General features: G+C 72.8%; 54 protein-coding genes and 3 tRNA genes (2 of these 57 cut by a window edge). 42 read left to right on the forward strand and 15 right to left on the reverse strand.

Annotation, left to right across the window (positions count from 1 at the left end):
- The 3 genes from J2X26_RS17905 to J2X26_RS17915 all read left to right on the forward strand — a co-directional run.
- Positions 1 to 1,066, forward strand: partial view of a DUF3048 domain-containing protein gene (locus tag J2X26_RS17905; protein ID WP_307494061.1) — the 3' portion only. It extends 29 nt beyond the left edge of the window; only the last 1,066 of its 1,095 coding nucleotides appear in the window; its start codon lies beyond the left edge, outside the window; its stop codon occupies positions 1,064 to 1,066.
- A gap of 77 nt (positions 1,067 to 1,143) precedes the next feature.
- Positions 1,144 to 2,226, forward strand: coding sequence for a DUF3048 domain-containing protein (locus J2X26_RS17910; RefSeq protein ID WP_307494062.1), 1,083 nt, complete (start codon positions 1,144 to 1,146; stop codon positions 2,224 to 2,226).
- A 118-nt stretch (positions 2,227 to 2,344) separates the two neighbouring features.
- Complete coding sequence (locus J2X26_RS17915) at positions 2,345 to 2,509, forward strand: hypothetical protein (protein ID WP_307494063.1); 165 nt, start codon at positions 2,345 to 2,347, stop codon at positions 2,507 to 2,509.
- On the opposite strand, the gene J2X26_RS17920 is transcribed toward J2X26_RS17915, so the two are convergent.
- A complete protein-coding gene (locus J2X26_RS17920) occupies positions 2,506 to 3,474 on the reverse strand; it encodes a 1,4-dihydroxy-2-naphthoyl-CoA synthase (RefSeq protein ID WP_307494064.1) in 969 nt (322 codons plus the stop codon). The genes J2X26_RS17915 and J2X26_RS17920 overlap by 4 nt on opposite strands.
- 109 nt (positions 3,475 to 3,583) lie before the next feature.
- On the opposite strand from J2X26_RS17920, the gene J2X26_RS17925 reads away from it, so the two are divergent.
- The 5 genes from J2X26_RS17925 (at position 3,584) to J2X26_RS17945 (ending at position 9,120) form a co-directional block, all read left to right on the forward strand.
- Positions 3,584 to 3,907, forward strand: a complete 324-nt coding sequence (locus tag J2X26_RS17925; protein WP_307494065.1) for a DMT family transporter — start codon at positions 3,584 to 3,586, stop codon at positions 3,905 to 3,907.
- On the forward strand, positions 3,904 to 4,503 hold the full coding sequence (locus J2X26_RS17930; RefSeq protein ID WP_307494066.1) for a TetR/AcrR family transcriptional regulator: 600 nt from the start codon (positions 3,904 to 3,906) through the stop codon (positions 4,501 to 4,503). Before J2X26_RS17925 ends, J2X26_RS17930 begins: the two co-directional genes overlap by 4 nt.
- 4 nt (positions 4,504 to 4,507) lie before the next feature.
- Positions 4,508 to 5,467 (forward strand): o-succinylbenzoate synthase, encoded by a 960-nt coding sequence (locus J2X26_RS17935; protein WP_307494067.1) that lies wholly within the window; start codon positions 4,508 to 4,510, stop codon positions 5,465 to 5,467.
- The gene (gene menD / locus J2X26_RS17940; protein ID WP_307494068.1) at positions 5,464 to 7,299 is read left to right on the forward strand and encodes a 2-succinyl-5-enolpyruvyl-6-hydroxy-3-cyclohexene-1-carboxylic-acid synthase; all 1,836 of its coding nucleotides are present in this window, start codon (positions 5,464 to 5,466) and stop codon (positions 7,297 to 7,299) included. Before J2X26_RS17935 ends, menD begins: the two co-directional genes overlap by 4 nt.
- Before the next feature lie 96 nt (positions 7,300 to 7,395).
- Entirely contained in the window at positions 7,396 to 9,120 is a 1,725-nt protein-coding gene (locus J2X26_RS17945) for a trypsin-like peptidase domain-containing protein (protein WP_307494069.1), read from the forward strand.
- A 172-nt stretch (positions 9,121 to 9,292) separates the two neighbouring features.
- Here the strand turns inward: J2X26_RS17945 and J2X26_RS17950 are convergent, their stop codons facing one another.
- Positions 9,293 to 10,639 (reverse strand): isochorismate synthase, encoded by a 1,347-nt coding sequence (locus J2X26_RS17950; protein WP_307494070.1) that lies wholly within the window; start codon positions 10,637 to 10,639, stop codon positions 9,293 to 9,295.
- A 72-nt stretch (positions 10,640 to 10,711) separates the two neighbouring features.
- On the opposite strand from J2X26_RS17950, the gene J2X26_RS17955 reads away from it, so the two are divergent.
- The 19 genes from J2X26_RS17955 to J2X26_RS18045 all read left to right on the forward strand — a co-directional run bounded on the left by J2X26_RS17955 (position 10,712) and on the right by J2X26_RS18045 (position 32,586).
- Positions 10,712 to 11,410 (forward strand): demethylmenaquinone methyltransferase, encoded by a 699-nt coding sequence (locus J2X26_RS17955; protein ID WP_307494071.1) that lies wholly within the window; start codon positions 10,712 to 10,714, stop codon positions 11,408 to 11,410.
- Positions 11,411 to 11,632: 222 nt separating this feature from the next.
- The gene (locus J2X26_RS17960) at positions 11,633 to 12,898 is read left to right on the forward strand and encodes a geranylgeranyl reductase family protein (RefSeq protein ID WP_307494072.1); all 1,266 of its coding nucleotides are present in this window, start codon (positions 11,633 to 11,635) and stop codon (positions 12,896 to 12,898) included.
- A 32-nt stretch (positions 12,899 to 12,930) separates the two neighbouring features.
- The gene (locus J2X26_RS17965; protein WP_056023254.1) at positions 12,931 to 13,293 is read left to right on the forward strand and encodes an NADH-quinone oxidoreductase subunit A; all 363 of its coding nucleotides are present in this window, start codon (positions 12,931 to 12,933) and stop codon (positions 13,291 to 13,293) included.
- 27 nt (positions 13,294 to 13,320) lie between these two features.
- The gene (locus J2X26_RS17970; RefSeq protein ID WP_307494073.1) at positions 13,321 to 13,872 is read left to right on the forward strand and encodes a NuoB/complex I 20 kDa subunit family protein; all 552 of its coding nucleotides are present in this window, start codon (positions 13,321 to 13,323) and stop codon (positions 13,870 to 13,872) included.
- The gene (locus J2X26_RS17975; protein WP_307494074.1) at positions 13,869 to 14,657 is read left to right on the forward strand and encodes an NADH-quinone oxidoreductase subunit C; all 789 of its coding nucleotides are present in this window, start codon (positions 13,869 to 13,871) and stop codon (positions 14,655 to 14,657) included. Before J2X26_RS17970 ends, J2X26_RS17975 begins: the two co-directional genes overlap by 4 nt.
- Positions 14,654 to 16,003 (forward strand): NADH-quinone oxidoreductase subunit D, encoded by a 1,350-nt coding sequence (locus J2X26_RS17980; RefSeq protein ID WP_307494075.1) that lies wholly within the window; start codon positions 14,654 to 14,656, stop codon positions 16,001 to 16,003. The genes J2X26_RS17975 and J2X26_RS17980 overlap by 4 nt, the downstream gene beginning before the upstream one ends.
- The gene (nuoE, locus tag J2X26_RS17985) at positions 16,003 to 16,839 is read left to right on the forward strand and encodes an NADH-quinone oxidoreductase subunit NuoE (protein ID WP_307494076.1); all 837 of its coding nucleotides are present in this window, start codon (positions 16,003 to 16,005) and stop codon (positions 16,837 to 16,839) included. The genes J2X26_RS17980 and nuoE overlap by 1 nt, the downstream gene beginning before the upstream one ends.
- Positions 16,839 to 18,170: an NADH-quinone oxidoreductase subunit NuoF gene (nuoF, locus tag J2X26_RS17990; RefSeq protein ID WP_307494077.1), complete on the forward strand. Its 1,332-nt coding sequence runs from the start codon at positions 16,839 to 16,841 to the stop codon at positions 18,168 to 18,170. The genes nuoE and nuoF overlap by 1 nt, the downstream gene beginning before the upstream one ends.
- Positions 18,167 to 20,746: an NADH-quinone oxidoreductase subunit G gene (locus tag J2X26_RS17995; RefSeq protein ID WP_307494078.1), complete on the forward strand. Its 2,580-nt coding sequence runs from the start codon at positions 18,167 to 18,169 to the stop codon at positions 20,744 to 20,746. Before nuoF ends, J2X26_RS17995 begins: the two co-directional genes overlap by 4 nt.
- A complete protein-coding gene (gene nuoH / locus J2X26_RS18000) occupies positions 20,743 to 22,098 on the forward strand; it encodes an NADH-quinone oxidoreductase subunit NuoH (RefSeq protein ID WP_307494079.1) in 1,356 nt (451 codons plus the stop codon). The genes J2X26_RS17995 and nuoH overlap by 4 nt, the downstream gene beginning before the upstream one ends.
- The gene (gene nuoI / locus J2X26_RS18005) at positions 22,091 to 22,894 is read left to right on the forward strand and encodes an NADH-quinone oxidoreductase subunit NuoI (RefSeq protein WP_439897871.1); all 804 of its coding nucleotides are present in this window, start codon (positions 22,091 to 22,093) and stop codon (positions 22,892 to 22,894) included. Before nuoH ends, nuoI begins: the two co-directional genes overlap by 8 nt.
- Complete coding sequence (locus tag J2X26_RS18010; RefSeq protein WP_307494080.1) at positions 22,891 to 23,853, forward strand: NADH-quinone oxidoreductase subunit J; 963 nt, start codon at positions 22,891 to 22,893, stop codon at positions 23,851 to 23,853. Before nuoI ends, J2X26_RS18010 begins: the two co-directional genes overlap by 4 nt.
- The gene (gene nuoK, locus J2X26_RS18015; protein ID WP_307494082.1) at positions 23,850 to 24,149 is read left to right on the forward strand and encodes an NADH-quinone oxidoreductase subunit NuoK; all 300 of its coding nucleotides are present in this window, start codon (positions 23,850 to 23,852) and stop codon (positions 24,147 to 24,149) included. Before J2X26_RS18010 ends, nuoK begins: the two co-directional genes overlap by 4 nt.
- A gap of 8 nt (positions 24,150 to 24,157) precedes the next feature.
- Positions 24,158 to 26,143, forward strand: a complete 1,986-nt coding sequence (nuoL, locus tag J2X26_RS18020; RefSeq protein ID WP_307494083.1) for an NADH-quinone oxidoreductase subunit L — start codon at positions 24,158 to 24,160, stop codon at positions 26,141 to 26,143.
- Between the two features lie 14 nt (positions 26,144 to 26,157).
- Positions 26,158 to 27,693: an NADH-quinone oxidoreductase subunit M gene (locus J2X26_RS18025; RefSeq protein ID WP_307494084.1), complete on the forward strand. Its 1,536-nt coding sequence runs from the start codon at positions 26,158 to 26,160 to the stop codon at positions 27,691 to 27,693.
- The gene (gene nuoN, locus J2X26_RS18030; protein WP_307494085.1) at positions 27,690 to 29,384 is read left to right on the forward strand and encodes an NADH-quinone oxidoreductase subunit NuoN; all 1,695 of its coding nucleotides are present in this window, start codon (positions 27,690 to 27,692) and stop codon (positions 29,382 to 29,384) included. The genes J2X26_RS18025 and nuoN overlap by 4 nt, the downstream gene beginning before the upstream one ends.
- Before the next feature lie 46 nt (positions 29,385 to 29,430).
- Positions 29,431 to 30,438, forward strand: coding sequence for a polyprenyl synthetase family protein (locus tag J2X26_RS18035; RefSeq protein WP_307494086.1), 1,008 nt, complete (start codon positions 29,431 to 29,433; stop codon positions 30,436 to 30,438).
- 93 nt (positions 30,439 to 30,531) lie between these two features.
- Entirely contained in the window at positions 30,532 to 31,737 is a 1,206-nt protein-coding gene (locus J2X26_RS18040; RefSeq protein WP_307494087.1) for an RDD family protein, read from the forward strand.
- Positions 31,738 to 31,851: 114 nt separating this feature from the next.
- A complete protein-coding gene (locus J2X26_RS18045) occupies positions 31,852 to 32,586 on the forward strand; it encodes a PP2C family protein-serine/threonine phosphatase (protein WP_307494088.1) in 735 nt (244 codons plus the stop codon).
- Here the strand turns inward: J2X26_RS18045 and rarD are convergent.
- Positions 32,573 to 33,529, reverse strand: coding sequence for an EamA family transporter RarD (gene rarD, locus J2X26_RS18050; protein WP_307494089.1), 957 nt, complete (start codon positions 33,527 to 33,529; stop codon positions 32,573 to 32,575). The genes J2X26_RS18045 and rarD overlap by 14 nt on opposite strands.
- Positions 33,530 to 33,834: 305 nt before the next feature.
- Here rarD and J2X26_RS18055 point away from each other — a divergent pair, with 305 nt between their 5' ends.
- Both J2X26_RS18055 and J2X26_RS18060 read left to right on the forward strand, forming a co-directional pair.
- Entirely contained in the window at positions 33,835 to 35,634 is a 1,800-nt protein-coding gene (locus J2X26_RS18055; protein WP_307494090.1) for a carbohydrate-binding module family 20 domain-containing protein, read from the forward strand.
- 274 nt (positions 35,635 to 35,908) lie between these two features.
- Positions 35,909 to 37,282, forward strand: coding sequence for an FAD-dependent oxidoreductase (locus J2X26_RS18060; RefSeq protein WP_307494091.1), 1,374 nt, complete (start codon positions 35,909 to 35,911; stop codon positions 37,280 to 37,282).
- A gap of 44 nt (positions 37,283 to 37,326) precedes the next feature.
- Here the strand turns inward: J2X26_RS18060 and J2X26_RS18065 are convergent, their stop codons facing one another.
- The 3 genes from J2X26_RS18065 to J2X26_RS18075 are packed head-to-tail and all read right to left on the reverse strand — an operon-like array spanning position 37,327 to position 39,811.
- Positions 37,327 to 38,112, reverse strand: a complete 786-nt coding sequence (locus tag J2X26_RS18065) for an amino acid ABC transporter ATP-binding protein (protein ID WP_307494092.1) — start codon at positions 38,110 to 38,112, stop codon at positions 37,327 to 37,329.
- Positions 38,109 to 38,975: an amino acid ABC transporter permease gene (locus J2X26_RS18070; RefSeq protein WP_439897872.1), complete on the reverse strand. Its 867-nt coding sequence runs from the start codon at positions 38,973 to 38,975 to the stop codon at positions 38,109 to 38,111. Before J2X26_RS18070 ends, J2X26_RS18065 begins: the two co-directional genes overlap by 4 nt.
- Positions 38,972 to 39,811 carry an ABC transporter substrate-binding protein gene (locus tag J2X26_RS18075; RefSeq protein WP_307494094.1) on the reverse strand — a complete coding sequence of 280 codons (840 nt, stop codon included), beginning with the start codon at positions 39,809 to 39,811 and terminating at the stop codon, positions 38,972 to 38,974. Before J2X26_RS18075 ends, J2X26_RS18070 begins: the two co-directional genes overlap by 4 nt.
- 106 nt (positions 39,812 to 39,917) lie before the next feature.
- Between J2X26_RS18075 and htpX the strand changes: the two genes are divergently transcribed.
- Positions 39,918 to 40,802 (forward strand): zinc metalloprotease HtpX, encoded by an 885-nt coding sequence (gene htpX / locus J2X26_RS18080; protein ID WP_307494095.1) that lies wholly within the window; start codon positions 39,918 to 39,920, stop codon positions 40,800 to 40,802.
- Between the two features lie 88 nt (positions 40,803 to 40,890).
- On the opposite strand, the gene J2X26_RS18085 is transcribed toward htpX, so the two are convergent.
- Positions 40,891 to 41,397: a YajQ family cyclic di-GMP-binding protein gene (locus J2X26_RS18085; RefSeq protein WP_055912086.1), complete on the reverse strand. Its 507-nt coding sequence runs from the start codon at positions 41,395 to 41,397 to the stop codon at positions 40,891 to 40,893.
- A gap of 142 nt (positions 41,398 to 41,539) precedes the next feature.
- Between J2X26_RS18085 and J2X26_RS18090 the strand changes: the two genes are divergently transcribed.
- A tRNA-Tyr gene (locus tag J2X26_RS18090) sits at positions 41,540 to 41,621 on the forward strand.
- Between the two features lie 42 nt (positions 41,622 to 41,663).
- On the opposite strand, the gene J2X26_RS18095 is transcribed toward J2X26_RS18090, so the two are convergent.
- Positions 41,664 to 42,122, reverse strand: a complete 459-nt coding sequence (locus tag J2X26_RS18095) for a Clp protease N-terminal domain-containing protein (RefSeq protein ID WP_307494096.1) — start codon at positions 42,120 to 42,122, stop codon at positions 41,664 to 41,666.
- A gap of 9 nt (positions 42,123 to 42,131) precedes the next feature.
- Positions 42,132 to 42,332: a helix-turn-helix domain-containing protein gene (locus J2X26_RS18100; RefSeq protein ID WP_307494097.1), complete on the reverse strand. Its 201-nt coding sequence runs from the start codon at positions 42,330 to 42,332 to the stop codon at positions 42,132 to 42,134.
- A 79-nt stretch (positions 42,333 to 42,411) separates the two neighbouring features.
- Between J2X26_RS18100 and J2X26_RS18105 the strand changes: the two genes are divergently transcribed.
- The 3 genes from J2X26_RS18105 to J2X26_RS18115 are packed head-to-tail and all read left to right on the forward strand — an operon-like array spanning position 42,412 to position 46,240.
- Positions 42,412 to 43,296: an ABC transporter ATP-binding protein gene (locus J2X26_RS18105; protein WP_307494098.1), complete on the forward strand. Its 885-nt coding sequence runs from the start codon at positions 42,412 to 42,414 to the stop codon at positions 43,294 to 43,296.
- Entirely contained in the window at positions 43,293 to 44,111 is an 819-nt protein-coding gene (locus tag J2X26_RS18110; RefSeq protein WP_307494099.1) for an ABC transporter permease, read from the forward strand. The genes J2X26_RS18105 and J2X26_RS18110 overlap by 4 nt, the downstream gene beginning before the upstream one ends.
- Before the next feature lie 35 nt (positions 44,112 to 44,146).
- The gene (locus tag J2X26_RS18115; protein WP_307494100.1) at positions 44,147 to 46,240 is read left to right on the forward strand and encodes a RecQ family ATP-dependent DNA helicase; all 2,094 of its coding nucleotides are present in this window, start codon (positions 44,147 to 44,149) and stop codon (positions 46,238 to 46,240) included.
- Position 46,241: 1 nt separating this feature from the next.
- Here the strand turns inward: J2X26_RS18115 and J2X26_RS18120 are convergent, their stop codons facing one another.
- Positions 46,242 to 46,844: an isochorismatase family protein gene (locus J2X26_RS18120; protein WP_307494102.1), complete on the reverse strand. Its 603-nt coding sequence runs from the start codon at positions 46,842 to 46,844 to the stop codon at positions 46,242 to 46,244.
- 21 nt (positions 46,845 to 46,865) lie between these two features.
- Positions 46,866 to 47,327 (reverse strand): hypothetical protein, encoded by a 462-nt coding sequence (locus J2X26_RS18125; RefSeq protein WP_307494103.1) that lies wholly within the window; start codon positions 47,325 to 47,327, stop codon positions 46,866 to 46,868.
- A 128-nt stretch (positions 47,328 to 47,455) separates the two neighbouring features.
- Between J2X26_RS18125 and J2X26_RS18130 the strand changes: the two genes are divergently transcribed.
- The 5 genes from J2X26_RS18130 to J2X26_RS18150 all read left to right on the forward strand — a co-directional run bounded on the left by J2X26_RS18130 (position 47,456) and on the right by J2X26_RS18150 (position 48,789).
- Positions 47,456 to 47,528 (forward strand) — tRNA-Thr (locus tag J2X26_RS18130).
- 61 nt (positions 47,529 to 47,589) lie between these two features.
- Positions 47,590 to 47,663 (forward strand) — tRNA-Met (locus J2X26_RS18135).
- 85 nt (positions 47,664 to 47,748) lie between these two features.
- Complete coding sequence (gene rpmG, locus J2X26_RS18140; RefSeq protein WP_029290226.1) at positions 47,749 to 47,919, forward strand: 50S ribosomal protein L33; 171 nt, start codon at positions 47,749 to 47,751, stop codon at positions 47,917 to 47,919.
- A 10-nt stretch (positions 47,920 to 47,929) separates the two neighbouring features.
- A complete protein-coding gene (locus tag J2X26_RS18145; RefSeq protein WP_307494104.1) occupies positions 47,930 to 48,379 on the forward strand; it encodes an FAS1-like dehydratase domain-containing protein in 450 nt (149 codons plus the stop codon).
- The gene (locus J2X26_RS18150; RefSeq protein ID WP_307494105.1) at positions 48,376 to 48,789 is read left to right on the forward strand and encodes a MaoC family dehydratase; all 414 of its coding nucleotides are present in this window, start codon (positions 48,376 to 48,378) and stop codon (positions 48,787 to 48,789) included. The genes J2X26_RS18145 and J2X26_RS18150 overlap by 4 nt, the downstream gene beginning before the upstream one ends.
- On the opposite strand, the gene J2X26_RS18155 is transcribed toward J2X26_RS18150, so the two are convergent.
- On the reverse strand, positions 48,782 to 49,849 hold the full coding sequence (locus J2X26_RS18155) for a LacI family DNA-binding transcriptional regulator (RefSeq protein ID WP_307494164.1): 1,068 nt from the start codon (positions 49,847 to 49,849) through the stop codon (positions 48,782 to 48,784). The two genes, J2X26_RS18150 and J2X26_RS18155, sit on opposite strands and share 8 nt — an antisense overlap.
- A 182-nt stretch (positions 49,850 to 50,031) precedes the next feature.
- Here J2X26_RS18155 and J2X26_RS18160 point away from each other — a divergent pair, with 182 nt between their 5' ends.
- The 3 genes from J2X26_RS18160 to J2X26_RS18170 all read left to right on the forward strand — a co-directional run bounded on the left by J2X26_RS18160 (position 50,032) and on the right by J2X26_RS18170 (position 53,858).
- A complete protein-coding gene (locus J2X26_RS18160; RefSeq protein ID WP_307494106.1) occupies positions 50,032 to 51,432 on the forward strand; it encodes an MFS transporter in 1,401 nt (466 codons plus the stop codon).
- Positions 51,429 to 52,694 (forward strand): MFS transporter, encoded by a 1,266-nt coding sequence (locus J2X26_RS18165; RefSeq protein WP_307494108.1) that lies wholly within the window; start codon positions 51,429 to 51,431, stop codon positions 52,692 to 52,694. Before J2X26_RS18160 ends, J2X26_RS18165 begins: the two co-directional genes overlap by 4 nt.
- A 63-nt stretch (positions 52,695 to 52,757) precedes the next feature.
- A complete protein-coding gene (locus J2X26_RS18170) occupies positions 52,758 to 53,858 on the forward strand; it encodes a UDP-N-acetylmuramate dehydrogenase (protein ID WP_307494166.1) in 1,101 nt (366 codons plus the stop codon).
- On the opposite strand, the gene J2X26_RS18175 is transcribed toward J2X26_RS18170, so the two are convergent.
- The 3 genes in view from J2X26_RS18175 to J2X26_RS18185 are tightly spaced (at most 59 nt apart) and all read right to left on the reverse strand, a layout consistent with a single transcriptional unit that may run on beyond the window.
- The gene (locus J2X26_RS18175; protein ID WP_307494109.1) at positions 53,780 to 54,220 is read right to left on the reverse strand and encodes a GntR family transcriptional regulator; all 441 of its coding nucleotides are present in this window, start codon (positions 54,218 to 54,220) and stop codon (positions 53,780 to 53,782) included. The genes J2X26_RS18170 and J2X26_RS18175 overlap by 79 nt on opposite strands.
- Positions 54,217 to 55,149, reverse strand: a complete 933-nt coding sequence (locus J2X26_RS18180; protein ID WP_307494110.1) for a hypothetical protein — start codon at positions 55,147 to 55,149, stop codon at positions 54,217 to 54,219. The genes J2X26_RS18175 and J2X26_RS18180 overlap by 4 nt, the downstream gene beginning before the upstream one ends.
- Before the next feature lie 59 nt (positions 55,150 to 55,208).
- Positions 55,209 to 55,817, reverse strand: partial view of an adenosine deaminase gene (locus J2X26_RS18185; RefSeq protein ID WP_307494111.1) — the 3' portion only. Its footprint extends 411 nt past the window's final position; the window shows 609 of its 1,020 coding nt (coding positions 412-1,020); the start codon falls outside the window, past its right edge — the gene reads right to left on this strand; it ends in the stop codon at positions 55,209 to 55,211.

A 55,817-nucleotide genomic window follows, 5' to 3' on the forward strand; every position in this document is an offset into this window, starting at 1 on the left:
CCGCCGGCGACCCCTCGCGATCGTCGCGCTCGCGACCGGAGCCGCCCTCGTCCTGGGCGCGTGCAGCGGGTCGCCGACCGACCCGACGCCCGTGGCGCCGGTGACCCAGGCGCCCGTCATCGAGGCAGCGAAGATCGCCCCGCCCGCACCCGTGGTGCCGCCCCGCTGGCCGCTCACCGGCGTCGTCGCCACGGAGGTCGCGGTGCGCCCCGCGCTCGCGATCAAGGTCGAGAACTCGGGCGAGGCGCGCCCGCAGACCGGCCTGGACCAGGCCGACGTCGTGTGGGAGCAGGTGGTCGAGGGTGGGATCAGCCGGTTCGTCGCGGTCTACCAGTCGCAGGTGCCGGCCGAGGTCGGTCCGATCCGCTCGGTCCGCCCGATGGACCCGGCGATCGCCGCGCCCCTGCACGGTCTGATCGCCTTCTCCGGTGGCCAGCCGCAGTTCGTCCAGGACCTGAAGAACGCGGGCCTGCAGATCATCAGCATGGATGCCGGCGCTGACGGCTTCTACCGCAAGAAGGGCGTGGGTCCCGCGCCGCACAACGTGTACGGGACGCCGCAGACCTTCTGGGACCAGACCGACGCCGAGCACGCCGCCGCGCCGGCCAGCCAGTTCGTGATGGCGAAGGCCCCCGAGAAGGCCAGCGCGGCCGTCGCGGGCGGCCCGTCGACGACCGTGGCCGTGCGCCTCTCGGGCTACTCGCGTCCGACGTGGACGTGGGACGCCGCGACGGGGACCTGGCTCCGGGCGGAGGGGACCGCGCCGGCGATGCTGCGCTCCGGCGCCCAGATCGCCGCGACGAACGTGGTCACGCTCAAGGTGCGCGTGGTGAGCTCGGGCACGACGGACCCCGCAGGCAACCCGGTCCCGGAGACGGTCCTGGAGGGCACGGGCGACGCCACGGTGTCCAGCGGCGGCAAGACGGTCACGGGCACGTGGACGAAGACAGGGACGGACGCGGTGCTCACCCTCGCGACGGCCGACGGCGCGGTCCTCACCCTCGCGCCCGGCATCACGTGGGTGGAGCTGGTCCCGGTGGACTCGGGCTCGGTCACGATCAGCTGAGTCGGCCGAGGCTCCCCGGTGCGGGAGCAGCGGCGTGGCAGCCTGGTCCGGTGCAGGCGAACGACGGGGGAGCACGGATGACGACGACGACGACACGACGAGGGACGCGCAGCGCGGTCGCTGCGGTGCTCGCGGCCCTGGCCCTGGCCGTCGCGGGCTGCAGCTCGCCGCCGGAGGAGCCGCAGGAGCCGCCGGCCCCGGTGACGCAGGGTCCGACGATCGCGCCGGACAAGGCGCCCGCACCCGTGCCCGTCGTGCCGCCGACCTGGCCGCTGACCGGCGTCGCGGGCGAGCCGGCCGTGCGGCCCTCGCTCGCCGTGAAGATCGAGAACACGGCCGTGGCCCGACCGCAGACGGGCCTGGACCAGGCGGACGTCGTCTGGGAGACGATCGTCGAGTTCGACGTGTCGCGATTCATCGCGGTGTTCCACTCGCAGGTCCCCGCGGAGGTCGGGCCCATCCGGTCGGTGCGGCCGATGGACCCGGTGATCCTGGCCCCGATGCACGGGCTCCTGGCGTTCTCGGGCGGTCAGCCGGGCATCCTCGACCTCGTCGCTGCCAGCGGCGTGCAGATGATCAGCCACGACGCGGGCGCCCCGGGCATGTACCGGGTCAAGGACCGCGCGGCGCCGCACAACGTCTACGGCACGCCGACCACGTTCTGGGGCCTGGCCGACGCCGACCACCAGGCGTCCCCGGGAGAGCAGTTCACGTTCGCCCGCAGCGCCGACCGGGCGGCGGCCGTCGTGGCCGGGACGCCCGCGAGCACGCTGACGTTCCGCCTCTCACCGGCCTCCAGCCCTGGATGGGCGTGGGACCCGGCCACCGGCACCTGGCTGCGGTTCGAGGGCGCCACGCCCGCGACGGCCCGCAGCGGCGCGCGGCTGTCCGCGGTCAACGTCGTGTCGATCACCGCCGACCACCCCAACACGGGCTTCGGCGCCCAGGGCGGTGCTCCCGTGCCCACCTACACGCTGGTCGGCTCGGGTGAGGGTGTCGTCGCGACGGGCGGCAAGACGGTGGCGGTGCGCTGGCAGAAGGACTCCGACATGGCGCCGCTGCGGCTGTTCACCGCGGACGGCAAGCCCGCGGACCTGGCGCCGGGGAACACGTGGGTCGAGCTGGTGCCCGCCGGGAGCGGGTCGCTGACGATCGGCTGAGCCCATCGGTTGTCCGTCCAGGGGATGACCTCCCGGGACCGGTTGGCCACCCCAGGTCGGGACGACGACGGGCCCTCGGGTCGATGTCCTGTCGCGGCGCGCGGGCGACGCTGGACGCATGACAGCTCTCCCGCACCACCACCCCGCACCCGTCGAGCACGACGTCCGGTCCCTCGGTGCCGTCGTGGTCTCCGCCGTCGTGCTCGTCGCGCTGCTCGTGGGTGCGGCGGGCGTCCTCGGCTCGGTCGTCGACCTCGCCGGGTGGGCCCTGTCCGGCAGCTAGTACGCGTACGGGAAGCCCGACCAGTCGGGCTCGCGGCGCTCCAGGAACGCGTCGCGCCCCTCGACCGCCTCGTCGGTCATGTACGCCAGCCGGGTCGCCTCACCGGCGAACACCTGCTGCCCGGCCAGGCCGTCGTCCGCCAGGTTGAAGGCGAACTTGAGCATGCGGACGGCCTGCGGCGACTTGGTCGCGATGATCCGGGCGTACTCGAGGCCGGCGTCCTCGATCTCGTCGTGGTCGACCACGTCGTTGACCGCGCCCCAGGCGAGCGCCTGCTCCGACGAGTACTCGCGGGCCAGGAAGAAGATCTCGCGGGCGCGCTTCTGCCCCACCTGCCGCGCCAGCAGCGCGGAGCCGTACCCGCCGTCGAACGAGCCCACGTTGGCGTCGGTCTGCATGAAGCGGGCGTGCTCGCGGCTGGCGATGCTGAGGTCCGCGACGACGTGCAACGAGTGCCCGCCCCCGGCCGCCCAGCCGTTCACCAGCGCGACCACGACCTTCGGCATGGTCCGGATCAGCCGCTGCACCTCGAGGATGTGCAGGCGCCCCGCTCGCGCCGGGTCGACGTCGTCGGCGGTCTGGCCCGACGCGTACTGGTAGCCCGAGCGGCCGCGGATGCGCTGGTCCCCGCCGGAGCAGAACGCCCAGACGCCGTCCTTGGGGCTGGGGCCGTTGCCGGTGAGCAGCACCGTGCCGACGTCGGAGGTCGTGCGCGCGTGGTCGAGCACGCGGTACAGCTCGTCGACCGTGTGCGGGCGGAAGGCGTTGCGGACCTCGGGGCGGTCGAACGCGACGCGGACCACGGGCAGGTCCCGGGCGACGGCTCCGGCGGCGACGTCGTCGAGCCCGGGCCGGGCGAACCCCCGGTGGTACGTCAGGTCGGTGAGGTCCTCGAAGCCGTCGACGGTGCGCCAGCGCGTCGGGTCGAACGTGTCGGAGACGGGGGCCGGCAGCTCTGAGGTCACGGCGGCAGCCTAACCGCGCCGAGGTCTTCTGGTACTCTCGTACCAGAAACGTGCGCGGGACGGCGGGGACTGCCACCCGGCGCGCACGGCATGAAAGTGGTGCACCACCATGGCCTGGATCGTCCTCATCCTGTCCGGCATGCTCGAGGCCGGCTGGGCGCTGAGCCTCAAGGCGTCCGACGGCTTCACCAAGCTCTGGCCCACCGTGCTGTTCGTGGTCCTGCTCGTCGCCTCGATGGGCGGCCTGGCCTGGGCACTGAAGACGCTGCCGGTCGGCGTCGCGTACGGCGTCTGGGTCGGCATCGGGGCGGCGCTCACCGCCGTCCTCGCGATCGTCTTCTTCGACGAGGCCCTCTCCGTGCTGAAGATCGTGTCGCTCGTGCTGATCATCGCCGGCGTCGTCGGGCTGAACCTCTCGTCGAGCGCGCATTGACAGGCGAGCGGGCGGTCCGCGCCAAGGGCGCACGGCGGCGCGACGAGCTCGCGCGCGCCGCCGCGGCGCTCACGCTGCGCGACGGACCGGGTGCGCTCACGCACCGCCGGGTGGCCGCCGAGGCCGGGGCCTCGCTGTCGGCGACCACGTACTACTTCGCGTCCCTCGACGACCTCGCCGCGGCGGCCGGGCGTGCGCTCGCCGACGAGTGGGCCGAGCACGCGCGCACGGTGCTCGTCGCGGCGCCGACCGTGACCGTCCAGGAGGACCCCGTGGCGGCCGCACGGGTGCTCGTCGACGCCGTCCTGCCTCCCGGGGACGACACCGAGGTGCGCAGCCACTACGAGCACCTGCTCGGTGCAGGCAGGCACGCGACGCTCGCCCGCGCGTTCGCCGCCGGGCGCGGGGTGGTCGACACCGTGCTGGGCGAGCTGGTCGGGCGCGTCGGTGCGCCCACGTCGGCCGCGGTGACCACCGCCGTCGTCGACGGTGCGGTGGTGACGGCTCTGACCGAGCAGCGGCCGGTGCGGGCGACCGCGTGCGCGTTGCTCGTCGACGCCTGGGGGCTGCATTCGTCGGACTCCACCGTACGCTGACGAGGTGCCGCACAACCCCGCTGACCTGCACGTCTGGTCCCTGCCGCTCCGCACGAGGTTCCGTGGACTGACCGTCCGCGACGGGCTGCTGCTGCGCGGCAGGGCCGGGTGGGGGGAGTTCAGCCCGTTCTGGGACTACGACGTCGCCGAGTCCGTGGCGTGGTGGCGTGCCGCACGGGAAGCAGCCGACGTGGGCTGGCCGGCGCCCGTGCGGACGCGGATCCCGGTCAACGTCACCGTCCCCGCCGTCGACGCCGAGACCGCCCACCGGATCGTGCGCGAGTCCGGTGGCTGCCGGACGGCCAAGGTGAAGGTGGCCGAGCCGGGCCAGTCCCTCTCCGACGAGATCGCCCGCCTCGAGGCGGTCCGCGACGCGCTCGGACCCGACGGGCAGATCCGCGTGGACGCCAACGCCGCCTGGGACGTCGAGGTGGCCGTCGCCCGGCTGGTCGCGCTCGACCGGGCCGCCGGCGGGCTCGAGTACGCGGAGCAGCCGGTGCCCGGCGTCGACGACCTCGCGGCGCTGCGCCGACGCACGCACGTGCCGATCGCGGCCGACGAGTCGATCCGCCGGGCCGACGACCCGCTCGCGGTCGCACGGGCCCACGCCGCGGACGTCGTCGTGCTCAAGGTCCAGCCCCTCGGTGGCGTGCGTGCGTGCCTGGAGCTGGCGGAGCGCCTCGGGCTGCCGGTCGTGGTCTCGTCGGCCCTCGAGTCGTCCGTGGGGCTCGCGGCCGGGGTCGCGCTCGCGGCCGCACTCCCCGAGCTGCCCTACGCGTGCGGTCTGGCCACCGCGCAGCTGTTCCAGGACGACCTGGTCACGGACCCGTTCCGGCCGGTCGACGGCGCGCTCGACGTCCGTCGCCCCGATCCCGACCCGGAGCGGCTCGGTGCCGCCACCGCGTCCGACGAGCTCACCGCCCGGTGGGTCGCCCGGCTCGCGTCGGTCGAGGCTCGGGCATGATGGCGGGCGTGACGCCGCCGCCCCTCGATCCCGATCCGGCGACGACGGCAGCCCGGGTGCTCGTCCAGACCCTCGCCGCCCTGGGTGTCGAGGACGTGGTGCTCGCCCCCGGCTCCCGCAGCGCACCGCTCGCGTACGCGCTCGCGGACGCCGCCCGGCCGGACGACCAGCGCCCGGCGGGAGCCCCTCGGTTGCGCCTGCACGTGCGGGTGGACGAGCGGTCGGCCGCGTTCCTCGCCGTCGGTCTCACGCGCGCCTCCGCGCACGGCGCCGGCGACCAGCTGCACGCTCCCCGGCCGGTCGCGGTGGTCACCACCTCGGGCACGGCCGTCGCCAACCTGCACCCCGCCGTCCTCGAGGCGCACCACAGCGGCCTGCCCCTGATCCTGCTCACCGCGGACCGCCCGCACGAGCTGCGCGGCACGGGCGCCAACCAGACCACCGACCAGGTCGGCATCTTCGCGGGCGCGGTGCGGCTCACGGTCGACGTCCCCGCCCCCGTCGGGCTTCCCGACGAGGCGCGCAGCGTGCGCCGGACCGTCTCGCGCGCCGTCGCCGCCGCGACGGGTGCGCGCACCGGCGACCCCGGGCCGGTGCATCTCGACCTCGCGTTCCGGGACCCGCTCGTGCCCGGCGGTGCGCCGTGGCCGGAACCGTCCACCGCGGGCCTGACGCTCGTGCAGTCGCGGCACGTCGCCCCGGCGGCCACCACCGGCGCCCTGCCGACCGTCGACGCCACGGCTCCCGCGCGTCGTGGGGGAGTGGCGACCGTGCTGGTGGCCGGGGACGGCGCCGGCCCTGCCGCGCGCCGGCTGGCGGAGGTCAACGGGTGGCCGCTGCTGGCGGAGCCCTCGTCCGGCGCCCGCGGCGGCACGCACGCGATCGCGGCCTACCGCCTCCTGCTGGAGCACCCGCGGCTGGGGGGAGCGGTCCGGCGCGTCGTCGTCCTCGGGCGTCCCACCCTGTCCCGGCCCGTGCAGCGGCTGCTCGCCCGGCAGGACGTCGAGGTCGTCGTGATCGCCCCGCGCGGCCGGGACTGGCCCGACGCCGCACGCAACGCGAGCGACGTCCTGCTCGACCCGCCCGCGCGCATGCGCCAGGGCCGGATGCCTGCACCCGCCGGGTGGCTCGACGCGTGGCGCACCGCCGACGCGGCCGCGGGGAACGCGATCGACGAGGTGCTCGACGGGCTCGACGCGGGCCGCCGGTCCCGTTCCGGGACCCGGGTGACCGGCCCGGCGCTCGCGCGGGTGGTCGCGCAGGTGACCGGCGAGGGCGACGCGCTCGTGGTCGGCTCCTCCAACCCGGTCCGCGACCTCGACCTGGTGGCTCGCTGGGACTCCCCGCCGGTGGTCCTGGCCAACCGCGGGCTCGCGGGCATCGACGGCACGGTCTCCACGGCCGTCGGCGTGGCGCTCGGGATGCCGGAGCGTCGCGTCCGCGCGCTGCTCGGGGACCTCACGTTCCTGCACGACGTCGGTGGCCTGCTGCGCGGCCCACTCGAGGCGCAGGTGCACCTCCAGCTCGTGGTGGCCAACGACGACGGCGGATCCATCTTCGCGACGCTCGAACCGGGGGAGCCGGAGCGGGCGGACGTGTTCGAGCGCGTGTTCGGCACGCCGCACGGCGCGGACCTCGCGGCCCTCTGCGCGGGCTACGGCGTCCGGCACACCCGCGTCAGCGACGTCGACGGTCTGCTGCCCGCGCTCGCCGCCCCCGGACCGGGCCTGAGCGTAGTGGAGGTCCGCGTCGACCGCCTCGGGCGTCGCGCCCTGGGCGAGCGGGTGTCGGCGGAGGTCGCCGCCGCGGTAGCCGCCGTGCTGCCCGGCTGACGATCCATCAGAAACTCGCAGGCAATTCCCAGGTTCTGCGAAGGCTCCCTCCAGCCCGGTTCGGTGTGATGTACCTCGACCAAGGAGGGCACACCGATGACGACCACCCCTGAGAACGGCGCGAACGACCAGCCGAACGCTGCCGACCAGCACCCCCAGACGCACCAGACCCAGCCGCTGCCGCCCGTGAGCGCGACGCAGCCGCTGCCGGTCCACCAGACGCAGCCGCTGCCGGCCGCTCCGGCGCAGGCGCACCCGACCAACCCCTTCACGCCGCCCCACCCGGCCGCCCCGGCGGACCAGCGTGCGGCGTATGAGGCAGCGCAGCGCGCCGCGGCACAGCACGCCGCCCAGCAGCACGCCGCGCAGCTGGCTGCGCAGCAGGCCGCCCAGCCGCAGCCGGTGCACGTCGACCAGTTCGAGGCCGTCCGCCGCGCCCAGTGGGAGGCCGCCCAGCGCGCCGCCACCCACGACCCGGCGATGCAGCAGCAGCCCGCCGCCGTCTACGCGGGCCAGCCCGTCCCGGCCCCCGCGCCGCAGGGCAGCGTCCCGACGCAGCGCAAGCGCAACCTCTGGCTCCCGGTGACCTCGGCCGCCGCCGCGGCCGCGATCGTCGCCGCTGTCGCCACCGCGGGCCTCACGCACGCGCTGTCCGACAGCGACGCCTCGAGCGACCGCCCGGCGTCGCTCGCCACCATCGGCCAGTCGAGCAACGACACCGTGCCGGTGTCGGGCTCCACGTCGGAGGACCCGAACTGGGAGGCCGTCGCGAAGGCGGTCCAGCAGTCGGTCGTCGCCATCCAGGTCAGTGACGGCAACGGCGGCGGTGCGCAGGGCTCGGGCGTCATCATCGACGACGCCGGCCACATCGTCACCAACAACCACGTCGTCGCCGGCGCGAGCGGCGACGTGCAGGTCACGCTGGTGGACGGCCGCCTGTTCGACGCGACGGTCGTCGGCACCGACCCCACGACGGACCTCGCGGTCATCAAGCTCAAGGACGCACCGGACGACCTCAAGCCGTCGGCCCTGGGCGAGTCGTCCTCGGTCGTCGTCGGCCAGCCGGTCATGGCTGTCGGCAACCCGCTGGGCCTGGCCAACACGGTCACCACGGGCATCGTCTCCGCCGTCGACCGTCCGGTCTCGACCGCGGGCGACAGCAGCACCGAGGCCACGGTGACCAACGCGATCCAGATCGACGCGGCGGTCAACCCCGGCAACTCGGGTGGTCCGCTGTTCGACGCCAAGGGCAACGTCATCGGCATCAACTCGTCGATCGCCACCCTGTCCAGCGAGTCGGGCTCGATCGGCCTCGGCTTCGCCATCCCGGTCGACCTGGTGAAGAACATCGCCGCACAGCTGGTCGAGGACGGCACCGCGGAGCACGCGTTCCTCGGGGTGGGCCTGTCCGACGGCACGGCCACGGCCGACGGCGTCACGCGCCGCGGCGCGGTCGTCGAGTCCGTCAGCGACGGTTCGCCGGCCGCGAAGGCCGAGCTGCAGGTCAAGGACACGATCGTCGCGATCGACGGCAAGGCCGTCGGCGGCGCCGAGTCCCTCACGGCCTACGTGCGGTCCCTCGCGTCCGGCACAGACAGCACCCTGACGGTGGTCCGCGACGGCAAGGCCCTCGAGGTCGACGTCACGCTCGCGGTGCGGCCGGAGAGCGTCCAGCAGGAGCAGGCTCCCAGCGAGCAGGCTCCGGACGAGCAGGGCCAGCAGGCTCCCGACGACCAGCAGGGCGGCTCCGGCATCCCGGACGGGCTGAGCCCGGACCAGCTGTGGGAGTGGTTCCAGCAGCAGCAGGGCGGCCAGGGCTGAGCCCGGTCGTCACCCTCTGACCGCCGGCGGTCGCGGCCGTCGTCCCCTCCACGGACCCGGCCGTCGGCATGCACGCGGCTCACACCCTGAGCCGCACCCGCGGTCCCGCACCGGATCGCACCGTCCCGGCCGGCGCCCCCTGCGCGGCTGGGACGGACCCTCGGCCGGGACGTCAGCTGATACCGCTGGCGTCCCGGCCGAGCGCGTGCCGCATGGGGACCAGCTTGGCCTCGGACTCCGCCAGCTCGGCAGGCGGGTCGGACGCGGCGACGACGCCGCAGCCGGCGAACAGCCGGACCTGCCTCGGATCGTCGGGGTCGACCGCCGCGGACCGCAGGGCGATGCCCCACTCGCCGTCGCCGTCGGCCCCGAACCAGCCGACCGGTCCCGCGTACCGGGCGCGGTCCATGCCCTCGATGCTGCGGATGAGCTCCCGGGCTGCCACGGTCGGCGTGCCGCAGACGGCGGCCGTCGGGTGCAGGGCGGCGGCGAGCGCGAGCGACGAGGGGTGGGCGGAGTCGCCGCTGGGCGAGCTGAGCACGCCCGTGACGTCCGACGCGAGGTGCAGGACGTTCGGCAGGTGCAGCACGAACGGGACGTCGGGCACGTTGGTCGACGAGCAGAACGGCTCGAGCGCGTGGGCCACGGACGTCACCGCGTACTCGTGCTCCTCGAGGTCCTTCGACGAGTGCGCGAGGATCGCCGCGCGGGCGAGGTCCGCCGCGTCGTCGCCGGTGCGCCGGATGGTCCCCGCGAGGACGCGCGAGGTGACCAGCCCCTTCTCGGACCGGACCAGCAGCTCGGGCGTCGCGCCCACCAGGCCGTCGACGCTGAACGTCCAGCACGACGGGTACTCCACGGCGAGCCGTTCGAGGGCCCACCGCACGTCGACGGGGTGCTCGGCGCGGGCGTGCACGTCGCGCGCGAGGACCACCTTCTCCACGTCACCGGCCTTGATGGCGGCGATGCCGCGGGCGACGACGTCACGCCAGCCGTCCGCGCTCACGGCGCCGTCGGTGTAGACGACCGTGCCGGGGTCCATGGGCGGCACGCGGGGGCCGACGACGTCCGCCAGCTGCGGTGCGGCGCGCAGCCGTGCGCCCGTCGTGATCGTCGTCAGCCACGTGCGACCACCGCGGCGGCCCACGACGACCTTCGGCACGACGATCACGCCGCCCGCGGCGGAGCGGTCGTCGAACGCGAACGAGCCGAACGCCACCGGCCCGGTGCCGGGCACCTGGACCTCGTCGCGGACGATCGCGCGGGCGAGGACGTCCTGCCAGGCCCGCTCGGCGTCGGCGAACCGGTCGGCACCGCCGACCTCCACACGCAGGGTCTCGCCCCATGCCACGAGGCCGTCGCCACGACGGATCCAGGCCAGCGGGCGCTCGGACGGCAGGAGGTCGAGGAGGTCGTGGGGATCCGGTGCGTCGCTGCCGCCCAGGTCGTCCAGCGAGACCGTCCGGACGACGAGCGTGCGCGGGAGGGTGTCCGCGGGGGCGGAGGTCTGCGTGCTCATCGGTTCCAGCGTAGGCCTCGCCACCGCGTCCGCCCTGTCGAAGAGGCGCTGCGGACCTGCGACGATGGACACATGTCCCGTGCCTCCCTCGACAAGGACCCCCAGGACGTCGCCGCCATGTTCGACGCCGTGGCCCACCGCTACGACCGGACCAACGACGTCATCTCGCTCGGTCAGGACCGTTCGTGGCGCAAGGCGACGCTCAAGGCGCTCGACGCCCAGCCCGGCGAGACGGTGCTGGACCTCGCCGCCGGCACAGGGACGTCCGCCGAGCCGATGGCGGACGCCGGCGTGCGGGTGATCGCGTGCGACCTGTCCGTCGGGATGCTCGACGTCGGCAAGCGCCGCCGCCCGGACCTCGCGTTCGTCGCGGGCGACGCCCTGCACCTGCCGTTCGCCGACGCGTCCTTCGACGCCGTGACGATGTCGTTCGGGCTGCGCAACGTCAACGACGTCGACGCCGCGCTCGACGAGCTGCTGCGGGTGACCAAGCCCGGTGGTCGCCTGCTGGTCTGCGAGTTCTCCCGGCCCACGTTCAAGCCGTTCCGGACCGTCTACCAGAACTACCTCATGCGGGCGCTGCCGCCCGTCGCGCGCGCGGTCTCGAAGGAGCCGGACGCCTACGTCTACCTGGCGGAGTCGATCCGCGAGTGGCCCGACCAGCGCGAGCTCGGCCTGCTCATCAAGCACGCCGGCTGGGAGCACGTGGCCTACCGGAACCTGTCCGGCGGCATCGTCGCCCTGCACCGGGGACTCCGCCCGGCGCTCTAGGGCATCGCCTTCGCGGCGGTCGGCTGTCCGGCTGCGCCGCACGGGTGAACAATGGGCGACGAGCGACCCCTCCCGGCGGATCCGTCATGCGGTCGTCCGGGTGATCACGCCACGACCCGGACACGCTGCCGCGAGGTTAGGAATGCCTTCGCAGACAGCCCATGTGGCGCTCGTTACACTCGCCGGAGCAGTACGTGAACAACGTCACAAGTGGGGTCAGTGGTGGTGGGAGCTACGAACGATGACGCGGACGTCATCGTCGTCGGCGCAGGCCCGGCTGGGTCTGCCGCCGCGTTCCACTGCGCCTCCGCGGGCCTGGACGTGCTGCTCCTGGAGAAGTCGGAGTTCCCCCGGGACAAGGTCTGCGGGGACGGCCTGACGCCGCGCGCGGTCGCCGAGCTGGTGCGCATGGGGCTGCCCATCCGCGAGCAGGACGGCTGGATCCGCAACGTGGGCCTGCGCGTGATCGGGGGCGGTCACCGCCTCGAGCTCGCGTGGCCGGAGCTGTCCAGCTACCCGTCGTACGGGCTCGCCAGGTCGCGGATGTCCCTGGACCACACGCTCGCGGACCACGCGCGCGCCGCGGGGGCCAAGCTGCAGGAGCGCACCACCGTCACGGGACCGGTGCGCGACGAGCGCTCGGGCCGGGTCGTGGGCGTGCAGGCCAAGGTCGACGGCGAGACGGTCACGTACCGCGCGCCCGTGGTCATCGCGGCCGACGGGGTCTCCGCCCGGCTCGCCACGGGGATGGGGCTCGAGAAGCGCATGGACCGCCCCATGGGCGTCGCGGTCCGCACCTACTTCCGCACGCCGCGGCACGACGACCCGTGGATGGAGAGCCACCTCGAGCTCCGCGACGGCGAGAACAACCTGATGCCGGGCTACGGCTGGATCTTCTCCCTCGGCGACGGCACCGCGAACGTGGGGCTCGGGTCGGTGGCCTCGACGGCCGCGGCGACGAAGGTCGACTACAAGAAGCTGTTCGCGACGTGGATGGCCAACGCGCCCGCCGAGTGGGAGTTCACGCCCGACAACCAGGTGGGACCCGTCAAGGGTGCCGCGCTGCCGATGGGCTTCAACCGCGGACCGCTCTACGGCAACGGCCTGCTGCTGGCGGGGGACTCCGCCGGGATGATCAGCCCGTTCAACGGTGAGGGCATCGCGTACGGGCTCCAGGCAGGACGCGTCGCCGCCGACGCGATCGCCCAGGGCCTCGCCCGTGGCACAGCCGCCGGACGCGAGCGCGCGTTCGCCACCTACGAGCGGCGCATGAAGGACGACCTGGGCGGCTACTACACGCTCGGCCGGGTCTTCGTGCGGCTGATCGAGCACCCCGAGGTCATGCGGGTGTGCACGCGGTACGGGCTGCCGCGGCCGCTCGTCATGAAGTTCGTCCTCAAGCTCCTGTCCGACTGCTACGAGCCGAAGGGCGGTGACCTGGTGGACCGGGTCATCGCCGGCCTGGCCCGGATCGCCCCCGCAGCATGACCCCCGACCACAACGAAGTGGAGTGACGCGCGATGGACAACCCGTACGTCCCGCTGCTCTTCCTCATGGGCATCGCCGCCGTCCTCGCCCTCGGTGGCGTCGGCGCGAGCCTGGTCCTCGGCCCGCAGCGGTACAACCGCGCGAAGCTCGAGGCGTACGAGTGCGGCATCGAGCCCACACCGCACGCCATCGGCGGCGGCCGCTTCCCGATCAAGTACTACCTGGTCGCGATGACCTTCATCATCTTCGACATCGAGGTGGTGTTCCTCTACCCGTGGGCCGTGAGCTTCGCGGACCTGGCCCTCTTCGGCCTCGTCGCGATGATCGGGTTCCTGGTCCTCATCACGGTCCCGTTCGTCTACGAGTGGAAGCGCGGCGGGTTCGAGTGGGACTGAACATCGACGCAGGCTGGGAGATCTGAGATGGGCATCGAAGAGGCACCCTCCGGGTTCCTGCTGACGACGGTCGAGGACCTGGTCGGCTACTTCCGCAAGGGCTCGCTCTGGCCTGTCACGTTCGGCCTGGCCTGCTGTGCCATCGAGATGATGGCGACGGGCGCGCCCCGGTACGACATCTCGAGGTTCGGCATGGAGGTCTTCCGGGCGTCCCCGCGCCAGGCGGACCTGATGATCGTCGCCGGCCGCGTGAGCCAGAAGATGGCGCCCGTGGTGCGGCAGGTCTACGACCAGATGTCCGAGCCCAAGTGGGTGCTGTCGATGGGCGTCTGCGCCAGCTCCGGCGGGATGTTCAACAACTACGCCATCGTGCAGGGCGTGGACCACATCGTCCCGGTCGACATCTACCTGCCCGGCTGTCCGCCGCGTCCCGAGATGCTGATCAACGCGATCCTCGCGCTGCACGAGCAGATCCAGAACGAGCCGCTGGGCGCCAACCGCAAGGCGGCCGCCGCCGCTGCCGAGGCCGCCGCGATGGCCGCGACGCCGACGTCGCAGATGACGGGGCTGCTGAAGTGAGCGACGAGAAGGTGGACGCGGCCGACGCCGCGAAGCCGGGCGACGCGACGACCGGCGCGCTGCCGACCAGCCAGGCCGCGCTGGAGGCGGGGTCGCAGAACATCCCCGCCGAGGGGCGCACCCAGATCGAGGTCGTCGACGTCCGGCGCGGCATGTTCGGTGCCCAGGGGACGGGCGACACGTCCGGCTACGGCGGGCTGGTCACCGCGATCGCGCTGCCGGGGCCCAGCGAGCGGCCGTACGGCGGCTGGTTCGACGAGGTCGTGGACATCCTCACCGAGGTGCTCGACGAGTCCGGGACCACCTACGCGGCCGCGGTCGAGTCGGTCGTCGTCGACCGCGAGGAGCTCACGCTGCACGTCGCGCGCGAGCACCTGGTCGAGGTCGCCCAGGTTCTCCGCGACGACCAGGACCTGCGGTTCGAGCTCAGCCTGGGCGTCTCGGGCGTGCACTACCCGCACGACGCCGGCCGCGAGCTGCACGCCGTCTACCACCTGGTGTCGGTGACCCACTCGCGCCGCCTGCGGCTCGAGGTCGCGGTCCCGGACTCCGACCCGCACCTGCCGTCGACGGTCTCGGTGTACCCGGCCAACGACTGGCACGAGCGGGAGACCTACGACTTCTTCGGGATCATCTTCGACGGCCACCCCGCTCTGGCCCGGATCGAGATGCCCGACGACTGGCCGGGCCACCCGCAGCGCAAGGACTACCCCCTCGGCGGGATCCCGGTCGAGTACAAGGGCGCCACCATCCCGCCCCCGGACCAGCGGAGGTCGTACCGATGACCACCCAGACACCTCGTGCCACACCACGGGTCGTCGACGCCGACACCGAAGGCGTGCCCTCGTTCGAGGCGTCCGGCGGCGACTGGTCCGACATCGCCGAGGAGGCCGCGCGCCTCGGCGAGGAGCGGATCGTCGTCAACATGGGCCCCCAGCACCCGTCGACCCACGGCGTGCTCCGGCTGATGCTCGAGATCGACGGCGAGACGGTGACCGAGGCCCGCGCGGGCATCGGCTACCTGCACACCGGCATCGAGAAGAACATGGAGTTCCGCACCTGGACCCAGGGCGTGACGTTCTGCACGCGCATGGACTACGTCGCGCCCCTGTTCCAGGAGGCCGCGTACTGCCTGGCAGTCGAGAAGCTGTTGGGCATCACGGACGACGTCCCCGAGCGGGCCACGGTCATCCGGGTGCTGATGATGGAGCTCAACCGCATCACGTCGCACCTGGTCTGCCTGGCCACGGGCGGCAACGAGCTGGGCGCGACGACGATCATGACCGTGGGCTTCACGGCCCGCGAGGAGATCCTCAAGATCTTCGAGCTGATCACCGGTCTGCGCATGAACCACGCGTACATCCGCCCGGGCGGGGTCGCCCAGGACATCCCGCCGGGCGCCATCGACACGATCCGCGAGTCCCTGGTGCTCGTGAGGCACTACTTCAAGCAGCTCGAAGACCTCATGATGGCCAACCCGATCCTGCACCTGCGCCTGAAGGACGTCGGCTACCTGAGCCTGTCCGGGTGCATGGCACTGGGGGTCACCGGACCGGTGCTCCGGTCGGCAGGCCTGCCGTACGACGTGCGCAAGGCCAACCCGTACTGCGGCTACGAGACGTACGACTTCGACGTCCCCGTCGCGCAGTCCGCAGACTCCTGGGGGCGCCTCGTGCTGCGCGTCGAGGAGTGCTACCAGTCGATGAAGATCGTCGAGCAGACCCTGGACCGCCTGCAGAAGATGGGTCCCGGCCCCGTCATGGTCGAGGACAAGAAGGTCGCCTGGCCTGCGCAGATGGCCATCGGCTCGGACGGCATGGGCAACTCCCTGGACCACATCCGGGAGATCATGGGCACCTCGATGGAGGCCCTGATCCACCACTTCAAGCTGGTCACCGAAGGCTTCCGCGTGCCGGCAGGCCAGGTGTTCCAGACCGTCGAGCACCCGCGCGGCGAGCTGGGCGTGCACCTGGTGTCCGACGGGGGGACGCGGCCGTACCGGGCGCACTTCCGGGACCCGTCGTTCAACAACCTGCAGGCCACGTCGATCATGTGCGAGGGCGGGCAGGTGGCCGACGTCGTCGTCGCCGTCGCGTCCCTCGACCCGGTGCTGGGAGGGGTGGACCGCTGATGTCGATCGAGACCAGCAGGACCCACAAGACGTCGTACGACGCCGAGACGCACGCGCGCCTCACCGCGGACTCGGACACCATCGTCGCCCGCTACCCGCAGGCGCGGTCGGCCCTGCTGCCGATGCTGCACCTCGTGCAGTCGGAGGACGGCTATGTCAGCCCGCGCGGGATCGCGTTCTGCGCGGCGCACCTGGGTCTGTCCACCGCCGAGGTGTCCGCGGTGGCGACGTTCTACACGCAGTACAAGCGGCACCCGAACGGCACCTACACGGTGGGCGTCTGCACCAACACCCTCTGCGCGATCATGGGTGGCGACGCCATCTGGGAGGACCTGTCCGACCACCTGGGCGTGGGCCACGACGAGACCACCGACGACGGGGTCATCACCCTCGAGCGCGTCGAGTGCAACGCGGCCTGCGACTACGCGCCGGTCGTGATGGTCAACTGGGAGTTCTTCGACAACCAGACCCCGGACAGCGCCCGCCAGCTCGCCGACGACCTCACCGCGGGCAAGGCGGTCGTGCCGACGCGCGGGGCGGACAGCGTCTGCTCGTTCAAGGAGATGTCCCGAGTGCTGGCCGGCTTCGGTGACGGGCGGGCCGACGAGGGCGTCGGCGCCGGTGTGCCGACGCTGCGCGGTGTCGCGCTGGCGCGGGCCGAGGGCTGGACCGCGCCGGACTTCCCCGGCGCGACGGCCTCCGCCGGTGCGGGGACCACGGTGCCGGCGGTCGGCGGCGAGCAGTCGAGCGCCGAGCGCCCGGCCACCACGCCGGCCGACGTCTCGCCGGCAGCGGAGCAGAAGAAGCAGTCCACCGACGACGCGAAGGAGTCGTGATGGCGACGACCCTCACCCCCGTCCTCACGGACACGTGGGATGCCGAGCGCTCCTGGTCGCTCGCGTCGTACGAGCAGGCGGGCGGCTACCGCGGCCTGCGTCGTGCGCTGGGCATGCAGGCGGCCGACGTCGTCACCATGGTCAAGGACTCGGGCCTGCGCGGCCGCGGGGGAGCGGGCTTCCCGACGGGCATGAAGTGGGGCTTCCTGCCCGCACCCGACGGCGGACCGCGCTACCTCGTGATCAACGCGGACGAGTCCGAGCCGGGGACCTGCAAGGACATCCCGATCATGATGGCGAGCCCGCAGCACCTGATCGAGGGCATGATCATCACGAGCTACGCGATCGGCTGCCACCACGCGTTCCTCTACGTGCGCGGCGAGGTCCTGCACGTCTACCGCCGCCTGCTGAAGTCGATCGAGGAGGCGCGCGCGGCCGGCTACCTCGGCACCGACATCCTGGGCTCCGGCTTCGACCTGGAGATCACGCTCCACGCCGGTGCGGGCGCGTACATCTGCGGCGAGGAGACGGCGCTGCTCGACTCGCTCGAGGGCCTGCGCGGTCAGCCGCGACTCAAGCCCCCGTTCCCGGCGGTCGCCGGGCTCTACGCGCGGCCGACCGTGGTGAACAACGTCGAGTCGATCGCGTCGGTGCCCGGCATCGTCCTGGGCGGCGCGGACTGGTTCAAGTCGATGGGCACCGAGCGGTCCACCGGGCACGGGCTGTTCTCCCTGTCCGGGCACGTGACGCGGCCGGGACAGTACGAGGCGCCGCTGGGGATCACCCTGCGCGAGCTGCTCGAGATGGCCGGCGGCATCCGCGAGGGCCACGAGCTGAAGTTCTGGACCCCCGGGGGCTCGTCGACGCCGATCTTCACGGCGGAGCACCTCGACGTCCCGCTCGACTACGAGTCGGTCGGCGCGGCGGGCTCGATGCTCGGTACGCGCGCGCTGCAGATCTTCGACGAGACCACCTCGGTGGTGCGCGCGGTGACGCGGTGGACCGAGTTCTACAAGCACGAGTCCTGCGGCAAGTGCACCCCGTGCCGCGAGGGCACGTACTGGCTGACCCAGGTGCTGCAGCGGATCGAGGCCGGGCAGGGCACGCTCGCGGACATCGATCTGCTGCTGGACCTGTGCGACAACATCCTCGGCAAGGCGTTCTGCGCGCTCGGCGACGGTGCCACCAGCCCGATCACGTCGGCCGTGCAGTACTTCCGCTCGGAGTTCGAGGCCGGGACGCACACGCCGGCGGACGTGCTGTTCCCGCCGGAGCTCAGCAGCCTGTTCTCCTACACACCGAAGCACGAGCTCGCTGGGGTGCACGCATGACGATCCTGTCCTCCGGGCCGACGACCTCCCTGGTCCCCCCCGCTCCGGTCGCGCCCGTGGAGCCCGAGGGCGAGCTGGTCACCTTCACCGTCGACGGCATCGAGACCGCCGTGCCCAAGGGCACCCTGGTCATCCGCGCCGCCGAGGAGCTCGGCATCCAGATCCCGCGCTTCTGCGACCACCCCCTGCTCGCGCCGGCCGGTGCCTGCCGCCAGTGCCTGGTCGAGGTCTGGGCACCGGGTCGCGACGGCAACCTGGCCAAGATGCCCAAGCCCCAGGCCAGCTGCACGCTCGAGGCCACGCCGGGCATGCAGGTCAAGACGCAGCACACGTCGCCGGAGGCCGACAAGGCCCAGCACGGCGTCATGGAGCTCCTGCTCATCAACCACCCGCTCGACTGTCCGGTGTGCGACAAGGGCGGCGAGTGCCCGCTGCAGAACCAGGCGATGAGCAACGGCCGCGCGACCACCCGGTTCGTCGACGTGAAGCGCACGTTCCCGAAGCCGATCGCGATCTCGACGCAGATCCTGCTGGACCGCGAGCGCTGCATCCTGTGCCAGCGCTGCACCCGGTTCTCCGAGGAGATCGCGGGCGACGTGTTCATCGACCTGCAGAAGCGCGGTGCCAACCAGCAGATCGGCACCTTCGACACCTCCGTGCTGGGCTTCGTCGGCGAGGCCCCGCTGGGCGCTTCGGCGGAGGACACGTCCGGTCGGCCGTTCGCCTCGTACTTCTCCGGCAACACCGTGCAGATCTGCCCGGTCGGCGCCCTGACCAGTGCCGCGTACCGGTTCCGGTCGCGGCCGTTCGACCTGGTCTCCACGCCCGGCATCGCCGAGCACGACTCGCAGGGGTCGGCCATCCGCATCGACCACCGCCGCGGCGTCGTGCTGCGTCGGCTGGCGGGCGAGGACCCGACGGTCAACCAGGAGTGGATCACCGACAAGGACCGGTTCGCGTTCACGTGGCAGTCCGCGCCGGACCGCATCACGACCCCGCTCGTGCGCAACGCCGACGGCGAGCTCGAGCCGGCCAGCTGGGTCGAGGCGCTCGACGTCGCGGCCGCCGGCCTGCGGGCCGCGCAGCAGCCCGACGACCCGCGTGACACCGCGATCGGCGTCGCCGTCCTGCCCGGTGGTCGACTCACGCTCGAGGACGCGTACGCGTACGGCAAGTTCGCCCGCGTGGCGCTCGGCACCAACGACGTCGACGGCCGTGCCCGCCCGCACTCGGCCGAGGAGGAGACGTTCCTCGGTCACCACGTCGCCGGCCGCACGCTCGAGGTCACGTTCGCTGATGTCGACCGCGCCCCCGCCGTGCTGCTCGTCGGCCTCGAGGCCGAGGAGGAGGCAGGCATCGCGTTCCTGCGCCTCCGGGACGCCGTCGTGTCGCGCAAGCTCCGCGTGCTGTCCGTCGCCGCGCTGGCGAGCCGCGGTCTCGAGCGGTTGTCGGGCACGCTGCTGCCCGCGGCGCCCGGCACCGAGGCGGAGATCCTCGACGGCATCGGCACCGACCCCTCGCTGGCGGAGACGGCTGAGCTGCTCGGCACCGACGGCGCCCTCGTGCTCGTCGGCGAGCGCCTGGCCGGGGTGCCCGGTGGCTTCTCGGCCGCCGTGCGGCTCGCGCAGCGCACCGGTGCCCGGCTCGCCTGGGTCCCCCGGCGCGTGGGTGAGCGGTCCGCCGTCGAGGCCGGTCTGCTGCCGTCGCTGCTGCCGGGCGGTCGCCCGGTGGCGGACTCCGCGGCACGCGTCGACCTCGCGGTCACCTGGGGCGTGGAGCACCTGCCGGCCGAGCCGGGGCGCTCGACCACCGAGATCCTCGCCGCGGCGCGCGCGGGACTGCTCGGCGGCCTCGTCGTCGGCGGCCTCGAGCTCGCGGACCTGCCCGACCCGGCCATCGCCCGCGAGGCGCTGGACCGGGTCTCGTTCCTCGTCTCGCTCGAGGTCCGGCACTCGGAGGTGACCGACCGGGCGGACGTCGTCCTCCCGGTCGCCCCGCCCACCGAGAAGTCCGGCACGTTCGTCACGTGGGAGGGGCGTCCGCGCCCGTTCCCGCAGGCACTGACCTCGCACGCGATGGCCGACCACCGCGTGCTCGACCGGCTGGCCGACGCCCTCGGGGTCGAGCTGGGGCTGCAGACACTGACCGCGGTGCACGCGGAGCTCGACCAGCTGGGCGGATGGGACGGCGCCCGCGTCGACGCCCCCGACGTCACGGCTGCCGAGCCCCCTGCGGTGCCTGCCGGATCGGCCGTGCTGGCCACCTGGCACCAGCTGCTCGACGCCGGCCGCCTGCAGTCCGGCGAGCAGTTCCTCGCCGGCACCGCCAAGCGGCCCGTCGCCCGCATCTCCGCCGGCACGGCCGCGGCCGTCGGGGTGCAGGACGGCGGCAGCCTGAGCGTGTCCACCGATGCCGGGACGCTGACGCTGCCCGCGGTGCTCACGGACATGCCGGACCACGTGGTGTGGTTGCCGACGAACGCCGTCGGCGCCGGTGTCCGGGACGCCTTGCATGCCGACGCGGGTGCCGTGGTGCGCCTCGCGGTCGGTCCGCGCCACCTGGAGGCCCGCTCATGACGCCCCTGTCGGTCGCGGCTGTGGCCCCGGTGACAGCCGACTTCAGCAACGACACGTGGTGGATCTGGCTGATCAAGGCCGTCGCCATCGTGGTGTTCCTGCTGACCAGCGTGCTCATCGCCATCTGGTTCGAGCGCAAGGTCGTGGCACGCATGCAGGTGCGTCCCGGCCCCAACGTGCACGGCCCCTTCGGCCTGCTCCAGTCGCTCGCCGACGCCATGAAGCTCCTGGTCAAGGAGGACATGACGGTCAAGGCGGCGGACAAGCTGGTCTACGTCGTCGCGCCGATGATCGCGGTGTTCTGCTCGCTTCTGACCTTCGCGGTCATCCCGTTCGGGCCGTCGGTCGACCTGTTCGGCGTGATCACGCCGCTGCAGCTCACCGACTTCCCGGTGGCGGTCCTCTACATCCTCGCCTGCGCGTCCGTGGGCGTGTACGGGATCGTGCTCGGCGGCTGGTCGTCCGGGTCCACGTACCCGCTGCTCGGCTCCGTGCGCTCGACGGCGCAGGTCATCTCCTACGAGCTGGCGATGGGCCTGTCGCTGGTCAGTGTGTTCATCCTGGCCGGGTCGATGTCGACCTCGCAGATCGTGACGTCGCAGACCGCCGTCTGGTGGTTCCTCCCGCTGCTGCCGGCGTTCGTCATCTACATCATCTCGATGGTCGGCGAGACCAACCGCCTGCCGTTCGACCTCCCCGAGGCCGAGGGTGAGCTGGTGTCGGGGTACATGACCGAGTACTCGTCGATGAAGTTCGCGTGGTTCTTCCTCGCCGAGTACATCAACATGCTCAACGTCTCGGCCGTCGCCACCACGCTGTTCCTCGGCGGCTGGCGTGCCCCGTGGCCGATCTCCGCGATCAACGACGGCATGTTCAACGAGGGCTGGTGGCCGGTCCTGTGGTTCCTGGCCAAGCTCTGGGCGATCATGTTCGTCTTCGTCTGGATCCGCGGGTCCGTGCTGCGGTTCCGGTACGACCAGTTCATGAAGATCGGCTGGAAGGTGCTCATCCCGGCCGCGCTCGTCTGGGTGGTCTGCGTGGGCGTGGTGCAGGGCGTGCGGCAGTTCTCGGGGCTGGACCTGCGCTCCGTGCTGTTCGTGCTCGCCGGCATCGTGCTGGTGGGGCTCGTGATCTCGTTCCTCATCCCGGAGAAGAAGCAGCCCACCGCGCCGAAGCGACCACCCGGTCCGCAGGTGTACGACCCGTACGCGGGCGGATACCCCGTGCCGCCGATGCCGGGACAGGTGCTCCCGCCGTCCCCGCGCAAGCAGCGCGCGGCCGAGGCCGCAGCGGCCGCGGACGCCGAGAACACGACGACCCCCCAGGTCACGCAGGAGGTGCACGGTGGCTGACCAGCGCAAGCCCGTCCGCAAGCCGGCCGCCCAGACGCCCGCGAAGGGCAAGGCCGTCGCGCCGCGCCCTCGCACGGGTGAGGTCGCCGCGCCCGAGCCCGAGGGCTACACGTCGCTCATCGAGCCGCGCGGTGCGGTCTCCGACTTCCTCGCCCCCGTGGGCGGGTTCGGCGTCACGCTGTCGAACATGTTCCGGCCGACGGTCACCGAGCAGTACCCGTCGGAGAAGGTGCCGGCCAAGCCCCGGTACCACGGCCGCCACCAGCTGAACCGGTACGCCGACGGCCTGGAGAAGTGCATCGGCTGCGAGCTGTGCGCCTGGGCGTGCCCCGCGGACGCGATCTACGTCGAGGGTGCGGACAACACCCCTGACAACCAGCGCTCGCCGGGGGAGCGGTACGGCAGCGTCTACCAGATCAACTACCTGCGCTGCATCTTCTGCGGCCTGTGCATCGAGGCCTGCCCGACCCGCGCGCTGACCATGACCAACGAGTACGAGCTGGCCGGTCCGACGCGCGCCGGCATGATCTGGGAGAAGGAGGACCTGCTCGCCCCGCTGCGCAGCGGGATGCTCCAGGCCCCGCACCCGATGGTCGAGGGCACGACGGACACCGACTACTACCGCGGCGAGGTCACCTCGTCCACGCCGGCGCAGGTCGCATGGGTCCAGGAGCACCGGCCCGAGGACCCGACGCTGCCCGGCGGCGCCGGTCTGGACGCGGCGAACGTGCCGGGTCCGACCGCGGCCGTGATGGCGGCGACCGTGGCGGCCGCGACCAAGCAGGGCACCCGATGACCGGGCTCGCCACCTCCCTGCTGGAGTCGGGGGAGACGACGACCGCCGAGGCGGTGCTGTTCTGGACGCTGGGGCCGATCATGGTGCTCGCCGCGCTCGGGCTGCTGTTCGCGAAGAAGGCGGTGCACGCCGCGCTCGCCGTGATCGTGGTGATGATCTCGCTGGCGTTCCTCTACGTCGCGCAGGACGCGGTGTTCCTCGGGGTCGTCCAGGTGGTCGTCTACACCGGCGCCGTGATGATGCTCTTCCTGTTCGTCCTCATGCTCGTCGGCGTCGACAGCTCGGACTCGCTGGTGGAGACCATCCGCGGGCAGCGCGGGATCGGGCTGCTGGCGGGCATCGGGCTCGGGGTGGTGCTCGTCGGCGTGGTCGGACGTGCCGCCTACGGCAAGCCGTACGGGCTCGCCGGTGAGGCGTCGGACAACAACCCGACCGGCGTCGCGCACATCATCTTCGGCCAGTACGTGTTCGCGTTCGAGGTCGTCGGTGCCCTGCTGGTCACGGCGGCGCTCGGCGCCCTCGTCCTGACGCACCGCCAGCGGCTCACGCCGCGCGTCGGCCAGAAGGAGCGTGCCGACGCCCGCGTCGCGGCCGGCGCGACCCTCACGCCCCTCCCGGCGCCGGGTGTGTACGCGCGGCACAACGCCATGGACGTGCCGGCCCTGGGGCCGGACGGTCGGCCGCTCGAGAGCTCGGTCCCGCGCGTGCTGCGCGTCCGCGGGCAGGAGGCCGACGCCGAGGAGTTCGCCGCCCGGACGGAGCGGGTGCTCGCCGGGGTCTCGCAGGTCCGCGGCAACCCGCCGCCTGCGGCAGCACCCGGGAGCGCGTCCGCGAACGCGCCCGACCTCGGCGCCGCGGTGAGCGACTCCGGACAGGACGGCCCGTCGACCGGCCCTGCGGGCGTCATCGGACAGGGCGTCATCGGACAGGGCGTCAACGGACAGGAGGAGGGCAAGTGAGCCTCACCCACTACCTGGTCCTCTCGGCGATCCTCTTCTCGATCGGCGCGACGACCGTCCTGCTCCGCAGGAACGCGATCATCGTGTTCATGGGTGTCGAGCTCATGCTCAACGCGACGAACCTCATGCTCGTGACGTTCGCCCGGATCCACGGTGACCTGTCGGGCCAGGTGCTCGCGTTCTTCGTGATGGTCGTGGCCGCCGCCGAGGTCGTCGTCGGGCTCGCGATCATCGTTGCCATCTTCCGCACCCGCCGCTCGGCCTCGGTCGACGACATCAACCTGTTGAAGAGCTGAGGGGCGACGTGCACACCCTGACCACTCTCGTGGCGAGCCTGCCCTCCGACAGCTTCAACCCCGCCAGCGAGACCGTGCGGGCCGGAGTCCTCCTCGTCGCACCGCTGCTCGTCGGGCTCCCGCTGCTCAGCGCCGCGGTGCTGCTGCTGTCGGGACGCCGCTCGGACCGGTGGGGGCACTGGCTCGGCGTCCTCGCCTCGGCCGCCTCCTTCGTCGTCGCCGCGATCGTGTTCGTCACGATGCTCCAGCGCTCCGCGGACTCGCGCGTCATCGACGTGTCCCTGGGCACCTGGATCGACGCGGGCGCGTTCCAGCTGGACGCGGGCATGCGGCTGGACCCGCTCTCGCTGACGTTCGTGCTGCTGGTGACGTTCGTCGGCACGCTCATCCACATCTACGCCGTGGCGTACATGGACCACGACGTCGACCGCCGACGGTTCTTCGCGTACCTCAACCTCTTCGTCGCGGCGATGCTCATCCTGGTGCTGGCCGACAGCTACCTGCTCCTGTTCGTCGGCTGGGAGGGTGTCGGCCTGGCGTCGTACCTGCTCATCGGCTTCTGGAACTACAACACCGAGTACGCGGTCGCCGCGAAGAAGGCGTTCGTCGCCAACCGCATCGGCGACCTGGGCCTGATCATCGCGCTCGGGATCATGTTCGCGACCTTCGGTGCTGTCGACTTCGGGACCGTGCTCAGCGGGGCGGACGGCGGCGCGAGCGAAGGCACGCTCACGGCGATCGGGCTCATGCTCCTGCTGGCCGCCTGCGGCAAGTCGGCGCAGTTCCCGCTGCAGTCCTGGCTCGGCGACGCGATGGCCGGCCCGACGCCGGTCTCCGCGCTCATCCACGCCGCCACCATGGTCACCGCCGGCGTCTACCTGATCGTCCGGTCCGCGCCGCTGTTCGACGCCGCACCGACGGCCCAGCTGGTCGTCGTCATCGTCGGCGCGATCACGCTGCTGTTCGGGGCGATCGTCGGTTGCGCGAAGGACGACATCAAGAAGGCGCTGGCAGCCTCGACGATGTCCCAGATCGGCTACATGATCCTGGCCGCGGGGCTGGGTCCCGTCGGGTACGCGTTCGCGATCTTCCACCTGATCACGCACGGCTTCTTCAAGGCCGGGATGTTCCTCGGGGCGGGGTCGGTCATGCACGGCATGGACGACCAGGTGAACATGCGCCGGTTCGGCGGGCTCGCGCGGTACATGACGATCACCTGGCTGACGTTCATGGCCGGCTGGCTCGCCATCATCGGCGTCCCGCCGTTCTCCGGGTTCTTCAGCAAGGACAAGATCATCGAGGCCGCGTTCGTGCCGGTCGACGGCGCACCGTGGCGGGCCTGGGTGTTCGGCAGCATCACGATGCTGGCGGCCGGCATCACCGCGTTCTACATGTCGCGCCTGTTCTTCATGACGTTCGAGGGTGAGCGCCGCTGGTCCACCAAGCGCGACGGCTCGGCGCAGCACCCGCACGAGTCCCCGAAGCTCATGACCTGGCCCATGATCGTGCTGGCCGTCGGGTCGGTCGGGCTCGGCTTCTTCCTCAACTCGGGGGGCCGGTTCGTGGAGTGGCTGGCGCCGGTGCTCGGGCATCCGGAGCACGAGGAGCCGGTGCTGCCCATCTGGGTGCTGACGGTCCTCACGCTCGCGCTCGTCGTCGTCGGCGTGGTGATCGCCTGGCGCCGGTACGCGGTCTCGCAGGTCCCCGTCGTGCCGCCGGTCGGCACCGCGCTCACCCGCGCGGCCCGTGTCGACCTCTACCAGGACTCGGTGAACGACATCGTCCTGGTGGAGCCCGGTCAGGCCCTCACGCGTTCGCTCGTGTACGTCGACCGGACCGCGATCGACGGCACCGTCACCGGTGTCGGGTTGTCCACGGTCCTGCTGGGTGGCTGGGTGAGGCGTCTGCAGACCGGGTACGTCCGGTCCTACGCCGCCTCGATGCTGCTCGGGCTGGTCGTCCTCGTCGTCATCGTCCTGCTCGTCCAGAGCTGAAGGAGCACTGAGTGATGTCGTCCTCCTTCCCCTGGCTGACCGCCCTGATCGTCGTGCCCCTGCTGGGTGCGGTGGCGCTGTGGTTTGTCCCGGCCGGACGCGCCCGAGCCGTCGCGCTCGGCGTCTCCCTGCTCGAGCTGGTGCTCGGCATCGCGGCGCTCACGGCGTTCGACGTCGCCGACGCCGGTGCCGTCCAGCTCCTCGAGGTGCACGGCTGGATCCCCGCGTTCGGGGTGTCCTACGCGGTCGGCGTCGACGGCGTGGGTCTGATCCTCGTGCTCATGTCCGTGCTGATCGTGCCGCTGGTGGTCCTGGCCGCCTGGCGCGAGCAGGGCAGCCTCACGGTGGCCTCCGACCAGCTGCGGCGCTACCTCGCGCTCGTCCTGCTGCTCGAGGCGTTCATCGTCGCCGTGTTCGCGGCCCGGGACGTGTTCTTGTTCTACGTCCTGTTCGAGGCCATGCTCATCCCGGTCTACTTCATGATCGGCCTGTTCGGCGGGGCCCAGCGGCGCTACGCGGCCGTGAAGTTCCTGCTCTACTCGCTGACCGGTGGCCTGATCATGCTGGTCGCGGTCATCGCCCTGTACCTGCAGGGACCGGGCGGACCGCAGGGCTTCCTGACGGAGAACCTCACGGGCATCACGCTGGACCCGACGGCCGAGAAGCTCATGTTCTGCGCGTTCTTCCTGGCGTTCGCCATCAAGGCGCCGATGTTCCCGGTGCACACCTGGCTGCCGGACGCTGCGCAGCAGGCGCCTGCGGGGACCTCGACGCTGCTGGTCGGCGTCCTGGACAAGGTCGGCACGTTCGGGATGCTCACGCTGTGCCTGCCGCTCTTCCCGAACGCGTCCCGCTGGGCCGCGCCGGTGGTCATCGTGCTGGCCGTCATCTCGATCCTGTACGGGGCTCTGCTCGCGATCGGGCAGAAGGACCTCATGCGGCTCATCGCGTACACGTCGGTGTCGCACTTCGGGTTCATCGTCCTGGGCATCTTCGCGTTCACGTCGACGTCGATCGCGGGCTCGTCCTTCTACATGGTCAACCACGGGCTCTCGACCGCCGCGCTGTTCCTGATCGCCGGGTTCCTGATCGCCCGGCGCGGGTCGCAGCAGATCGCCGACTTCGGCGGGCTGCAGAAGATCGTGCCGGTGCTCGCGGGGACGTTCCTGGTCGCAGGCCTGTCCGCGCTGTCGCTGCCGGGTCTGTCGACGTTCATCAGCGAGTTCCTGGTGATCGTGGGCACCTTCGCCCGGCACCCGGCCGCCGCGATCGTCTCGAGCCTGGGTGTGGTCCTCGCCGCGATCTACGTGCTGTGGACCTACCAGCGCATGTTCACCGGTCCCGAGCGACCCGAGCTGGCCGGCATGGTCGACGCGGGAACCCGGGAACGGTGGGTCGTCGCGCCGCTGCTCGCCCTGATGGTCGTGTTCGGCTTCGTCCCCGGTCCGGCGCTCGACCTGGTCCGCCCACCGGCGAGCGTCACGCTCGAGCAGGTCGGGGTCCAGGACGTGCCCGCCAATGCAGCTTCTGATGAAGGGAGCGACCAGTGACTGACTTCGTCGCACCGGCGGTCGACTGGGCCGCACTGAGCCCGGTCATCATCGTCCTGCTCGCCGCCGTGGTCGGCGTGCTCGTCGAGGCGTTCGTGCCGGCCCGGGTCCGCCGGACGGTGCAGCTGAGCCTCGCGGTCGCCGCGCTGGCGGGCGCCGTCATCGCGGTCGCCGCGCTGTGGAGCGGTGTCGAGGAGACCGGCGGCACGGTCGTGCTCGGCGGTTCCCTGCTGGTCGACGGGCCGACGCTGGTCCTGCAGGCCACCATCGCGCTGCTGGCGCTGGTCTCGCTGCTGATCATCGCCGACCGGACGGACACGGGTGAGGACGCGTTCGCCCCGAACGCCGCTGCCGTGCCGGGCTCCGACTACGAGGAGCTCGCGCGCCGCAAGGGCGTGCAGCAGACGGAGATCTACCCGCTGGTGCTGTTCGCCACGGGCGGCATGCTGATCTTCCCCGCCACGGGTGACCTGCTGACGCTCTTCGTCGCGCTCGAGGTGCTCTCCCTGCCGCTGTACCTGCTCACGGGGATGGCCCGCCGCCGGCGCCTGCTCTCGCAGGAGGCGTCGATGAAGTACTTCTTGCTCGGCGCGTTCTCCTCGGCGCTGCTGCTCTTCGGCATCGCGCTGGTCTACGGCTACTCGGGGTCCCTGCGGTACTCGGAGATCGCGGAGGCCACGCAGATCCCCAGCGGCCTGGACAGCCTGCTGCTGGTCGGCGCGGTGCTGATCCTGTCCGGCCTGCTGTTCAAGGTCGGCGCGGTGCCGTTCCACACGTGGACGCCCGACGTCTACCAGGGCGCCCCGACCCCGATCACGGGCTTCATGGCGGCGTGCACCAAGGCCGCCGCGTTCGGCGCGCTGCTGCGGATCGTCTACACGATGCTGCCGGGTCTCGCGTGGGACCTCGGCGTGCTGCTGTGGACGGTGGCCATCCTGACGATGGTCGTCGGCACGGTCGCGGCGCTGGTCCAGACGGACATGAAGCGTGTCCTCGGCTACTCCTCGATCGCGCACGCCGGGTTCATCCTCACCGGCATCATCGCGCTGAACGAGGCCGGCATCGTCGCGGTGCTGTTCTACCTGCTGGTCTACGGGGCCGCGACCGTCGGGGCGTTCGGCATCGTCTGGCTGGTGCGGGAGCGCGCGGGCGGGCACGACGAGTCCAGCCCGATCCTCGGCGAGGCCACGCACCTGTCGCAGTGGGCCGGGCTCGGCAAGACCCACCCCCTGCTCGCCCTGACGTTCGGGCTGTTCTTGCTCTCGTTCGCGGGCATCCCGCTGACCGCCGGGTTCGCCGGGAAGTTCTCGGTGTTCTCCGCTGCGGTCGAGGGCGGCGCGTGGCCGCTGGCGCTCATCGGCGTCCTGGCGTCGTCGGTGGCGGTGTTCTTCTACGTGCGGATCATCGTGCTGATGTTCTTCACGGAGCCGGCCGGCGCCGAGGGGGAGCCCACCGAGGCCGCCGCCCTGGCGCCGTCGGCGGAGGGCTTCGCCCTGGCCGGTGACGCGGCGGTGGCCGTCCAGGCGGAGCCGGTGGTCCAGGCGCGCTCGACCGTCACGACGACCGTGATCGGGACCGAGGGGTTCGCCGTCGTCGCGATCGCGGCCTGCGCGCTCGTGACCATCGTGCTCGGCGTGTTCCCGTCCCCGGTGCTCGACCTCATCGCGTCCGTGGCGACATTCCTGCCGTGACGCACGCCTGTCTGGCGGGATCGCTACGCCGGGATAGGTTCTAGCCGTGACTTCGTCGACGACCTTCCCGCTGGCCGATCCCGACCTGGCCGACCGGCTGGCCGTGCGACTCGCGCTGGTCGAGGAGCGTCTGCGGGACGCTGTGACCAACGTGGACCCGCTGGCTGACGACGCGTCGCGGCACCTGGTCAACGCGGGTGGCAAGCGCCTGCGCCCGCTGCTGACGCTGCTCGCGGCGGAGCTGGGCGACGGGTCGCGCCGGGAGGTGGTCGACGCTGCGGTCGTCGTCGAGCTGACGCACCTGGCCACGCTGTACCACGACGACGTCATGGACTCCGCGCCGCTGCGTCGTGGTGCCCCCGCGGCCCACGAGGTCTGGGGCAACTCGGTCGCCATCCTCACCGGCGACCTGCTGTTCGCGCGGGCGTCGGCGACCGTCGCCGGCCTGGGGCCCGACGCGGTCCGGATCCAGGCCGCCACGTTCGAGCGCCTGTGCCTCGGCCAGCTGCACGAGACCGTCGGCCCTCGGCCGGAGGACGACCGGGTGGCCCACTACCTGCAGGTCCTCGCGGACAAGACGGCCTCGCTCATCGCCACGTCAGCCCGGTTCGGCGCGATGTTCGCGGGCTGCCGGCCGGACGTCGTCGCCACGGTGACGGGCTTCGGGGAGAAGATCGGTGTCGCGTTCCAGCTGGCCGACGACGTCATCGACCTGACCTCGAACGGCGACGTGACCGGCAAGACACCGGGCACCGACCTGCGGGAGCGCGTGCCGACGATGCCGGCTCTCCTCCTGCGCGCCCGTGCCGCGCAGGAGGGCTCCTCGGACGAGGACCGCCACCTGGTCGGCCTGCTCGACGGTGACCTGTCGGGTGACGACGACCTGGCCGCCGCGGTCGCCGCGCTGCGCGTGCATCCCGTGGTCGAGGACACCCGTGCCCGGGCTGTCGCGCTCGCCCAGGCGGCCGTCCGCGAGCTGGACCCGCTGCCCGCCGGGCCGGTCAAGGACGCGCTGATCTCGTTCGCCGACGCCCTCGTGGACCGTGCGGCCTGACCGAACCCGGTCGGGTGAACGAGGGCGCGGAACCGCTCCACGATCTGGCACCATGACGCGCGGCACGCCGGTGGTCGGGCACGGAGGGAACCTGTGAGCACTGCGAGGAACGAGTCGGCAGCACCGGTCCCGTCCGCACGTCGCGCGACCGCTCGGACCGCGTCGTTCGCCGTCGCTCCCGGTTCCGTCGCCCCCGTCGGCAGGCGGGTCGCGGCGTTCGCGCTCGACCTCCTCGTCGCGCTGGTGGCCGTCGGCATCGGGTACGTCGTCGTCGCCGCCCTGGCCCCGCCCGCGGGGAGCCCGGTCCTCCTTCTTCCGCTGGTCCTCGGGATCGCGGTGGGTGTCAGCCAGTGGATCGCCGAGGCCCGGACGGGTGCGACGGCGGGGAGCGCGATCCTCGGCATCCGGACGCTGTCGGGCTCGACCGGACGCCCGGCCGGTCTGCTCGCCATCCTCGTCCGCCAGGTCGTGGTCGGCCTCGGGGCGATCGTCTGTGGCGTCGGCGAGTGGGTCGTCGTCGCCTCCGGCGCGTGGGACCACACTCCCGCTCAGCGCGGCTGGCACGACAAGGCGGCGGGCACGGTGGTCCTGCGGGCACAGGCCGTCCGACGTGCGTCCGCCCGGGGAGAGAGCGCGCCGGTGGCGTGGAGCTCGGCCGGGCCGCGCCACGTCGAGGGGGCACGACCGTCGGGGAGCGAGCCCGTGGGTCTGGTCCCGGTCGCGACGGCGCGGCCCGCTCCCGTGCCGATGCCCGGCGAGCTGGTCTCGGCACCGACGTGGGACGCCCCTCCGCCGCCGGACGTGGCGGCCCCGCCGCCCGCACCGGTGATCGAGGCCGTGCCCGACCGCGCCGCCGCAGGTGACTCGCCGCCCGCTGCCGCGCTGATCGACACCCCGGCAGAACGCCGTCCCGACCGGGTCGAGGTGGAGCACACGCGCCTGCGCCCGCCGGCTCCGGAGGGTGCGGCCCGCACGGGTGTGCGGCTCCGGTTCGACACCGGCGAGCAGGTCGACGTCACGGGGAACGGGCTCATCGGGCGCAACCCCGGCCCGGAGGCGGGCACCGACCACGTGGTGGCGATCGACGACCCGCAGCGGTCGATCTCGAAGGTGCACCTGGCATTCGGGCTGGAGGCGGACGGTCGGCTCTGGGTCATGGACCGCGGCTCCACCAACGGCACGGTCGTCGTCGGTCCCGACGGCCGGACGGCGGCGCTGGTCGCCGGGTCGCGGGCCACGGTCGCACCGGGGTGGATCGTCCGGTTCGGCCAGCGATCGGTGCAGGTCACGCAGCGGTAGCACCGCGGGCGTCGCGACCGGTCCGACTGGCTATGCTGACCGTCGACTCACGTCGAGCGGCCCCCCACGCCGACGCACCCGAAGGACGCCGATGACGCACCGGAGCCCCACGCGATGACTGACTCCCGCGTGATCCTCCGTGTCGGCGTCGCCACGGAGAAGGCCCAGCGTGTGCGCAACGAGGACAGCGTCTCCGTGGCCGACGGGCTCTACCTCGTCGCCGACGGCATGGGCGGCCACGAGGCGGGCGAGGTGGCGAGCAGGACCGCCATCGAGTCCCTGCGAGGGCTGGGCGCCGGGACGCCGACGCCCGCGGACGTCCGGTCGTCCGTCCGGGCGGCGCACGCGGCCGTCCGGGACCTCCCGGCGTCCACGGGCCGACGCCCCGGCACCACCGTGACGGGCGTCGTGGTGACGTCGCACGGTGAGACCCCGTGCTGGCTGGTGCTGAACGTGGGCGACTCGCGGACCTACCGGATGGCCGGTGGCGTGCTCGAGCAGGTGACGCGCGACCACTCGGAGGTGGCGGAGCTGGTCGAGCGTGGCCTGGTGGCGGCGGCGGACGCACCGCACCACCCGCGCCGGAACGTGGTGACGCGGGTGCTGGGCGGCGGGGCGTCCGACGTGGAGCCGGACGTCTGGCTGCTGCCGGTGAGCCCCGGGGACCGCATGCTCGTGTGCTCGGACGGGCTGACCGACGAGCTGTCCGACGCCCGCATCGAGGCGGAGCTGCGGGCCGAGGACGAGGCACAGGCCGCCGCGGACCGCCTGGTCGCGGCCGCGCTCGCCGCGGGTGGCCACGACAACGTCACGGCGATCGTCCTGGACGCGACCCTCAGCCCGCGCTGACCTCGGCCGCACGCCTGCTGAGCCGCTGCGCGCGGCCGGTGCGGACGCCGTCGACCGTGAGGATGCCGAGCGCCGTCCACACCAGGGCGAAGCCCCACCAGCGTGCGGCGGGCATCTGCTCGCCCAGGACGAGGACGCCGATGAGCAGCTGGAGCGTCGGGGCGATGTACTGGAGCAGCCCGAGCATGGACAGGGGAAGGCGACGGGCGGCGGAGTTGAACAGCAGCAGCGGGATGGCGGTGACGACGCCGGACGACGCCAGGATCAATGCGTGCGCTGCGCCCTCGGTCTCGAACGTCCCCTGACCGATGGCGCTCATCCAGACGAGGTAGCCGAGCGCCACGGGGGCGAGCACGAGCGTCTCGACGGCGAGCCCGGGCACGGCTCCGACGGTGCGCCCGACCCGGTTCTTGATGAGGCCGTAGAACCCGAAGGTGAGCGCGAGCACCAGGGCGATCCAGGGCAGCTGTCCGTAGCCGGCGGTGATGACCACGACGGCGGCGGCACCGAACCCGAGGGCCACCCACTGCACGGGCCGCAGCCGCTCGCGCAGGACGACGACGGCGAGCGTGACGGTGACCAGCGGGTTGATGTAGTACCCGAGGGCGGCGTCGACCACGCGGTCGGTGAGGATGCCGAAGACGAAGACGAGCCAGTTGATCGCCAGCAGCACGGCGGCCACCGCCAGGACCCCGAGCGTCCGGCGGTTGCGCAGTGCGGTGACGTAGGCGCCCCAGGTCCGCGTGGCGGCGAGCAGGACGAGGCAGAACAGCAGCGACCAGACGACGCGGTGCGCGATGATCTCGACCGCACCGGCCGGCTGGAGCAGCGGGAAGTACAGCGGGAGCACGCCCCACAGGACGTAGGCGCCGATCCCTGTCGCGAGGCCGAGCTGGTCGAGGGGCGCGGCGACCGGGCGGGCGGCGGTGGGGGAGTCGGGCACCCGACGAGCCTAAGGTCCCGGTTGACGGCGGGTGACACCTCCCCTAGTGTCCGTTTGCAGCAACTTTCACCGACGTTGCAGACCAAGTTTCGTGGCTCTGCAGCGCTGGTGCAGCGCGCCCTCCGCCGGGGATCCCGGTGGTCGGCACACCTACTCCCGGGGCCGGCCCGCCGGCTCCACCCGCGTTGCCGCGTGCCGGGCACCCCTCGGTGCGCGTCGTGCGGATGCAGGCCGGTCATCGCGACGATGCGGTGACCGCGAGCGGCCCGACGACGACGTCGGCCCCACCTCGAGGAGTGCTCCACGTGTCGAAGAACCCGCCCCGCCCGCGCCGAGCCGCTCTCGGCGCCCTGCTCGCCGCGGTCCTCGCCCTGGCAGGGCTGACCGCCGCCGGCGTGACCGCCGCCGGGCCGGCCACCGCCGCGCCCGCCACCATGCGACCCGCCGCCAACCTGTTCCAGTGGACGTGGGACGGGATCGCGCAGGAGTGCACCACCCAGCTGGGCCCGGCCGGCTACGGCTACGTCCAGACGTCCCCGCCCAACGAGCACGTGGTGCTCGCCGGCCAGTGGTGGACGTCCTACCAGCCGGTCAGCTACAAGGTCTCCTCCAAGCTGGGCACCCGCGCCGAGTACAAGGCGATGATCGACACCTGCCGCGCCGCCGGCGTCTCGGTCATCACGGACGTCGTCGTCAACCACATGTCGGGCCAGACCAGCGCGGGCACCGGCTGGGCCGGCACGGCGTACTCCGAGGAGCGCTACCCCGGACCCGAGGGCGGCTACGGCCCGCAGGACTTCCACAGCTGCAAGACCAACATCAGCAACTACAACGACCGCTACCAGGTGCAGAACTGCCGCCTGGTCTCCCTGCAGGACCTCGACACGGGCAGCGACTACGTGCGCTCGGAGATCGCGGCCTACCTCAACGACCTCATCTCGCTCGGCGTCCGCGGGTTCCGGGTCGACGCGTCCAAGCACATCGCCGCGGGCGACCTGGAGGCCATCCGGGGGAAGCTCACCGACCAGAGCGTCTACATCGAGCACGAGGTGATCGCCGGCGGCGGTGAGCCCATCCAGCCCGCGGAGTACTTCGGCTCGGGCGACTCCAACGAGTTCAACTACTCCCGGAACCTGAAGTCGGTGTTCCAGAGCGGCAACCTGTCGTCGCTCGGTGGTCTCAAGGACCAGTCCTGGCTGCTGCCGACCGACAAGGCCGCGGTGTTCGTCGACAACCACGACACCGAGCGCAACGGCGAGACGCTCAGCTACAAGAACGGGTCCGACTACCGCCTGGCGAACGTGTTCGCCCTCAGCTACCCGTACGGCTGGCCGACGGTCTACTCCGGCTACGCGTTCAGCAACAACGACGCCGGGCCGCCGCAGCAGGGCAACGGTGCGGTGGACGACGCCGTCTGCGGGCAGGGCACCTGGACGTGCGCGCACCGCTGGAACGAGACGGCGCACATGGTCGGCTTCCGCAACGCCGTCGGCACCGCGGCCCTGACGAACGTCTGGAGCGACGGCGGCCGGCTCGCCTACGGGCGGGGGTCGCTCGGGTACGTCGCGATCAACCGCAACGGCTCGGCGCTGCAGCGCACGTTCCAGACGTCGCTCCCCGCCGGGCGGTACTGCGACGTCATCAGCGGCGCGACGACGAGCGGCGGGTGCTCCGGCACGACGGTCACCGTGGCGTCGGGCGGCTCGGCCACGTTCACCGTCCCCGCCAACGGGTCGGTCGCTCTGCACGTCGGACAGCTCGCGGGCGGCACCGGAACCCCGACGCCGACACCGACGCCGAGTCCGACCGGTGCCTCGCAGATCTCGTTCGGGGTCAACGCGACGACGTCGTGGGGCCAGAACATCTTCGTCGTGGGTGACCGCGCGGAGCTGGGCAGCTGGAACCCGGCGAGCGCGATCGCGCTGTCGTCGGCCACCTACCCGGTCTGGCGGGCGAGCGTGACGCTGCCCGCCGGCACGGTCGTCCAGTACAAGTACGTGCGCAAGGAGTCGAACGGTGCGGTGACCTGGGAGTCCGGGTCCAACCGCACCGCGACGGTGCCGGCCAGCGGGGTCCTCACCTTGACCGACACCTGGCGCAGCTAAGGACGTTCCGGGTGCCGTCCCCTCCGTCGGGGGCGGCGCCCGGGACCGCGAACGGGGGTGGCGTCGAGCGCGTGGAGGTGTGCGGCGCCACCCCTCCCGCCGTCTCACGGGTGTCCAGATGCTGGCGCGCAAGCAAGGCGCGCCTCACCGCCGGTCCTACACTGGCCCTGAGCACAGTCCTGCACGGTGCCGTCGGTCGTGCCTGGCGTTTGCCGGGACCCGGCGCGTCATACCTCCCCGCAGGGCTCCCCTGATCGGAAGGCACCCGCGTCCCGTGAGCACCCCGACTCTGCGAGTGGCCGTCGTCGGCGCAGGCCCGGCCGGCATCTACGCCGCCGACATCCTGTCGAAGACCGACCTCGACGTCAGCATCGACCTCTTCGAGCGCCTGCCCGCGCCGTTCGGCCTCGTGCGCTACGGCGTCGCGCCGGACCACCCGCGCATCAAGCAGATCATCGTCGCCCTGCAGAAGGTGCTGGAGCGCGGTGACATCCGGCTGCTCGCCAACGTCGACTACGGCACCGACCTCAAGCTGGACGACCTGCGCCAGTTCTACGACGCCGTCATCTTCTCCACGGGCTCCATCCGCGACGCCGCGCTGCCGGTCCCGGGCATCGACCTCGAGGGCTCCTACGGCGCCGCCGACTTCGTGTCCTGGTACGACGGCCACCCGGACGTCCCGCGCACCTGGCCGCTGGAGGCCCAGCACGTCGCCGTCCTCGGCGCCGGCAACGTCGCGCTCGACGTGGCCCGCATCCTGGCCAAGCACGCCGACGACCTGCTGCCCACCGAGGTCCCGGCCAACGTCTACGACCTCCTCAAGGCCTCGCCGGTCACCGACGTGCACCTGTTCGCGCGCCGCGGCCCGGCCCAGGTCAAGTTCTCGCCGCTCGAGCTGCGCGAGCTCGGGCACGTCCCCGACGTCGACGTCATCGTCTACCCCGAGGACTTCGACTTCGACGAGGGCTCGATGGCGGCCATCCACTCGTCCAACCAGACCAAGCAGGTCGTCAAGACCCTCACGGACTGGACGCTCAAGGAGCCGGAGGAGAACACCGCGAGCCGGCGCATCCACCTGCACTTCCTGCACAAGCCCGTCGAGATCCTCGGCGAGGACGGTCGCGTCGTCGGCGTCCGCACCGAGCGCACCGCGCTGAACGGCGACGGCAACGTCACCGGCACCGGGCAGACGCACGACTGGCCGGTGCAGGCCGTCTACCGCGCGGTCGGCTACTTCGGCTCGCCGCTGGTGGACATCCCGTTCGACGACGTCGCGGGTGTGATCCCCAACCGTGAGGGCCGCGTGGTCGACGTGGACGGCGAGCAGCTGCAGGGCGTCTACGCCACCGGCTGGATCAAGCGCGGTCCCGTCGGCCTCATCGGGCACACCAAGTCGGACGCGTCGGAGACCATCCGGCACCTGGGCGAGGACGTGGCCGAGGGCGGCGAGGCGTTCTACACCGCCACCGACCGCGACCCCGACGCCGTCACGGAGTTCCTGCACGGCCGCGGCGTCGACGTCATCACGTGGCAGGGCTGGGAGCTCCTCGACGCGTACGAGCGCTCGCTGGGCGAGCCGCACGGCCGCGAGCGCGTGAAGCTGGTCCCGCGCGACGAGATGGTGTCGGTCTCACTCGGCCGCAGCTGACCACCGCACGATCCCTGAGCCCGTCCGGCACCAGCCGGGCGGGCTCAGCCCGTGATGCGGCGGAGGAACTCGCGCGTGCGCTCCTGACGCGGGTTCTCCAGCACCTGCGCGGGCGTGCCGCGCTCGTGCACGCGGCCCTCGTGCAGGAAGCAGACCTCGTCGGCGACCTCGCGCGCGAAGCCCATCTCGTGGGTGGCCACGACCATCGTCAGCCCGGTCTGCTTGAGCTCGGTCAGCAGCGAGAGGACCTCGCCGACGAGCTCCGGGTCGAGCGCGCTGGTCACCTCGTCGAGCAGCATGACGGCAGGCTTGCCGACGAGGGCGCGGGCGATCGCCACGCGCTGCTGCTGCCCGCCGGACAGCTCGTCGGGGAACGCCTGCGCCTTGGCAGCGAGGCCCACCCGGTCGAGCACCGCGAGCGCCTCGGCCCGGGCCTGCTCGGGCGACGTCTTGTGCACGAGCCGCGGGGCCAGCGTCACGTTGTCGATCACGCGGAGGTGCGGGAACAGGTTGTACGCCTGGAACACCATGCCGATCCGTGCGCGGACCTTGTTGGCGTCGAGCCGCGGGTCGGTGATGTCCTGCCCCTCCAGCTCGATCACGCCGTCGTCGACGTCCTCGAGCAGGTCGATGCACCGCAGCAGGGTCGACTTGCCCGAGCCGGAGGCGCCGATGAGCACGACGACCTGGTGCGCGTAGACGTCGAGGGAGAGGTCGTCGAGCACGACGTGGTCGCCGAACGCCTTGCGGACCCCGCGCACGGACAGCAACGGGCTCCCGAGCGACGGCGGGTTCCGCAGGCTCGGGTCCTTCAGGCGTCCGGGGCTCATCGCAGCGCCCCGCCGCCGGCCAGCGAGCTCTGCGCGCCGACCCAGCCCGAGCGTCGCGCCAGCACGCCCGTGAACCGGGTCAGGGGGATGGTCAGGGCCACGAACAGCACCCCGGCCACGACGTACGGCGTGAAGTTGGCGTAGCGCGCGGTCTCGATCTGCGCGGCGCGGACGGCGTCGATGGCGCCCAGGATCGAGATGAGCCCGGAGTCCTTGGACAGGGCGACGAGGTCGTTCAGGAGCGGCGGGACCACCCGCCGGACCGCCTGGGGGAGCACCACGTGCTGCATCGCCTGCGCCCGGGTCAGCCCGAGCGAGCGCGCGGCGGCGACCTGCGACGGGTGCACCGACTCGATCCCGGCCCGGAACACCTCCGCGACGTACGCCGAGTAGGTGAGCACGAGCGCGAGCGTGCCCAGTGCCACCGCGGACGTCGGGATGCCCTGCAGTCGCAGCCCGGGCAGCCCGAACCCGACGAGCAGCAGGACGAGGATCAGGGGCAGGCCGCGGAACACGTCGACGTACCCGGTGGCCAGCGCGCGGACGGGGAAGAACACGGGACCGCGCAGGGTGCGCGCGAGGGCGAGGCCCATCGCGACGATCACGATGAGGACCGCGCTGACGGCCATGACCCGGATGTTCAGCCAGAGCCCCTGGAGGATCGCCGGGAACGACTCCTGCGCCACCTCCCAGTCGAAGAACGACGCCTTGACCCGCGGCCACCCGGGGGAGGACGTGAGCGCGAGGACCGCGACGGCGACCAGTGCGATCGTCGACAGGACGGCGACCGCGGTGGAGCGCTGGGCGCGGCTGCGGCGGTAGGCGTCCCGTTCCTGCTGGCGCTCGGAGGGCACCCAGCTCACTGGAGGACCGGTGCACCCGCGGCGTCGGTGAGCCACTTCGCCTCGAGGTCGCCCAGGGTGCCGTCCTCGCTCAGGGCGTCGACCGCGTCGCTGACCGCGGCGGTCAGCGCGCTGCCCTTGTCCAGCACGAGCCCGAACTGGTCACCACCGGCGCTGTCCGGCAGCTGGCCGAGCAGGATCCCGCCGTCGAGCTCCGCCGCGGTGATGTACAGCGCGGTCGGCAGGTCCACGACGATCGCGTCGACCAGCCCGGAGGTCAGGGCCTGCTTGACCTGGTCGTTGTCGTTGAACGGCGACACCGGGGTGGTCGGGTCGATGGTCTCCTGGGCCGCGGTGAGGCTCGTCGTGCCCACCATCGCGCCGATCTTCAGCGCCTTGAGGTCCGCGAGCGTCGTCGCCTCGGCGCCCGCCGACCCCTCGAGCGTCACGACGGCCTGCGAGGTCGTGTAGTACGGCGACGAGAAGTCCAGGTTGGCCTTGCGCTCGTCGCTGATCGACACCTGGTTGATCGCGAAGTCGAAGTCCTTGGCGCCCGGCGCGATGATCTGGTCGAAGCTGGCGACGGTCCACTCGACGTGGTCCTTGTCGAAGCCCAGCTGGTCGGCCACCGCGTACGCGACGGCGGACTCGAAGCCCTCGCCGTTGGTGGGGTCGCTGTCGACGACCCAGGGCTCGTAGGCGGGGTCGGACGTGGCGATCGTCAGGACGCCGTCCGTGATGGTGGACAGCGAGCCGTCCGTCGCGGCGTCGGACGAGCCGGCGTCGTCGGTCGGGGCGCAGGCGACGAGCGCGAGCGCCGCGATGGCGGCGAGGGTGGTCCAGCGGGCTGTGCGCACGGCGTGCTCCGGGGTCTCGGGGTGGCGTGGGGGCCAGGATACGAGGGAACCGGTGCGCGACCGCGAGCGTTCCACCGGTGCACAGCGGTCACGAGAGAGAGCACCCATGGGTCACCGGCACTACAACGGCTTGAAGACGGCAGCACTGTTCGGCGTGATGTGGGCCGTCCTGCTCGGCATCGGGTGGTTGCTCGGTCGCGGCACCCCGAAGTTCCTGCTGCTGTTCACGGTCCTCGGGCTCGTCATGACGGCGTTCAGCTACTGGAACTCCGACAAGATCGCGATCCGCGCGATGAAGGCCCGGCCGGTGAGCGAGATCGAGCAGCCGGCGATGTACCGGATCGTGCGGGAGCTCTCCAACGCCGCCCGTCAGCCGATGCCGCGTCTCTACATCTCGCCGACGGCCGCGCCCAACGCCTTCGCCACCGGCCGCAACCCGAAGAATGCGGCGGTGTGCTGCACCGAGGGCATCCTGCAGATCCTCGACGAGCGCGAGCTGCGCGGCGTCCTCGGCCACGAGCTCATGCACGTCTACAACCGCGACATCCTCACGTCCTCGGTGGCCGCCGCCGTGGCCGGGGTGATCACCTCGCTCGCGCAGTTCGCACTCTTCTTCGGCGGCGGCAGCGACCGCGACCGCGGGGGGAACCCGCTCGCCGGGCTACTGCTCGCGCTCCTGGCGCCGCTCGCCGCGATGATGATCCAGCTCGCGATCACCCGCACGCGCGAGTTCGACGCGGACGAGGACGGCGCGCGGCTGACGGGTGACCCGCTCGCCCTGGCCTCCGCGCTGCGCAAGCTCGAGCAGGGCACCAAGGCTCGCCCGCTGCCGCAGGACCGCGAGCTGGTCGACGTGTCGCACCTGATGATCGCGAACCCGTTCCGCGGCGCCGGCCTGGCTCGGCTCTTCTCGACGCACCCGCCCATGGCCGACCGCATCGCCCGCCTCCAGGCCCAGGCCGGCCCGCAGGACGGCATCGCCCGCTACTGAGCGGTTCCCGCGAGCTCGGTGGTCGCCGCCCAGCCCGGTGTCTCGAACCACCGAGCTCAGCGACGAGCACCGAGCTGGGGCGGTGGGGTCAGCGGTAGTTGGTGAACTGCAGGTCGGCGTCGACGTCGGCACCCTTGAGCAGCGCGATCACGGCCTGCAGGTCGTCGCGGCTCTTGCCGGTCACACGCAGCTCGTCGCCCTGGATCTGCGTCTTGATGCCCTTGGGCCCCTCGTCGCGGACGATCTTGGCGACCTTCTTGGCGGTCTCGCTGCTGAGCCCCTCCTTGATGAGTGCCTCGAGGCGGTACTCCTTGCCGGACGGCTTGGGCTCGGGGCCGTCGTCGCCGCCGGTGTCCAGCGACTTCAGCGAGATGCCGCGCCGGATCAGCTTGGTCTGGAACACGTCGAGGACGGCGAGCACCCGCTCCGAGGAGTTGGCGATCATGAGGATCTTCTCGCCGCTCCACGCGATCGACGCGCCCACGCCCTTGAAGTCGTACCGCTGGGCGATCTCCTTCGAGGCCTGGTTGAGGGCGTTGTCCACCTCCTGGCGGTCGACCTTGCTGACGACGTCGAACGAGGCTTCGCTCGCCATGGCATTCCTCCTGCTGCCCGCGGCTACGCGGGACTGGTCGCTGGGGCGTTTCGCTAGCACCGCCCGGGTGTTGCTATCCTTCCACCCGCACGCTGCACGCGCGTTCGCCCCTGGGGCGTCCTCTCGTTCGGCAGGCATCCCCGGCGGGTTACCCGAGTGGCCAAAGGGGGCTGACTGTAAATCAGCTGGCAACGCCTACGGGGGTTCGAATCCCTCACCCGCCACGTTGCGATCACGACCCCGGACCTCTGCGGTCCGGGGTCGTGTCATGTCCGGGCCGCCCTGGCGCGTACTTCGCTGGGCCGGATGCCGAGAGCGGCGAGGAGTACCGCCGCAGGATCGGGCTCCTCGCGAGTGAGGAGCGCGAGGAGCAGGTGCCGAGGAGTGACCCGGCGGGACTTCTCGGTGGCCGCCAGCGCGTAGGCGAGCGGCAGGACCGCGCGGAACCCTGAGGTCGGCTGCCGGGCGCTGCGCCGGCTGATCGCGACGGTCCCGTCGAGGTCGGGGCTCGTGAGTCCGATCGCCTCCAGAGCCGCCCGGTCCAGCGAGCGCAGCTCGGACCGAGCGGTCTCCAGGTCGACGCCCACCAGCTCGGCGGTCGGGGGGTCGTGCAGCAGGCCGAGGAGCAGATGGTCGGTGCCGACGCGCCGGTCGCCGCGAAGAGCGGCCTCGTCGTCGCCGGCGGCGACCACCGAGCGTGCAGCGGGCGTGAGTCGATCGAACACGGAGGTTGCCTACTTCCCGTACTTGGCGTGCACCGACTGCCGGGCCACCCCGAGGGCGTCGCCGATCTGCTCCCAGGACCAGCCCTGCTCCCGGGCGAGGGCGACCTGCTGGGCCTCCACCTGCTCCGCGAGCCGCCGCAGGGCGCCGACGGCCCGCAGCCCGACGGCGGGGTCGCTGGTGCGGAGCTGGGCGGAGAGGTCGTCGGCCATGGTGTCAGTCTGGATTGACAAACGCTCGGCTGTCAATCCAGACTGACATGTCAGGCCAGACTGACGAACGGAGCAGATGATGGTGGTGGACGTCGAGGGTCTGCGCATGCGCTACGGCTCCAGGGACGTGCTGGACGACGTGTCCTTCGGCGTGGATCGCGGACAGGTGGTGGCGCTGCTCGGACCGAACGGGGCCGGCAAGACGACGACGATCGAGATCCTCGAGGGCTTCCGGAGGCGTTCGGACGGCCGCGTCGCCGTGCTGGGGGTCGACCCCGCGCACGGGACCGAGCAGTGGCGTGCCCGCGTCGGCGTCGTCCTGCAGTCGTGGCGCGACCACGGCAGATGGCGGGTGCGGGAGCTCCTCGCGCACCTGGGGTCGTACTACGCGCCGTACTCGACGCCGGACCACCCGCGCCCGTGGGACGCGGACGAGCTGGTGGCCGCCGTCGGGCTCACGGACCAGGCGAACCAGGAGGTCCGACGGCTGTCCGGAGGCCAGCGTCGTCGGCTCGACGTCGCGGTCGGGGCGGTCGGGCGGCCCGAGCTGCTCTTCCTCGACGAGCCGACCGCGGGCTTCGACCCCGAGGCCCGGCGGGAGTTCCACGACCTGGTGCGCGGGCTCGTGCGGGAGCACGGGACGACGGTCCTGCTCACCACCCACGACCTCGCGGAGGCCGAGACCTTGGCGGACCGCATCCTCGTGCTGGACGGCGGCCGCATCGTGGCCGACGGCACCGCGGCTGACCTGGCGCACCGGTTCGCGGGCGACGACGAGGTGCGCTGGACCGTGGGCGGCGAGCGGTTCGTGCGGTCGACGCCGCACTCCACCGCCTTCGCGCGCGAGCTGTTCCTCGTGCACGGCGAGGACGTCGCCGACCTGGAGATCCGGCGCGCGTCGCTCGAGGACTCCTACCTCGCGCTCGTGCGGCGGGCCGAGTCGGGACAGCGGGTGGCGTCATGAGCCCCGGGCTCTCGCGGGGCGTCATCGAGCTGCGGCAGTCCGTCACCGGTGCCGACCTCGTCGGCCACCTGCTCTGGCCCGTCGTGACGCTGGTCGCCCTCGTCCTGCTGCAGCACCGGGACCTCGGTGCCGGCCAGGCCCTGGGTGCGTTCGCCCTTCCCGGTGTCGTGGGGATGTTCGTCGCCCTCGGGATGCTGCTGGACGTCCAGTACCTCAGCGCCGACCGGGAGGACGGCACGGTGCTCCGCGCCAGGGCCGTCCCCGGCGGGATCACCGGCTACCTCGTCGGCAAGCTGGTCACCGTCTCCGGGACCGTCGGACTGTACGTCGCGGTCGTCGTGGCCGGGGGAGCCCTGCTGATCGACGGCGTCGACGTCCGGACCGTCGACTGGGTGACGTTCGCGTGGGTGCTCCTGCTCGGCCTCGTCGCGACGCAGTCGATCGGCCTGGTGCTCGGCGCGCTCGTGCGCAGCCCGCGCACCGCCGGGTACGTGTCGCTGCCGGTCGTGGGACTCATCTCGATCTCGGGGATCTTCGTCCCGGTCTCCGCGCTCGCGGCCGGGTGGCAGGCGGTCGCCCAGGTGTTCCCGGTGTACTGGCTCGGGCTCGGGATGCGCGCGGCTTTCCTCCCGGAGGCGGCGGCCGTCGCGGAGGTCGGAGGGTCATGGCGCCCGCTGGAGACCGCCGCGGTGCTCGGGGCGTGGGCGCTGGTCGGCGTCGTCCTCGCGCCCGTGGTGCTCCGGCGCATGGCGCGCAAGGAGTCGGGATCGAGCGTCGCGGCGCGACGGGACCGGGCGCTGCAGCGCGTCGGGTGACGGTGGCTGTGGGCGAAGGCTGGCAGGGTGGGCCCGTGCCCGAGACCACCCGCGAGTCAGCCCTTGCCGTCCTGCGCCGCCTCGTGGGCAACCCGGCCGCCGAGTTCCACGACGGCCAGCTCGAGGCCATCTCGACGCTCGTCGACGACCACCGCCGCGCCCTCGTCGTGCAGCGCACCGGGTGGGGGAAGTCGGCGGTTTACTTCGTCGCGACGATGCTCCTGCGCCAGCGCGGCGCCGGGCCGACCGTGCTGGTCTCCCCGCTGCTGGCCCTGATGCGCGACCAGGTCGCCGCCGCGGAGCGCGCCGGGGTCCGCGCCGTGGCGATCAACTCGACCAACGCGCACGAGTGGGACGAGCTCCTCCAGCGGCTGGGTGCCGACGAGGTGGACGTGCTGCTCGTCTCGCCGGAGCGGCTGAACAACCCCGCGTTCCGGGAGAACCAGCTGCCCGCCCTCGTGCAGCGCCTCGGCATGCTGGTGGTCGACGAGGCCCACTGCATCAGCGACTGGGGGCACGACTTCCGCCCGGACTACCGCCGCCTGCGCGACCTCATCGCCGAGATGCCCGCGGGGGTGCCGGTGCTGGCGACGACGGCCACGGCGAACAGCCGTGTGGTCGCCGACGTGGCCGACCAGCTCGGCACCGGCGGCGGCCAGGACGTCCTGACCATCCGGGGACCGCTCGCGCGTGCCTCGCTGCGCCTGGGCGTGCTGCGGCTGCCCACCGCCCGCGCGCGGCTGGGCTGGCTGCTCAGCCACCTCGGCGACCTGCCGGGCTCCGGCATCATCTACACGCTCACCGTGGCCGCGGCCCAGGACACCGCTCGCCTGCTGCGCGAGGCGGGGCACGACGTGCGCGCCTACACGGGCCAGACCGACCCCGCCGAGCGTGAGGAGTCGGAGGCCGCACTCAAGGCCAACACGGTGAAGGCGCTCGTCGCGACGAGCGCGCTCGGCATGGGGTTCGACAAGCCGGACCTCGGGTTCGTGCTGCACCTCGGGGCGCCCTCGTCGCCCGTGTCCTACTACCAGCAGGTGGGTCGTGCCGGCCGCGCGACAGCGAGCGCCGACGTGCTGCTGCTGCCCGGCCCGGAGGACCGGGACATCTGGCAGTACTTCGCGACGGCCTCGATGCCCGACGAGGACCGGGCGCAGCGCGTGATCGCCGAGCTGTCGGAACGGCCCTTGTCCACCCCCGCGCTGGAGGCGCGTGTCGACGTCCGCCGCACGCCCCTGGAGCTCCTGCTCAAGGTGCTCGACGTGGACGGGGCCGTCCGGCGGGTCCAGGGCGGCTGGGTGGCCACCGGACAGCCGTGGACCTACGACGCCGAGCGGTACGCGCGCATCGCCGCGGCCCGCCAGGCCGAGCAGGAGCACATGCTCGAGTACGAGCGCACCGACGGCTGCCGGATGGAGTTCCTGCAGCGCAGCCTCGACGACGAGACGGCCACCCCGTGCGGGCGCTGCGACTCGTGCGCGGGCGCCTGGTACCCCGTGGGCATCGCGGAGGGCGCGGCGGCGTCGGCGGAACGGTCGCTCGACCGCGTCGGTGTCCCCGTCGAGCCCCGCGCGCAGTGGCCGGTGGGCGCCGACCGGCTCGGGCTGCCGGTGCGCGGCAAGATCGCCGAGGGGGAGCGGGCCGACGAGGGCCGAGCGCTCGCCCGGCTGACCGACCTCGGCTGGGGGACCGCCCTGCGGGACGTCTTCGCGGCCGGCGCGACGGATGCGCCGATCACCCCGGCGATGCTCGCGGGCTGCGTGCGCGTGCTGGCCCAGTGGGGCTGGGACGAGCGGCCGACGGCGGTGGTCGCGCTGCCGTCGCGGCACCGTCCGCTGCTCGTCGACTCCCTCGCGCGGGGGCTCGCGGAGATCGGCCGGCTGCCCTATGTCGGCGCCCTGACGCCTCGTGACGGCGGCCCGACCGGAGGACCGGGCGGCAACAGCGCGTTCCGCCTCGCGGGCGTCTGGGGCCGCTTCGACGCATCCGCCCTGGCGCTCCCGGGCGGACCGGTGCTGCTCGTCGACGACCTCGTCGACAGTCGCTGGACGATGACCGTCGCCGCGCGCGAGGTGCGCCTGGCCGGCGCCTCGGCCGTGCTGCCGTTCGCGCTGGCGCTGCGGGGCTGAGTCAGTCGGGCGGCGCGCTCGTCGTCAGGCCGACCCCCGCCTGCGCGAGCCGGGCCACGGCACGCAGCGTGGTCGGTGCCGCCACGGCGGCGGTCAGGTCGAGCAGCACGCTGGCGCCGAAGCCCGCCGCCCGCGCGTCCGACGCGGTCGCGGCGACGCAGTGGTCGGTGGCGAGCCCGACGACGTCGACGTCGGTGACGCCCGCCGCGGTCAGGACGTCGGCGAGCGGCGCGTCGTCCGTCCCGACGACCTGACCCTCGAACCCGGAGTAGTCCTGGCGCCCCTGACCTTTGCGGACGTGCACGGTGCGCTCGGGCAGCTCCAGGTCCGGGTGGTACGCCGCCCCGGGGGTGTCGGCGACGCAGTGCACCGGCCAGGTGGACACGTAGTCGGGCTCGGCGCCGACCGCGAAGTGACCGTCGTTGGTGTCCGGGAGCGGCGCGTGCCAGTCCCGCGTCGCCACGACGACGGCGTACCGGTCGGCCTGCTGCTCCACGTAGCGGGATACCCCGCGGGCGACGGCGCCGCCGCCGGTGACGGCGAGCGCTCCGCCCTCGCAGAAGTCGTTCTGGACGTCGACGACGATCAGTGCCCGGGTGCCCACGCACCCATCATGCGCCTGACGTCAGGACGCCGCGCCGCACGTGTAGGTGCCCTCGAGGATGGAGACGGTGTTGCCGTCGTACAGGGTGTCGAACGTGCCCGCGTCCTGCGCGGTCGCGAACACGACGCCGACGCCGAGCGGGTCCGCGAACCCGGTGAGACCGGCCAGCATCTCCTCGGCCCCGCTCTGGCAGGCGGGGTCCCAGGGGAGGGTCTGGTAGCCCAGCGTGGCCAGCGAGTCGATCGACGGCTGGAGGGTGGTGGTGTCCCCGTCGCCGGTCTCCACGACGTCGGTCCAGACGACGAACAGCGGCTCGGTCGTCGTGGTCGGGTCGATCGCCGTGGGCCATGCCGGGGTGGTCGCGGCGACCGCGGTGTCCGCGTCGGTGTCGTCGTCGCCGCCGCCACCCGTGCAGGCGGCGGTGCTGAGCAGGGCGGCGGAGAGCGTGAGGGCAGCAACGATGCTGCGTCGGGGCTGGCGCATGGGCGGGATCGTGGCACGCGGAGACCGGCAACGACCATGAGATGAATCGTTTAGGCAGGGCGCCGTGCGACCGGCTGCCGGAGCCGATTTCGCGAGCACCCCGCAGCCCGTGTAACCTTGCTCGCGCTGCCCCGATAGCTCAGTCGGCAGAGCGTCTCCATGGTAAGGAGAAGGTCAAGGGTTCGATTCCCTTTCGGGGCTCTGTGGTGTGTTCGAAGGAAGTGCCGTGTTTCCGCGGCACGGACCTTGGGCACATCGACATGGCGGGGTAGCTCAGGTGGTTAGAGCACACGGCTCATAATCGTGGTGTCGCGGGTTCGAGTCCCGCTCCCGCTACTTCCAGTGACACAACAGCGCGTCGGCCGGCGCGCAATGACGAGATCGCATGCATCCCGTACCGGGTGCGAGAGGTGGCAAGACCATGGCCAGCAAGAGCTCGGACGTCCGTCCGAAGATCACGCTCGCGTGCACGGAGTGCAAGGAGCGGAACTACATCACCAAGAAGAACCGTCGGAACGACCCCGACCGTCTCGAGATGAAGAAGTTCTGCCCGCGCGACAACCGTCACACCCTGCACCGCGAGACCCGCTGACCTCGGACCGATGCCGGTCGACGTCGGTTACGCGGGTCGTCAGTACCCGCCGACCGCTGCCTACGAGGTAGGCCGCCAGAAGCTGCAGGAGTTCGCCGACGCGGTCGGCGCCTCCCACCAGGCCCACACGGATCCGTCGGTGGCGCGCACGCTCGGGTATCCCGACGTCATCGCGCCGCCGACGTTCGCCGTCGTCGTGGCCCAGCGGGCCGAGGCCCAGCTGTTCGAGGACCCCGCTGCGGGGATCGACTTCAGCCGCGTCGTGCACGCCGACGAGCGCTTCACGCACCACCGTCCCATCCACGCGGGCGACCGCCTGGTCACGGTGCTGCACGTCGACTCCATCACCGTGCGCGCCGGGCTGGCGATGATCACCACCCGCGCCGAGATCTCGGCGGAGGACGGCGAGCCGGTGTGCACCGTCGTCTCCACGCTCGCCGTGCGTCCGGAGGAGTCATGACGAACCCGCTGGCCGTCGGCGACGAGGTCGCCCGCCAGGAGATCACCGTCGACCGCGCCCGCCTCGTCCGATACGCCGGTGCGAGCGGGGACTTCAACCCGATCCACTGGAACGACCGCGTCGCCACCGCGGTCGGCCTGCCGGGCGTCATCGCGCACGGCATGTGGACCATGGGGGCGGCATCGAGCGTCGTCGCCGACTGGATCGGCGACCCGGGAGCGGTCCTCGACTACCAGGTGCGCTTCACGCGCCCGGTCCCCGTGCCGGACCCGGGTGCGGCGACCATCGAGGTGACCGCCGTCGTCGGCGCCCTCGACCCCGAGGCCGGGACGGCTCGCATCGACCTCACGGTCGCGGTGGACGGTGTCCGGGTGCTCGGCAAGGCGCAGGCGCTGGTCCGCCTCAGCTGAGGTCGGGCGCCGGCCCTGTCGTCGTCCCGATCCGCAGGGTCACCGGCAGCTCGCGCGTCGACGGTCCCGCACCGGACAGGAAGTCCTCGACGGCGTGCCCGACGGCGGCACCCTTCTCCGCGAGCGGCTGCACCACGGTGGTCAGCACGTCCGGGGCGAGCCAGGGCAGGTCCAGCCCGTCGAACCCGCTGACGGACACGTCCTCGGGCACGCGCAGCCCGAGCTCACGCGCTGCGAGGACCACGCCGGAGGCGAGCAGGTCGGACTGGCAGGCGATGGCCGTCGGGCGGTCCGGGGTGGACAGCAGGGCGGTCCCGGCGGCGCGGCCGTGCTCGACCAGCGACGCGGGTGTCGCCCAGATCGCCACGGGCGTCACGCCCGCGTCGGTCACGCCTGCGAGGCGACGCCGGGTGATCTCCCAGTCGAGGTGGTCCAGGTGGTCGGACGGGACCAGGCCCTCGGTGCGGCAGCGGTCGAAGGGCAGGGTCACGGTCGCGATCCTCGTGTGGCCGAGCTCCAGCAGGTGCTCCGTGGCCCGGCGCATCCCGCCGCGGTCGTCGATGCCGACCGAGGCCACGTCCGGGGCGGGCTGGCCCTCGACGAGCACGGTCGGGGTCCCTCGCCGACGCAGGGCGCCGAGCATCGGGTCGTCGGTGGTGCCGCCCCACATGATCACGGCGACGTCCATGGCGGCCGTCTCGAGGAGCGGGTCCACCGCGGGGCCGCTCGGGTCGCTCGACCCGGGGATGAGCAGGACGCCGAGGTCGAGCGGGCCGAGGGTGCTGACCAGCCCGTCGAGCACCTGGATCGAGACCGGGTCACGGAACGCCCGGCGCAGCGAGTCGCCGACCACGACGCCGACGATCCCGGACCGGCCACGGCGCAGCTGGCGTCCGAGCGGGTTGGGCCCGGAGTAGTCGAGCGCGGCGGCGGCGTCCAGCACCCGCTGACGCGTGGCAGCGGCGATCGGGCCGGCGCCGGAGAACGCGAGCGACGCGGTCGACACGGAGACGTGCGCGGCGGCGGCGACGTCGGCCAGGGTGGGGCGTTGCGGAGACAGGGTCGGACCTCCGGTTCGGCGTCGCGGGACCAGGGGAGCGCGACGCGCGGGCAGCGCGCACAGGTTTGACGCAGCGGCCAGCGTACCCGCAGAATGACGGCGTCCCTCAAATCGATTCGACATGTCCGACGGCGCCAGATCGAATCGATTCGATACGAAGCCAGAACTGATGGAGCCAGCCCGTGCGCCACCCCACCCCCTCCGTGAGTCGAGCCCGCTGGCTCCTCATGGGCCTCTTCGCCCTGACCGGCATCACGTTCTCGAGCTGGCTGGCCCGCATCCCGACGGTCCGGGACCTGCTCGACCTGTCCACGTCCGAGCTGGGACTCCTGCTGCTCATCGGCTCCGTCGGCGCCCTGCTCACGGTCACCCTGTCGGGCGTCATCGTGCAGCGCTTCGGCAGCCGCGTCGGGATCATCGCGTCGACCGGTGTGCTCGCGGCCGGCCTGGTGCTCATGGGTATCGGCCCGACCGTCGGCTCGGCAGCCCTCCTCGGCGTCGGCATCTTCCTCAACGGTGTCGCGGTCGCCCTCGGCAACGTGCCGCTCAACGTGGAGTCCGCCCGCATCGAGCGCGCGATGGGCCGCACCGTCATCCCGCAGTTCCACGCGGCGTTCTCGATCGGGGCCGTGACGGGTTCGGCGCTCGGCGCCACCGCGTCGCACCTCGGCATCTCGGTCGCGGTGCAGTTCACGGCGGTCGCCGTGCTCGCCGTGGTCTGGCGGCTGGCGTCCCTGCGCGGTCTCGTCCTGCCCGACGCTCCGGGGGACCGGCCCCGCACGCCGAGCCGGGCGGTCGCCGGCACGGTCACGGTCGGCCGACGGCGCCGCATCGCCACCGCGCTGGACTCCTGGCGCGAGCCCCGCACTCTGCTGATCGGTGTCGTCGTCATGGCGGCCGCCCTGTCCGAGGGGTCCGCCAACGACTGGCTGTCGCTCGCCGTCGTCGACGGGTTCGACCAGACCGAAGCCGTCGGCGGGGCCATGCTCGGGCTGTTCGTCGGCGCGATGACCCTCGTCCGGCTGCTCGGCACCCGGCTGATCGACCGGTTCGGCCGGGTGGACGTGCTCCGCGTCTCGGGGAGCGTCTCGGTCGTGGGCCTGCTGCTGTTCGGTTTCGCGCCCACCTTCGCGCTCGCCGGGGTCGGCATCGTGCTGTGGGGCTTCGGCGCCGCGCTCGCCGTGCCCGTGGGCATCGCGGCCGCGTCCGACGACCCGATGCGGGCTGCCGGCCGCGTGGCTGTCGTGTCGTCCTTCGCGTCCGTCGCCTCGATCGCGGCTCCGCCCCTGCTCGGGATCGCCGCAGCCTCGACGGGGGCCCGGCACGCCCTGGCGCTCATCGCCGTGGCGATGGTCGCGAGCGTCCTGCTGGCGGGTCGGGTCGCGCCCGAGCGGCCGTCGATCGAGGACGAGCCCGAGCGTCATGACGACGACGAGCCGCTCGCGCACGTCGCCGACGCCGACCCCGACCCGTACGCCGCGATCGTGGCCCGGCACGCCGACCACGTGACTGCTCGCACCCGTTCCATCCGGCGCCGTCGACCCCGTGCGCGTGCCCTGACCACGAGACGGACGACATCATGAGCACCGGAGGGTCGATGACGACGCCAGCGGGACACGACGACGAGCTGACCTCGAGCGCGCCCGGACGCGTCTCGCGGTCCGTCGAACGGGCGTCCATCGCCGTGTTCGCGGTCTTCTTCCTCAACGGGTTCAACTTCGCCACCTGGGCCGCCCGCCTGCCGGCCATCCGTGACGGCCTCGACTTCTCGCCCGCGCAGATGGGGCTGCTGCTGCTGGTCGGCTCCGTCGGCTCGCTCGTCGCGCTGCCGCTGTCCGGGATGGTCGTCGAGCGCCTCGGCGCCCGCCGCACCGTGCTGGCGTTCGCGTGCCTGAACGCGAGCGGCCTGATCGTGGCGTCCGTCGGTGTCGCGCTCGGCGAGGTGCTGATCGTCGGGTTCGGACTGGTCATGTTCGGCGTCGGCACCGGGGTGTGGGACGCGTCGATGAACGTCGAGGGCGCCGTCGTCGAGCAGCACCTCGGCCGCACGGTGATGCCGCGCTACCACGCCGGGTTCTCGTTCGGCACGGTGGCCGCCGCCGGGATCGCGGCCGTCGCCGCAGGCTTGCACGTGCCGGTCGTCGTGCACGTCCCGGTCGCCGTGGTCCTGTCGGTTCTCGGGGTCGCGTTCGCGGTGCGGGCGTTCCTGCCGATCGTCGACGAGCCCGAGGTGCACCACGGAGCCGAGCGCGCCGAGAAGGGTGCCCGCGGGGCGCTGGCCGCCTGGCTGGAGCCGCGCACGCTGCTCATCGGGCTGGTCGTCCTCGCCGCGGCCCTGACCGAGGGGTCCGCGAACGACTGGGTCAGCCTCGCGGTGGTCGACGGGTTCGACGTCCAGGACGCCGTCGGTGCGGTCGCGTTCGCCGTCTTCGTCACGGCGATGACCGCGATGCGCTGGTTCGGCACCACGCTGCTCGACCGGTACGGCCGGGTCGCGGTCCTGCGCCTGTGCGCCGGGTTGTCGCTCGTCGGCCTGCTGATCTTCGGTCTCGCCGACCCGCTGTGGCTCGCCGTCGTCGGGATCGTGGCGTGGGGCGCCGGTGCCGCGCTCGGGTTCCCCGTCGGCATGAGCGCCGCGGCCGACGACCCGCTGCGCGCCGCCGCCCGCGTCAGCGTCGTCTCGACGATCGGCTACAGCGCGTTCCTGGCGGGTCCGCCCCTGCTCGGGCTGCTCGCCCAGCACGTCGGCTACCGGCACGCCCTGCTCGTGATCATCATCCCGATCGTGCTCGGGCTGCTCGTGGTCAACGCCGCCGCGCCGCTGAAGAAGACGGCCCAGGGTTAGCCTGAGCGCGTGCAGACAGAGCTGAGCACGGCCGACTGCTCGCCGGAGTCCGTCCCCCCGACGATCACCTGGCCGGCCCGGACCACCCCCTCGTCCACCCTCGCGGACCTCACGACGCTGCGCGTCGGCGGTGCGCCGAGGCGGTACGTCGAGACGACGACCGAGGCCGAGCTGCTCGACGCGGTCCGCGCAGCCGACGCCGACGGCGAGCCGCTGCTGGTGCTCGGGGGCGGCTCGAACCTCCTGGTCGCCGACGCGGGCTTCGACGGGGTCGTCGTGCGGGACGTGCGCAGCGGCATCGAGGTGCCCGATGCGTCGGCGTGCGCCGGTGCCACGCTGACGGTCCCCGCAGGGACGCCGTGGGACGACGTGGTCCGGTATGCGGTGGAGGAGGAGTTGACCGGGATCGAGGCGCTGTCCGGCATCCCCGGGTCCACGGGCGCGACGCCGGTGCAGAACGTCGGCGCGTACGGGCAGGAGGTGTCGCAGAGCATCGCGACCGTCCGGGTCTGGGACCGCGGGCGCGGCAAGGTCCGCACGCTCCCGCTGGTCACGCTCGCGTTCGGCTACCGGACGTCGCTGCTGAAGCGGTCGATGCGCGGGGCCGACCCGACCGACCCGCAGGCCCCCTGGTCGCCGACGCCGCGCTACGTGGTGCTCGACGTGACGTTCCAGCTGCGCCCCGGCTCGCTGTCCCGCCCGATCGCCTACGCGGAGCTCGCCCGCACGCTCGGGGTCGAGGTCGGCGGACGCGCCCCGCTGGCGGACGTCCGCGACACGGTGCTGGCCCTGCGCGCCCGCAAGGGCATGGTGCTCGACGCGGCCGACCACGACACCTGGAGCGCGGGCTCGTTCTTCACCAACCCGTTCCTCAGCCCCGCCGAGGCGGCCGCGCTGCCGGACGACGCGCCGCGCTTTCCCGCCGACGACGACCGCGTCAAGACCAGCGCCGCCTGGCTCATCGAGCGGTCCGGGTTCTCGCGCGGCTTCGGCGCCCCCGGCCCGGCCACCCTGTCGACCAAGCACACGCTCGCGCTGACCAACCGCGGGTCCGCCAAGGCGGAGGACCTGCTCGCGCTCGCCCGTCAGGTGCGGGACGGGGTCCGGTCGTCCTTCGGGGTGGAGCTCGAGCCCGAGCCCGTGCTGGTGGGCGTCACGCTCTGACGCCCGAGCAGGGCACCGTGCACCAGGACGAGCGCCTCGTCGTCGGTCAGCCCGGCCGCACGGACGGCTGACACGTAGGTCTCGGCCGCGCGCCGCGCGATGTCCGTCGGGACGGAGGCCCCGTCGGCGATGACGGTCCCCGCACGCCGGCGGGTCTCGACGACACCCTCGGCCTCCAGCTCCCGGAACGCGCGCGCGACCGTCCCGGCCGCGAGCCCCAGGTCCGTGGCGAGCGCGCGGATGGTCGGCAGCCGGTCGCCCGCGACCAGCCGTCCGGCCGCGACGTGCGCGACGACCTGCGCGCGGATCTGCTCGAACGCGGGGACGCCGGAGGTCAGGTCGACCTCGAGCTCGGCGCTCATGACGCGTGCGGCTGCGCCGCGAGGTCGACCGTGGACCGTCGGGGTGCCGCGGCGCGACCGGGCGGGGCGGCGGACCGACCGGCGACGACCGCCGCCGCCACGGCCACCACGACCGCCACGACCACTCCCGCAGCGGCGACGGCGACGACCGTCGGGTCGGCGAGGGCGACGCCGTCGACGGCACCGCCCTGGACGGCGTGCAGCGCCCGGCTCGCGACGCCGAGGCACCCGGCGAGCGTCCAGCCGAGCACGAGCTGCACCCCGCCGAGGACCCGTCGTGCCGACAGACGGCGCAGTGCGGTGTCGTCGTCGGCGGACGCGTCGCTCACCGCGGGCCGGCGCGCCACCAGGAGCAGGACGCCGATGCAGCCGGCCAGCAGGACCGCGACGGCGAGGACGAGCCAGCGCCCGTAGAACCAGCCGGGGAACGGACCAGCCTCACCCGTCACCAGCGGACCGTGGCGCCACGGCAGAGCGCGCCCGTCATCGGTCGCCACCGCCGCGCACAGGGCCAGGAGCGCGAGGAGCGCCGCTGACCAGCCGAGCACGAGGGCGCCGAGGCCGGCGGGCGTGATGTCCCGGAGCCCACGACGGGCGAGCGCGGCCCGACGGACGATGCCCGTCGGCCGCGGCCAGGTGAGCTCACCGACGGCGTGCACGGCCAGGAACGCCGCGCCGCCGGCCGCGGGGAGCAGGCCCATGGAGAGGCCCACGGTCAGTCCCGACAGCTCCGGGACCACCACGGCGACCATGAGCACCGGCGCAGCCAGGAGGGCCGCCCAGGCGCTCGCGGTGACCCGACCGGCATGTCGCGCGGCGGCGAGCCACGCGTCGGACGGGCTGACGGGGCCGACCGTGCGGGTCGGCCGCAGGACCGCGCCGATCGCGACGGCGACCGCGACGACCACGATGAGGACCAGGCCGGACATCGCCACTCCTTTGTATCAATCAGTCAATGTATTGATACAATCGTTCGTGAGGCCGGGTGTCAAGCGGCCAGCCAGTCGTCCACACCGGCCAGGAGTCGCGCCCGCACGTCGTCCGCCGCGCGACTGGCTCGGACGGACGCCCGCGCCAGCTCCGCCAGCTCGTCGTCGGAGAACCCGTGCACGTCGCGGGCGATCACGTACTGGTCCACCAGCCGGGAGTGGAACAGGAGCGGGTCGTCGGCGCCGAGGGCCACCGCGGCGCCCGCGTCGATCAGTGCGCGGAGCGGGACGTCGGCAGCGGAGGCGTACACGCCGAGCGACACGTTCGACGCGGGGCACACCTCGAGCGCGACACCCTCGTCGACCACGCGCTCGAGCACCCGGGGATCCTCCGCGGAACGCACCCCGTGCCCGAGCCGGTCGGGGCGCAGATGACCGACCACGTCCTCGACGTGCGCGGGTCCCAGCAGCTCACCGCCGTGCGGCACCGACGCCAGGCCCGCAGCCCGGGCGATCGCGAACGCCGGCGCGAACTCCGACGTCTCGCCTCGGCGCTCGTCGTTGGACAGGCCGAAGCCCACCACCTGACCGGGGCCGTCGCCGGCGTGGTGCGCGGCCAGCCGCGCGAGCGTGCGCGCCTCCAGCGGGTGCCGCATCCGCGACGCGGC

Origin of the sequence: Cellulomonas humilata (assembly GCF_030814415.1) — a bacterium.
Classification (GTDB): Bacteria; Actinomycetota; Actinomycetes; order Actinomycetales; family Cellulomonadaceae; genus Cellulomonas; species Cellulomonas humilata_A.

What these genes read in the sequence shown, in the direction of transcription:
- menD (WP_307494068.1), top strand. Translation starts at nt 5,464, where the DNA reads ATGATGGCGGGCGTGACGCCGCCGCCCCTCGATCCCGATCCGGCGACG.
- J2X26_RS17950 (WP_307494070.1), bottom strand. Translation starts at nt 10,639, where the DNA reads ATGAGCACGCAGACCTCCGCCCCCGCGGACACCCTCCCGCGCACGCTC.
- J2X26_RS18150 (WP_307494105.1), top strand. Translation starts at nt 48,376, where the DNA reads ATGACGAACCCGCTGGCCGTCGGCGACGAGGTCGCCCGCCAGGAGATC.
- J2X26_RS17995 (WP_307494078.1), top strand. Translation starts at nt 18,167, where the DNA reads ATGACGATCCTGTCCTCCGGGCCGACGACCTCCCTGGTCCCCCCCGCT.
- J2X26_RS18085 (WP_055912086.1), bottom strand. Translation starts at nt 41,397, where the DNA reads ATGGCGAGCGAAGCCTCGTTCGACGTCGTCAGCAAGGTCGACCGCCAG.
- J2X26_RS18105 (WP_307494098.1), top strand. Translation starts at nt 42,412, where the DNA reads ATGGTGGTGGACGTCGAGGGTCTGCGCATGCGCTACGGCTCCAGGGAC.
- J2X26_RS18125 (WP_307494103.1), bottom strand. Translation starts at nt 47,327, where the DNA reads ATGCGCCAGCCCCGACGCAGCATCGTTGCTGCCCTCACGCTCTCCGCC.
- J2X26_RS17925 (WP_307494065.1), top strand. Translation starts at nt 3,584, where the DNA reads ATGGCCTGGATCGTCCTCATCCTGTCCGGCATGCTCGAGGCCGGCTGG.
- J2X26_RS17970 (WP_307494073.1), top strand. Translation starts at nt 13,321, where the DNA reads ATGGGCATCGAAGAGGCACCCTCCGGGTTCCTGCTGACGACGGTCGAG.
- J2X26_RS17910 (WP_307494062.1), top strand. Translation starts at nt 1,144, where the DNA reads ATGACGACGACGACGACACGACGAGGGACGCGCAGCGCGGTCGCTGCG.
- J2X26_RS18100 (WP_307494097.1), bottom strand. Translation starts at nt 42,332, where the DNA reads ATGGCCGACGACCTCTCCGCCCAGCTCCGCACCAGCGACCCCGCCGTC.
- J2X26_RS18165 (WP_307494108.1), top strand. Translation starts at nt 51,429, where the DNA reads ATGAGCACCGGAGGGTCGATGACGACGCCAGCGGGACACGACGACGAG.
- J2X26_RS17980 (WP_307494075.1), top strand. Translation starts at nt 14,654, where the DNA reads ATGACCACCCAGACACCTCGTGCCACACCACGGGTCGTCGACGCCGAC.
- J2X26_RS17945 (WP_307494069.1), top strand. Translation starts at nt 7,396, where the DNA reads ATGACGACCACCCCTGAGAACGGCGCGAACGACCAGCCGAACGCTGCC.
- J2X26_RS18065 (WP_307494092.1), bottom strand. Translation starts at nt 38,112, where the DNA reads ATGAGCCCCGGACGCCTGAAGGACCCGAGCCTGCGGAACCCGCCGTCG.
- J2X26_RS18010 (WP_307494080.1), top strand. Translation starts at nt 22,891, where the DNA reads ATGACCGGGCTCGCCACCTCCCTGCTGGAGTCGGGGGAGACGACGACC.
- J2X26_RS18145 (WP_307494104.1), top strand. Translation starts at nt 47,930, where the DNA reads ATGCCGGTCGACGTCGGTTACGCGGGTCGTCAGTACCCGCCGACCGCT.
- J2X26_RS18025 (WP_307494084.1), top strand. Translation starts at nt 26,158, where the DNA reads ATGTCGTCCTCCTTCCCCTGGCTGACCGCCCTGATCGTCGTGCCCCTG.
- J2X26_RS18110 (WP_307494099.1), top strand. Translation starts at nt 43,293, where the DNA reads ATGAGCCCCGGGCTCTCGCGGGGCGTCATCGAGCTGCGGCAGTCCGTC.
- J2X26_RS18180 (WP_307494110.1), bottom strand. Translation starts at nt 55,149, where the DNA reads ATGTCCGGCCTGGTCCTCATCGTGGTCGTCGCGGTCGCCGTCGCGATC.
- J2X26_RS18045 (WP_307494088.1), top strand. Translation starts at nt 31,852, where the DNA reads ATGACTGACTCCCGCGTGATCCTCCGTGTCGGCGTCGCCACGGAGAAG.
- J2X26_RS18175 (WP_307494109.1), bottom strand. Translation starts at nt 54,220, where the DNA reads ATGAGCGCCGAGCTCGAGGTCGACCTGACCTCCGGCGTCCCCGCGTTC.
- htpX (WP_307494095.1), top strand. Translation starts at nt 39,918, where the DNA reads ATGGGTCACCGGCACTACAACGGCTTGAAGACGGCAGCACTGTTCGGC.
- J2X26_RS17955 (WP_307494071.1), top strand. Translation starts at nt 10,712, where the DNA reads ATGTCCCGTGCCTCCCTCGACAAGGACCCCCAGGACGTCGCCGCCATG.
- J2X26_RS17915 (WP_307494063.1), top strand. Translation starts at nt 2,345, where the DNA reads ATGACAGCTCTCCCGCACCACCACCCCGCACCCGTCGAGCACGACGTC.
- nuoE (WP_307494076.1), top strand. Translation starts at nt 16,003, where the DNA reads ATGTCGATCGAGACCAGCAGGACCCACAAGACGTCGTACGACGCCGAG.
- nuoF (WP_307494077.1), top strand. Translation starts at nt 16,839, where the DNA reads ATGGCGACGACCCTCACCCCCGTCCTCACGGACACGTGGGATGCCGAG.
- rpmG (WP_029290226.1), top strand. Translation starts at nt 47,749, where the DNA reads ATGGCCAGCAAGAGCTCGGACGTCCGTCCGAAGATCACGCTCGCGTGC.
- J2X26_RS17965 (WP_056023254.1), top strand. Translation starts at nt 12,931, where the DNA reads ATGGACAACCCGTACGTCCCGCTGCTCTTCCTCATGGGCATCGCCGCC.
- nuoH (WP_307494079.1), top strand. Translation starts at nt 20,743, where the DNA reads ATGACGCCCCTGTCGGTCGCGGCTGTGGCCCCGGTGACAGCCGACTTC.